This is a genomic window from Micromonospora sp. WMMB482, assembly GCF_019038635.1.
GTDB lineage: Bacteria > Actinomycetota > Actinomycetes > Mycobacteriales > Micromonosporaceae > Micromonospora > Micromonospora marina.
The window spans coordinates 687,275-743,059 of record NZ_JAHOPD010000020.1 but is presented as its reverse complement, the minus strand read 5'-3'; the positions used below and the strand labels follow the sequence as shown (position 1 = coordinate 743,059).

Sequence of the window (55,785 nt, the reverse complement as noted above, 5' to 3'; positions counted from 1 at the left end):
CAGGTGCTCCTGCGCGGCCACCGCTGCGACCTCGCGCGCCTGGTTGGCCAGGTCCGCGTCGCGGAGCTGGCTGGGCAGCGCGTCCGCGACGGCGAGCAGGGACTCCACGAGCGACACGTACGCCGGGTCGGCACCCTCGCCGGTCACGGCCAGTTCCCGGGTGGGCGTGAGCTTGTCGAGGCGCCGGCTCGCATCGTTGAGCACGGGCTTGAGGTCGGGGGCCGCCCGGCGGGCGTCGTCCTGCGCCGAGCGGTAGCGCTCGACAGCCGTGTCGACCCGGCGCCGCTGCGCGTCCACCAGCGGGCGGCCGGCGGTGCCGCCGCGCTGGCGCAACGCGGCCGTCTCGCCCAGTTCGCGTTCCAGCTCGTGCACCAGACGTACGGTCGCGGTGGCGGTGCCCGCCAGCACGCGGGCCCGGTCGGCGTCGGCGGACGCGTCGAGCGCGGCGCCGGTCTGCGCCGCCCCCAGCACGACCAGGCCGGCGGTGGCGACCAGGATCGGCGCCAGCAGTTGGACGCGCACCGAGCGGAGGCGTCCGGCGCGGTCCGCGGAGCGGTGATGCCGGCGTACGCGGGCCGGGTGGGGCAGCGGCACGGGGGTCTCCCGTTCGGGTCGGTGGGCCGGGCCCGGACGCGCGTCCGGGCCCGGCCCGTTCGGGTCAGCTCGCGCCGAGGTCGCTCAGCGCCCGTTCCGCGCCGCGGTGCAGCGGCACCGGGTCGGTCTTGCGGGCGTTGCCCAGCTCGATGCCCTTCGCCGCCGGGTTGGCCTGGGCCAGGGCGTCGCGCTTCTCGAAGACCGTCCGGGTGATCGCGCAGGCCACGTCGGCGTCCAGGTTGTCCCGCACCAGCAGCACGTTCGGCACCACGATGGTGGGTACGTCGGCCGGGGTCCGGTAGATGTCCTTGCCGATGGTGCCCGCCTGGTACGCCGGGTTCAGCTCCGCCATCTTCGGCAGCAGCGGGCTGATGTCGACGAACTTCACCTTGTCGCCGGACGTGGTGAACAGGTCGGTGACCCCGCCGGTCGGCACGCCGCCGGACCAGAAGAAGCCGTCGATGCTGCCGTCCTTCATGCCGTCGACGGTCTTGGTGAGGTCCAGCCGCTGCGCCTGGATGTCCTTGGCCGGGTCCAGCCCGGCGGCGGTGAGCAGCCGGTTGGCGATGACCTCGGTGCCGGACTTGGGCGAACCGGTGGAGATCTTCTTGCCCTTCATGTCGGCCACCGACGTGATCCCCGCGTCGGCGCGGACCACCACCTGCGTGTAGTTGTCGTAGATCCGGGCCAGCGCCTTCACCGGCTGCGGCGCGGTGAAGCTCCCCTTGCCCTGCACCGCGTTGACGGCGGTGTCGAACAGCGAGAACGCCACGTCGTACTGGCCGGCGACGAGCTGTTCGACGTTCTGCACCGAGGCGCCGGTCTCGGCGGCCGTCCCGGTGAGCTTGCCGTCGGTGGTCTTGCTCAGCTCACCGGCGAGCGCATTGCCGACCACGTAGTAGACGCCGGTGGCGTTGCCGGTGGCGATGCCGACCCGGGTGTCCTTGGTGACCTTGCAGCTGACCTCGCGGGCGGCGTCGTCCTTCGCCGCGCCGTCCTGACGGCCCCCGCAGCCGGCGGCACCGGCGGCGACCAGGACGAGCGCCCCGACACCCGCCACTATCCTCGTGTCGATCCGTCCCACTCTCTCTCCTCCCCAAGGTCCACGGATTCTTCGACCGCCGGGCGGCCGGGGTGCCCGGCGGCGCCACGTCGGACGTACACGCCCGCGACCGCGAGCGCGGCGAGCGCCGCGCCGATCGCCATGGGCAGCGGTTCCAGCCAGAGCAGCACCAGTCCGGCGATCGCGCCGACGATCCGCTCCGGCACGCCGGCCGGGCCCACACCGGGGAGCCAGCCGCCGGCCGCGACCGCCAGCACTGCGACGCCCAGTGCCGACACCAGACCGGCCGTCACGATCCGCCCGGGCCCGCCGATGCCGAGCAGCCCGAGACCGGTCGGCGTGATCACGAAGGCCAGCGGGATCAGGTACGCCGGCAGCGCGTACCGCAGGGTCTGCCACATGGTCGGCACCAGCCGGCCGCCGGTGACCGCGGCGGCGGCGACCGCGGCGAGCGCGGTCGGCGGCGAGACCTCGGACAGCACCGCGAAGTAGAAGACGAACATGGCCGCGGCGGGCGCTTCGACGCCGAGGTTCAGCAGCGCCGGGCCGATGATCACCCAGCCGATGACGAACGACGCGGTGACCGGCACCGCGAGGCCGAGCAGGCTGAGCGCGATCGCGGCGAGCACGGCGGTCAGCGCCAGCACCACTGCCGGTTCCGAGCTGACCACCTGCGCGCCGTCGATCAGCAGCGCGGCGGCCTGCGGCCCGAGGCCGGTCTTCGTGGTGGTGGCGGTGATGATGCCGGCCGCGGCGCAGACGGCGCTCACCGCGAGCACGCCGCGCACGCCGTCGCGCAGCGCCGCCACCAGCCGGGCCGGCGTCAGGCGGTGCCGCCGGTCCAGGAAGGACAGCACGGCCGCGAGCGCGGTGGCGATGACGACCGCGCGCATCGCCGAGGCGCCGAGCGCCAGCACCACGATGATCACGAAGAGCGAGAGAAAGTGGTAGCCGAAGCGGGCCAGCAGCCGCCAGGCCGAGCCGGTGTCGATGACCACCGGCCGCACGCCGGAGCGCCTGGCGTCGATCTCGACGGAGAGCAGGATGCCCAGGTAGTACAGGATCGTCGGCACCGTCGCCCAGCCGAGCACCTGGAGGTAGGACACGCCCAGGTACTCGGCGATGATGAACGCGGCGGCGCCGAGCGTCGGCGGGGACAGGATCGCCCCCACGCCGGCGGCGGCGAGCATGCCGCCCGCCCGCTCGGCCGGGTAGCCGGCGCGGCGCAGGATCGGCCAGGTCACCGCGCCGATGCTGACTGTGGTGGCGGCGCCGGAACCGGAGACGGTGCCGAGCAGGAAGCCCGAGGCGACGGCGGTGCGCCCGGCGGCCGTCCGGGAGCGGCGGAACGCGGCGGCGGACAACTCCACGAAGAACCGGCCCGCGCCGGACAGGTTGAGCACCGCGCCGTAGATGGTGAACAGCACGATGTAGGAGGCGGCCACGTCCAGCGGGGTGCCGTAGAAGCCGCTGTCGGAGTTGTAGAACGCGTCGACGAGCTGCCCGAAGTCGAGCCCCGCGTGCGCCACCGGCCACGACTGCGGCAGCAGCCCGCCGTAGTAGCCGTACCCGAGGAACAGCATGCACACCGCAGGCAGGATCCACCCGGTGGTACGCCGGCACGCCTCCAGCAGCAGGAGCAGCAGCCCGGTGCCGAGCGCCACGTCCAGCGGATCCAGCAGGCCCTGCCGGTCGAGGAAGGCGTCGTACCCGCCGCCACCCGCGCCGATGGTGACCGGCAGCACCGGGTAGAGGCAGACCACGAGCGCCGCGAGGGCCAGCAGCCAGTCCACGGGCGTGGGCCCGCGCCGGTGGTCCACGTCGGTCGCGGTGCGCCGCAGCCGCACCCCCGAGGGGTACGCGAGGAACACCATCGGCAGGACGCCGGCCAGGAAGAAGATCAGGTAGTACTTGCTGCCCTGGGCCAGCGGGAAGAACACCTGCCAGAGCGTCAGCAGCCCGACCGCGACGGTGATGCCGGTGAAGAGGACGCCGACCGGTCCGGCGAGCACCCGTCCGGGCTTCTCCTCCTCGAACCGGGCGGCCAGTTCACGGGTGTCCCGCCGGGCCTGTTCCGGGGTCTGTTCCTTGTGGCTCTCGCTCTCGCCCGAGGCGTGGATCTCGGCTCGGCTGTGGTGGAGCGTCTCGCCCGGCCCGTCGTCGGCCCACTCGGGTCCGCCGACGCTTTCCTCGTCCGGCGGCAGCGACACCACCTCGGCGTCCACGTCGGACCCCGGTCGCCCGCCGGACGGCGGCCGGGGTTTGGGGGGAGTCGCGTCGGAGGGGCGAACGGGCGGCACGAGGGGGCACGATACGCGAATAGCGCGCATGTTGGGAACATTGCCGATCGTGATTGCAATGAGTGACGGAATGGAGGTTCCTCACTCGTGTCACACATTTCTTGAAACTGATTCGCAATGACCGGGGATGGTCTCTCGGGGCTCAGTTCCGTTGTGGTTTACAACGATGAAGGAGTGTCTCGCCAGGAATGGTCGTCGTTACGCAACGTGTCCACTCAGGTGGGTGCCCCGCTCCCTAGCGGCTCGTGCGGACAGCGTCCGTCGCGCCAGGTTGTGCGCGCGCGTACCGCCGGGCTCACCCCAGGTGGGAGACATCCGGAAAGCGTGGTCGCCGTCTCGCGTTTCCACGGTCAACTTCACTTCGCCGAGGTGGTGGCATCGGAATGCGGTCGCGCCGCCACTTCGGCGCCCGGCACCCGCTGCCTATTCGCCGGGCCTCGCTCGCGCGCCAGGCACCGGTCGGCCGGTGGCCGACCACGTGGTGAGTGGAACGCCACGGGTGCCTCCGGCCCCGTTTGACACCCATGCCGTTCCACTCGTCGTGACGGTCGTCGGGATGTCCGCGATTGGCGGCCGCGGCGGCCGGCGGCTCGCCGAGATCGCGGGCGGAGTGCGGTAGGGCGCCGATGGGAGTGCTGCCCCGCCTCGTTTGCTCTGCATCCATCGGCGCACATGGTTACGGAGCGTGTCTGGTGCGCGCGTGGTTGCAGAGCCAACGGCGGCGGAGGGCTGACGGTGCCGACGGAGGAGATGGCGGCAGAACGCGGGCAGTGCTGCGGGTGAGCGCCGGCAGAAGGTCAGGGCGGGGCGCGGCCGGGGAGTGGGTCGGCAGGAAGTGGGCGGGCGCCGGCCGAGTGGCCGGTTTGCCGTGCGGTGGTTATCGCTGCCCTCGTCAGGGCATGTCGTGCGGGACGACATGACGACGAGGAGGTGCCATGGCCACCCGCGACGACGCCGACGATATCCACGACGACACCCGTGACGGGCGCGAGGACGCCCCAACTGCCCGCGAGGACGCTCTCGCCGGAGCGGGCCGGCCGGCCGGGCGGGAGCGCACCGGACCGGTGGGGCCGGACGACGGGCCGGACAGCCCGGCCGACCTGTCGGCCACGGGCTGGATGGCGACGCTCAAGCGGACCGCCCGGGAGTTCCAGGACGACAGCCTGACCGACTGGGCGGCCGCGCTCACCTACTACGGCGTGCTCTCCATCTTCCCGGGCGTCCTGGTGCTGATCTCGCTGCTCGGCCTGCTCGGCGACCGGGCCACCGAGGGGGTACGGGACGCCGTCGGGCAGGCGGTGCCGGAGCAGAACATCCAGCGCATCATCGAGAGCGCGATCGACCAGGCGGGCCAGTCCGGCGGGCTGGCGAGCATCGCGGCGATCGTCGGTCTGGTCGCGGCCTTCTGGTCGGCCTCCGGCTACATCGCTGCGTTCATGCGCGCCTCGAACAGCATCTACGACGTGCCGGAGGGGCGGCCGATCTGGAAGACGCTGCCGATACGCCTCGGCGTGACCGCGGTGATCGGCGTGATGCTGCTGATCAGTGCCGTGATCGTGGTGTTCACCGGCGGGCTGGCCGAGCAGGCGGGGAACGCGATCGGGCTCGGCGAGACCGCCGTGACGGTGTGGAACATCGCCAAGTGGCCGGTGCTGCTGGTGCTGGTGAGCCTGATGTTCGCGATCCTCTACTGGGCCTCGCCGAACGCCCGGCACGGTGGCTTCCGCTGGATCAGCCCCGGTGGCGTGCTCGCGGTGGTGCTGTGGCTGGTGGTGTCCGGCCTGTTCGCGTTCTACGTCAGCAACTTCGGCTCGTACAACAAGACGTACGGCGCGATCGCCGGCGTGATCATCTTCTTGGTCTGGCTGTGGCTGAGCAACGTCGCCATCCTGCTGGGCGCGGAGTTCGACGCCGAGCTGGAACGCAGCCGCGCCATCGCGGCCGGGCACCCGGCCGACGAGGAGCCCTACGTGGAGCTTCGGGACGACCGCAAGCTGCGCAAGAAGGGCCGCGCGCCCTCCCGCTGACCCGAGAACGCATCTGATCCCGAGATCGCGTCGCCCCGCCCGGAAGTCACACGGGCGGGGCGACGCGTTTTCATGATCCGGAACCCTCTTTTGTTCGTATGGACAAAAGTTCGCATCAGACGTTCCGAAGCTATGGACATGTGGCCCGGAAGGCTCCTACTGTGTCGGACACAACACACATCCCCGTCGACGATGTGACGGACTTCCGATGCGGAGGTGACTGCCGGTGCGGACGGTCGACCCCCTGCACGTACGGCTTCTGCGGCTGCTCCGGGACGAGGGCGCGGTGTCCCGCGCCGAACTCGGCGACCGGCTCCAGATGCCCCGCCCGCGCCTGCTCGCCGAGCTGGAACGCCTCGTCTCCCTCGGATACGTCGCCGAGGCCGGGCTGGCCGCCTCCCGGGGCGGTCGGCGCTCCACGCTCGTCGAGCTGAGCCCGCACCTGCGGTTCGCCGCCGTCGACCTCGGCGCCAGCTCGATCGACGTCGAGGTGGTCAACGGCCGGCTGGAGACGGTGGCCGCCTACACCGAACCCGCCGACATCCGCTCCGGCCCGAAGGTGACGCTCCAGCGGGTCAACGAGCTGCTGCACAAGGCCAGGGTGGACGGCGCGTACGAGCGGCTCGACGCGGTGGGCATCGGCGTACCGGGGCCGGTCAGCTTCCGCGACGGCGTGCCGGTCTCCCCGCCGATCATGCCCGGCTGGGACCGGTTCCCGGTCCGCGAGCTGCTCACCCGCGAGCACGGCTGCCCGGCCGTGGTCGACAACGACGTCAACATCATGGCGATCGGGGAGCGGCACGGCGGCGTGGCCCACTCCGTCGACGACTTCCTGTTCATCAAGATCGGCACCGGTATCGGCTGCGGCATCTACCTGCACGGCGAGGTCTACCGGGGCACCGACGGCTGCGCCGGGGACATCGGGCACATCCAGGTCGACCCGAACGGTCCGATGTGCAGCTGCGGCAACCTCGGCTGCCTGGAGGCGGTGTTCAGCGGCGCCGCGCTGGCCCGGGAGGCGACGGTCGCAGCCCGCGCCGAGGTGTCGCCGGCGCTGGCCGAGCGGCTGGCGGCCCGGGGCGTGGTGACCGCGCTGGACGTGGCGCAGGGGGCGATCGAGGGGGACGTCACCTGCATCCAGCTCATCCGCGACGGCGGCCGGCGGGTCGGCAGCGTACTGGCCGGGCTGGTGAGCTTCACCAACCCGTCGATGATCGTCATCGGCGGCGGGCTCGCCCAGCTCGGCCACATCCTGCTCGCCGAGATCCGCAGCGTGGTCTACCGCCGCTCGCTGCCGCTGGCCACCGGCAACCTGCCGGTCGTCCTGTCCGAGCTGGGCCCGCGCGCCGGCGTCGCCGGCGCCGCGGTGCTGGCCAGCGACCTCGCATTCGGGGAGGCAGCGTGAGCGCGAGGAGTGAGCCGGTTTTGCGAGCCCCGCAGTCGCGAACGAAAGGCGGTGCGGCATGAGCGACACCGGCAAGCCTCTGGCGCCCGCCGGCGCCGTCGCGGGCGAGGTCGTGCTGCGCCTCACCGACGTGGTCAAGACGTTCCCGGGGGTACGCGCGCTCGACGGCGTGCAACTGGAGGTGCGGGCCGGCGAGGTGCACTGCCTGCTCGGGCAGAACGGCGCCGGCAAGTCCACACTCATCAAGGTGCTGGCCGGGGTGCACCGGCCGGACTCCGGCGAGGTCGTGTGGCGGGGCGAGGCGGTGTCGTTCCCCAACCCGCAGGCCGCCATGCGCGCCGGCATCGCCACCATCTACCAGGAACTCGACCTGGTCGACGACCTGTCGGTGGCGGAGAACGCGTTCCTCGGTCACGAGCCGCGCCGGTTCGGTTTCGTCCGGCGGGGGCAGATGGCCCGGCGTACCCGGCAGATCCTGGCCCGGCTCGGCCACGCGGAGATCCCGCCGGGACGGCTGGTGCGGCACCTGCCCGCCGCAGGGAAGCAGATCGTCAGCATGGCCCGGGCGCTGTCCCACGAGGCCCGGCTGATCATCATGGACGAACCGAGCGCGGTGCTGGCGCACGACGAGGTGGCGAACCTGTTCCGGATCATCCGGGAACTCGCCGCGCAGGGCATCGCGGTCATCTACATCTCGCACCGGCTGGAGGAGATCCGCGAGATCGGCGACCGGGTCACCGTACTCAAGGACGGCCGGACCACTGCGGCGAGCCTGCCGGCCCGCGAGACGCCGACCCGCGACCTGGTCGCCCGGATGACCGGGCGGACCATCGAATACGTCTTCCCGCAGCGCCCGGCCGACGACGGAAGCGGCGCGGAGCTGCTGCGGGTGGAGGGGCTGACCCGGCACGGCGAGTTCGCCGACGTCTCGCTCGCGGTCCGGGCCGGGGAGATCGTCGGCATCGCCGGGCTGGTCGGTTCCGGCCGGTCGGAGCTGCTGGAGACCGTCTTCGGCGCGCGCCGGGCGCACGCCGGGACGGTCCGGGTGGACGGCCGAGCGCTGCGTCCCGGCAGTGTGGGCGCGGCGGTACGGGCCGGGATGGGCATGGCGCCGGAGGAGCGCAAGAGCCAGGCGCTGCTGCTCGGCGAACCGATCTACCGCAACGTCACGCTCGCCACGTTCAGCAGGTACGCCCGCCTGGGCTTCACCGACGCCGGGCGGGAACGGGCCGAGGCGGACCGGGTCGCCGCGTCGCTGGAGCTGCGGCCCCGGGACGTACGGCGGCCGGTGCGCACGCTGTCCGGTGGCAACCAGCAGAAGGTGGTGGTCGGCCGGTGGCTGCTCGGGGACACCCGGCTGTTGCTGCTCGACGAGCCGACCCGGGGCGTGGACGTGGGCGCCCGCGCGGAGCTGTACCAGGTGATCCGCGATCTGGCCGCCCGTGGCGTCGGGGTGCTGCTGGTCTCCAGCGAGGTGCCCGAGGTGCTGGGCCTGGCCGACCGGGTGCTGGTGATGCGGGAGGGCCGGGTGGTCCGCGAGGCCCCGGCCGGCGAACTGGACGAGAACACCGTGCTCGACCTCGTGATGGCGGGGTCCCTCATGGAAGGCGCACCGGCATGATCGAGCGACAGCGAGCGAATCATCGACACAGCGCCGGAGAGCCTCGTGGCGGCGCCGCGCGAAGCGGGGCGCCGGCATGAGCGAAGTGACGAAGTCCGCACTGCCCGCGCAGTCGCCGCCGGTGGAGCGGACGGAGACCGCGAAGGTCGACGCGGCGGCGAGGCTCTCCTGGTGGCGCGGCGACGGCGGGGAGGGCGTCAAGCGCAACCTCGGCCTGCTCGCCACGCTCGTCGTGCTGGTGGTCATCGGTATCCTGACCCGCCCCGACCTCTACGGCGACCCGAACTGGGTGTGGGGCAACACGCTCACCATCCTCAAGCTCGCCTCGGTGGTCGGCGTGGTCACCGTCGGCATGACCTTCGTGATCATCGGCGGTGGCATCGACCTGTCGGTCGGCGCGATCGTCGCGCTGGCCGGGGTCTGGTGCACCACTGTGGCCACCCAGAGCTACGGCGCGGGTGGCATGATCTTCACCGCGCTCACCGTCGGGCTCGCCGTCGGGGTGGTGAACGGGCTGCTCGTCTCGTACGGGCGGCTGGTGCCGTTCATCGCCACGCTGGCCATGCTCGTCGCCGCCCGAGGGCTGGCGGCGGAGATCTCCGACAAGCAGACCCAGGTGTCGGGCAACACGTTCATCAACGGCATCGCCAGCACGAACGTCCTCGGCATCCCGCTGCTGGTCTACATCCTGGTGGCGGTGGTGGCGGCCGGCTGGGTGCTGCTGAACCGGACCACGTTCGGCCGCCGTACGGTGGCGGTCGGCGGCAACCCGGAGGCGGCCCGGCTCGCCGGCATCAACGTCCGCCGGCACACCGTGCTCCTCTACGCGCTCTCCGGCCTGTGCTGCGGCATCGCCGCGGTCATGCTGACCGCGCAGGCCACCTCCGCGCAGGCGGCGATGGCCAACCTCTACGAGCTGGACGCGATCGCCGCCGCGATCATCGGCGGCACGCTGCTCAGCGGCGGGCGGGGCACGATCATCGGCTCCCTGCTCGGGGTGATCATCTTTTCCACCATCACCAACCTGTTCGCCATCAACAACCTGTCCGCCGAGGCCCAGAACATGGTCAAGGGCGGCATCATCGTCGCCGCCGTCCTGGTCCAGCAGGTGCAGTTCGGCAGCCTGACCCAGTTCCTCGCCCGCAACCGGGCCACCACCACCTGACCCCACCCGCGCACGTCCCGGCTGCCGTCGTACCGACGGCGGTCCGGCCCGCCACACCCGAAACCACTCCACCACCTCATCCCAGGAGGCGTCATGAGAACACCGCGCCATGACCTGTCCCGCCGCCGGCTGCTCTTCGGCGGGGCCGCGGTCTCCGCCGGGGTGCTGCTCGCCGGCTGTACCAGCAACGAGCAGAGCCCGACCGAGGCGCAGACCAAGGCGGCCGGTTCCGGCGCCAACACCGAGCCGGGCAAGAAGGTGAGCATCGGCTTCTCCGCCCCGGCCGCCGACCACGGCTGGATCGCGGCCATCACCAACAACGCCAAGGCGCAGGCCGGGGCGTACCAGGACGTGGAGCTGAAGTCGGTCGAGGCCGGCGCGGACGCGGCGGCCCAGCGGGCGGCGCTGTCCACGCTGATCTCGCAGAAGCCCGACGTGATCGTGCTGCTGCCGCACGACGGCAAGGAGCTGAACGCGTTCGGTCTGGAGGCGATGAAGGCCGGCATACCGGTGGTCAACCTGGACCGGGCCTTCCCGGACGCGCGGGCCTACCGGTGCCAGATCAAGGGCGACAACTACGGCATGGGGGTGGCCGCCGCCACCTACATCGCCGAGCAGCTCAAGGCCAAGGGCGTGAGCAACCCGGTGATCGGCGAGATCCCCGGCATCGAGTCACTGGAGCTGACCCAGGAACGCTCGAAGGGGTTCGCCGACACGCTCGCCTCGTACGGGCTCAAGGTCGCCAACCGGCGGCCCGCCGAGTTCACCGTGGACTCCGGGCAGCAGGCCGCCACCGGCCTGTTCCAGGCGCTGCCGAAGATCGACGCGGTCTGGAACCACGACGACGACCAGGGCATCGGCGTGCTCGCGGCGGTCAACCAGGCCAACCGCAAGGAGTTCTTCATGGTCGGCGGCGCCGGCTCGAAGAAGGCGATGGAGGACATCGCCGCCGACAACACGGTCCTCAAGGCCACAGTCACCTACAGCCCGTCGATGGCCTCCTCGGCCATCTCCCTGGCCCGCCTGATCGGCCAGGGCAAGGGCATGTCCGACCTGGTCGAACTCCAGGTACCGAAGGAGATCGTCCTCGCCTCCGAGACGATCACCAAGGAGAACGCGAGCGACTACCTGAAGCTCGGGTTCTGACACACGGGGGGAGACCCACCTTGTCCAGTCACGACAGCATCCTGCGGGTCGGCATGGTCGGCTACGCGTTCATGGGCGCCGCGCACTCCCAGGCGTGGCGCACCGTGAACCGGGTGTTCGACCTGCCGGCGCGGGTGCGGATGGCGCTCGTCTGCGGCCGCGACGAGCCGAAGGTGGCCGAGGCCGCCGACCGGCTCGGCTGGGACGGCTACACCACCGACTGGCGGCGGCTCGTCGAGTCCGACGAGATCGACGTGGTCGACATCTGCACGCCGGGGGACAGCCACCGCGAGATCGCACTCGCCGCGCTCGCCGCGGGCAAGCACGTGCTGTGCGAGAAGCCGCTGGCTAACAGCGTCGCCGAGGCCCGGGAGATGACCGAGGCCGCGGCCCGGGCACGCGAGTCCGGCGTACGCGCGATGTGCGGCTTCAACTACCGGCGGGTGCCCGCTGTCGCCCTGATGCGGCAGCTGGTGGCCGACGGGCGGATCGGCGCGATCCGGCACGTCCGGGCGACCTACCTCCAGGACTGGATCGTCGACCCGCAGTTCCCGCTGGTGTGGCGGTTGCAGAAGGACAGGGCGGGCTCCGGCGCGCTCGGTGACATCGGCGCGCACATCATCGACCTGACCCAGTACGTCACCGGTCAGCTCGTCAGCGGCGTCAGCGCGCTCACCGAGACGTTCGTGCGACAGCGGCCGCTCGTGGCCGGGTCGAGCGGCCTGGCCGCGCAGGCCGACGGCAACGGCAGCGCGACGGGGCAGGTGACGGTGGACGACGCGGCGGTGTTCGTGGCCAGGCTCGACGGGGGAGCGCTGGCCACGTACGAGGCGACCCGGTTCGCCACCGGCCGCAAGAACGCGCTGCGGGTCGAGATCAACGGCTCGCGCGGCAGCGTCGTGTTCGACCTGGAACGCCTCAACGAGCTGGAGTTCCTGGACGCCACCCGGCCCGCCACCGAGCAGGGCTTCAGCCGGATCCTGGTGACCGAGCCGGACCACCCGTACCTGGATGCGTGGTGGCCGCCCGGCCACATCATCGGCTACGAGCACTCCTTCACCCACCAGGCACGCGACTTCGTCGAGGCGGTCGCCACCGGCACCGACCCGGCCCCGTCGTTCGCCGACGCCCTTCAGGTCCAGTTCGTGCTCGACGCGGTGACCCGCTCGGCCGAGCGGGCCGCCTGGACGGAGGTGGAGCCCGCTCTGGCCGAAGCTTCCGCCTGACCCGAGGTGGGCCCCGCGGGGTCCGCCGACACTCACCGGCGCCGGCCGGCGAGGGCCCGCCGCGGTTGCGCCCCGCGGCGGGGACGAGGCCGGCTCCGGGGAGCGTGCCGCCGGTGTCCGCCGGCACGACCAGCACGGCCCTCCGGTGCGGCCGGACCGGGATTCCCCGGCCGCACCGGCGGACCGGTCTTACCTGGGGAGGTAGCGCGAATGCGTACGGGTGTCTGGCTGGTGGGTGCGCGCGGCTCGGTCGCCACCACCGCCGTGGTCGGCGGGCTGGCCCTGCGGGCCGGGCTGACCGCGCCGACCGGCTGCGTGACCGAGCTGCCCACCCTGCGCGGGCCCGCGCTGCCGGGCTTCGCCGATCTCGTCTTCGGCGGCCACGACGTGGTCGCCACCCCGATCACCAAACGCGCCGAGGCGCTCGCCGCCGCCGGGGTGTTGCCCGCGCGGCTGGCCGACGCCGTGGCACCCGACCTGGCCGTCGTCGAGGCGTCCTTGCGGCCCGCGCCCGCCGAGGGTGCCCCGGGCGAGCGGATCGCCGCCGTGGTGCGCGATCTGACCGAGTTCCGCACGCGGCACGGGCTGGACCGGGTGGTGGTGGTCAACGTCGCCGCCACCGAACCGGCGCCCGCCCCGCATCCGGCCCACGGCGACCCGGCCGCGCTGCGGGACGCGCTGTGCGGCCCGGCCGACGTGCTGCCGCCCAGCTCCGGATACGCGTACGCGGCGTTCACCGCCGGCTGCCCGTACGTGGACTTCACCCCGTCCACCGGCGCTCGCCTGCCGGCCCTGGCCGCGCTCGCCGCCGAACGCGGGCTGCCGTACGCCGGGCACGACGGCAAGACCGGCGAGACGCTGCTCAAGTCGGTGCTCGCGCCGATGTTCGCGATGCGGCACCTGGCCGTGCGCTCCTGGTCCGGGACGAACCTGCTCGGCGGCGGTGACGGCGCCACGCTCGCCGACCCGGCCGCCAACGCCGCGAAGGTGGGCAGCAAGCAGCGGGTGCTCGCCGAGACTCTCGGCTACCTGCCGCAGGGCCACACCCGGATCGAGTACGTCGAGGAACTGGGCGACTTCAAGACCGCCTGGGACCTGGTCACGTTCGCCGGTTTCCTCGGCACCGGCATGCGGATGGAGTTCACCTGGCACGGCTGCGACTCGGCGCTCGCCGCGCCGCTCGTGCTGGACCTGGCCCGGCTCACCGCCGCCGCGCACGCCGCCGGCCGCCACGGCCCGCTGACCGAGCTGGCGTTCTTCTTCAAGGATCCGCTCGGCGCGACCGGCCACGCGCTCGGCGACCAGTGGACCGTGCTGCGGGACTTCGCCGCCGGCCTGCACGCCCGGGTGACGCCGTGACCCGCCTGGCCGACCTGGCCGAACTGGTCCGGGCGCCGGCTGCGCTCTCCGTACCGGGGGACGTGCTGTCCGGCGCGGCGGCGGCGGGTGCGCTCGGCCCGCGGTCACCGGCCCTGGCCGGCGCGTCGGTGCTGCTCTACTGGGCCGGGATGGCCGCCAACGACTGGGCGGACCGGCGGCTGGACGCGGTCGAGCGGCCGGAACGTCCGATCCCGTCCGGCCGGGTGCGCCCGTCGGTGGCGTTCGGCGTCGCGTCCGGCCTGACCGCCGCCGGGCTCGCCGTCGCCACCGCCGCCGGGGGCCGTCGCGCGGCCGCGGTCGCGCTCCCGCTCGCGGCCACGATCTGGGGGTACGACCTGCGCGCCAAGAACACCGCGGCCGGCCCGGCGGTGATGGCCGCGTGCCGGGGGCTGGACGTGCTGCTCGGCGCGAGCGGCGGGCGGGTGGTCCGGGCGCTGCCCGCAGCGCTCACAGTCGCGGCGCACACGTGGACCGTGACCGCGCTGTCCCGCCGCGAGGTGACCGGCGCGGACCGGCGGCTGCCCGCCCTCACACTGTCCGGCACCGCACTGATCGCGCTCACCACCCCGGCCCGGCCGACCGTGTTAAGCGGGGCCCCCTCCTCTACCGGATGCGTTAAGAGGGGGCCCTTCCTTCGGCTCGGGGAGTTGGTTCCGGCGGTGCTGGCCGCCGGATACGCCGCCCGCTACGGCCGGGCGCAGGCGCGGGTGCTCGCCGACCCGTCACCGGCCCGGGTCCGGGCCGCCGTCGGCGCCGGGATCACCGGGCTGCCCGCGTTGCAGGGCGCGCTGACCGCCCGCGCCGGGGCCCGGCTGCTCGGCCTCGCCGTGGCCGGCGCCGCCCCGCTCGGCCGCCGCCTGGCCCGACTGATCTCACCGACATGACCGCCGCGCCGGCCACCCGGGCCACCGCCGGCCCGCTGTCCGGGCCGGGCGGGCTGCGCTTCGGGTACGGCACCAACGGCTTCGCCAACCACCGGCTCGGCGACGCGCTCGCCGTGCTCGCCGACCTCGGGTACGTGGGCGTCGCGCTCACCCTGGACCACGACCACCTGGACCCGTTCGCCCCCGGCCTGGCCCGCCGGGTCGCCGCCGTACGCCGCCGGCTGGACGCGCTCGGGCTCGCGGCGGTGGTCGAGACCGGCGCCCGGTACCTGCTCGACCCGCGGCACAAGCACGCCCCGACGCTGCTGCACGACGACCCGTCCCGGCGGGTGGAGTTCCTGCGCCGGGCCGTCCGGATCGGCGCCGACCTGGGCGCGGAGGCGGTCTCGTTCTGGGCCGGCGTACGCCCGCCCGGCGTACCACCCGACGTCGCCGCCGACCGCCTGGTCGCGGGCTGCGCGGCCGTGTGCGCCGAGGCGGCGGACGCGGGCGTGCCGCTGGGTTTCGAACCGGAGCCGGGCATGTTCGTCGAGGACATCGCCGGTTGGTGGCGGCTGCGCGAGGCGCTCGGCGCGCCGCCCGGCTTCGGCATCACGCTCGACATCGGACACTGCCGCTGCCTGGAGCCGCTGCCGGTGCCGCAGTGCGTGTCGGCGGTCGCCGCGCACCTGGTCAACGTGCAGATCGACGACATGCGCCGGGGTGTGCACGAGCACCTGGAGTTCGGCACCGGCGAGATCGACTTCCCGCCGGTGCTGCGCGCCCTGGCCGACGCCGGATACCGCGGCCTGGTGGCGGTGGAGCTGCCCCGGCACTCGCACGCGGCCCCGGCCGTCGCCGCCCGCTCACTGGACTTCCTGCGCGCCGCCGCCTCGCGCGGCGAGGGGCGGTGACCCACCACCTTCCACCCGGCAGAGGGGAGACGGCATGACACCCGACCGACTGCGCGCCGCACTTCGGGGCGTACCCGATCCGCAGTGGCTGGACGCGGCGCTGCGCCGCGTCGCGACCGAGCCTGGGGCCGTCGGCCGGTTCTTCGCCGCCGCCGCCCGGCGGTGCGGTCGCGGCCCGCTGCCCGACCTGCCCGGCTGGACGGCCGACGAGGCGGCGCGGGCGCTGCTGCTGACCGCGCTGCCGCACGGCCACGCCGCCGCCGCGGAGACGCTCTACCGGCAGGGCGACGCCGCCGAGAAACGCGCCGTGCTGCGCGCGTTGCCGCTGCTGCCGATCGGCGCGGAGTGCGTGCCGCTGCTGCACGACGCGATCCGCACCAACGACACCCGGCTGGTCGCCGCCGCGCTCGGCCCGTACGCCCGGCACCTGGAGCAGGCGACCTGGCGGCAGGCGGTGCTCAAGTGCGTGTTCACCGGCGTGCCGCTGGCGGTGGTCGACGGCCTGCCGGAGCGGGCCGACGGCGAGCTGGCCCGGATGCTCGCCGCGTTCGCCGCCGAACGGCACGCCGCCGGTCGCGACCTGCCCGCCGACGCGACCGGCCTGCTGCGCCGGCTGACCATCCCCACCACGGAGGCGTGACATGCGCATCTTCGACCCGCACATCCACATGACGTCCCGCACCACCGACGACTACGAGCGGATGGCCGCCGCCGGGGTCCGGGCGGTGGTCGAGCCGGCGTTCTGGCTGGGCCAGCCGCGTACCAGCGTGGACAGCTTCGTGGACTACTTCGACTCGCTGATCGGGTGGGAGCCGTTCCGGGCCGGCCAGTTCGGCATCCGGCACCACGCCACGGTGGCGCTGAACCCGAAGGAGGCGAACGACCCGCGCTGCCGCCCGGTGCTCGACCTGCTGCCCCGTTACCTGGAGAAGGACGGCGTGGTGGCGGTCGGTGAGATCGGCTACGACGCGATGACGCCGGCCGAGGACGCCGCGCTGGCCGGTCAGCTCGCCCTGGCCGTCGCGCACGACCTGCCGGCGCTGGTGCACACGCCGCACCGGGACAAGGCGCGCGGCGTCGAGCGCACGCTCGCCGTGGTCGCCGAGTCGGGCATCGACCCCGGACGGGTGCTGGTCGACCACCTCAACGAGGTGACTGTGGAACTGGTCCGCGACACCGGTTGCTGGCTGGGATTCTCGATCTACCCGGAGACGAAGATGTCGCCGCCGCGGATGGTCGAGCTGCTGAAGCGGTACGGCTACGAGCGGATGCTGGTGAACTCGGCCGCCGACTGGGGCCGCTCGGATCCGCTGCTGACCCGGGCCACCGGGGAGGCGATGCTGCTGGCCGGGTTCGACGCCGACGACGTGGACCGGGTGCTGTGGCGCAACCCGGTGGAGTTCTACGGCCGGTCCGGCCGGCTCGACCTGACCGGCCTGGAGGCGGGCGACCCCACCTTCGCCGGCAACTCGATAGTGCGCGGGGGGCAGTGATGCGGCTGCGTCACGCCGACGGCACCACAGTCCATCTCGGCTACTGCACGAACGTGCACCCGGCCGAGGACCTCCCCGGCATCGTCGCGCAGCTCGACACGTACGCGGTGGCGGTCCGCCGGGCGCTCGGCGCCGACCGGCTCGGGCTCGGCCTCTGGCTGGCCGCGCCGGTGGCCGCCGCGCTCGCCGCCGACCCGTCGGCCCGCCGCCGGCTGCGCCACGAGCTGGCCGTACGCGGGCTGGAGGTGGTCACGCTCAACGGCTTCCCGTACGCCGCGTTCCAGGCCCCGGTGGTGAAGGGCGCGGTGTACCACCCGGACTGGACCACGCCGCAGCGGTCGGCGTACACGCTGGACCTGGCCCGGGTGCTTGCCGACCTGCTGCCCGACGACGCCGTCCGGGGCTCGATCTCGACGCTGCCGCTGGCCTGGCGTACGCCGTGGGACGCCGGGCGGGCGGCCACCGCACGGCGCCGGCTGGACGCGCTGGCCGACGGGCTGGCCGCCGTGCAGCGGAAGACCGGCCGGGTGATCCGGGTCGGCTTCGAGCCGGAACCCGGCTGTCTCGTGGAGTCGACGGGACAAGCACGCAAGGTATTCTCAGACATGGATACCGACCGGCTCGGGATCTGCCTGGATCTCGCTCACCTGGCGTGCGCCTGGGAGCAGCCGGCGGATGCCCTGGCCGGGCTGCGTGCCGCCGGGCTGCCGGTGGTGAAGGTCCAGGTGTCCGCAGCCGTCGAGGCGCCCGACCCGGCCGGGGCGAGCGCGGCGCTGCGCCGGTTCGTCGAACCGAGGTTCCTGCACCAGACCCGGGCGGCCGGTTGCGCGGGCGCCACCGACCCGGCCGATCCGGCGTTCGCGGCCGACGACCTCGACGCCGCACTCGACGCGCGGTTACCAGGGGCGTGGCGGGTGCACTACCACGTGCCGTTGCACGCCCCGCCCGAGCCGCCGCTGCGCTCCACGGTGCCGGTGCTGCGCGAGGCGCTGGCCGCGTTGTTCGCCGGTCCGGTCGCCGGCTGCGACCACCTGGACGTCGAGACGTACACCTGGGGGGTGCTGCCGGCGTCGCAGCGGCCGAGCGGCGACGCGGACCTGGCCGCCGGGATCGCCGCCGAGCTGGCGTTCGCCCGCGACGAGCTGACCGCCCTCGGCCTGGCCGCCGGCGGCGGAACGGGCGCTCCGGGTCCGCGGGCGGCGGAAGGCGTGCCCTCGTGAGCCGGCGGCTCGTGGTGCTCGACGTGGTCGGGCTGACGCCGCGGCTGCTGGCGCACATGCCGCGGCTACGCGCGGTGGCCGACGCCGGGTTCGCCGCCGAGCTGGGCACCGTGCTGCCGGCGGTGACCTGCTCGGCGCAGTCCACGTTCCTCACCGGCGAGCCGCCCGCCGGGCACGGCGTGGTGGGCAACGGCTGGTACTTCCGCGACCTGGGCGAGGTGCTGCTGTGGCGACAGCACCACGGGCTCGTCGGCGGCGAGAAGGTGTGGCAGGCGGCCCGCCGCGTCGAGCCGGGCTACCGGGTGGCGAACGTCTGCTGGTGGTACGCGATGGGCGCGGACGTGGACTGGTCTGTCACGCCGCGCCCGGTCTACCACGCCGACGGGCGCAAGGAGCCGGACTGCTGGACCGATCCGCCCGAGCTGCGCGACACCCTCACCGACGCGCTCGGCACGTTCCCGCTGTTCAGTTACTGGGGTCCGGGCGCCGGGCTGCCGTCCTCGGCGTGGATCAGCCGGGCGGCCCAGCGCATCCTCGCCGACCACACCCCCGACCTGACGCTGGTCTACCTGCCGCACCTGGACTACGACCTGCAACGCTTCGGGCCGTCCGGCCCGGAGGCGGCCGCCGCGGCGGCCGAGCTGGACACGGTGCTCGGCCCGCTGCTCGACGCCGCGCGGGAGCGGAACGCCACGGTGGTGGCGTTGTCGGAGTACGGCATCACCGACGTGTCCCGCCCGGTGGACGTGAACCGGATGCTGCGCGCGGAAGGGCTGTTGCGGGTCTACACCCAGGCCGGGATGGAATATCTCGACCCGTGGACGTCACGGGCGTTCGCGGTGGCAGACCACCAGGTGGCGCACGTCTACGTCAAGGATCCGGCGGACGTGCCGGCGGTGGCGAAGCGGTGCGCGGCGCTGCCGGGCGTGGCCGAGGTGCTCGACGCCGCCGGGCAGGCCGGGTACGGGCTCGATCATCAGCGTTCGGGTGAGCTGGTGCTGGTGGCCGAGCCGGACGCCTGGTTCACGTACTACTACTGGCTCGACGACGCGCGGGCACCGGACTTCGCCCGGCTGGTGGAGATCCACCGTAAGCCCGGCTACGACCCGGCCGAGCTGTTCGTCGACCCGGCCGCCCCGGGTGCGGCGAAGCGCCGGGCGGCGGTGGCGCTGGCCCGCAAGAAGCTCGGGTTGCGCTACCTGATGAGCGTGGTGGGGCTGGACGCGGGCGCGCGGGCGGTGCGTGGTTCACACGGGCGCCTGCCCGCCGACCCGGCGGACGGCCCGGTGCTGCTCTGCTCCGACCGGGCCGCGATCCGGCCCCGGGTGGAGGCCACTGACGTGAAGGCGTTGCTGCTCGAACTCGCCGGACTGGCCTGGGAGGCACCATGACCGTAACCGTCGCACCGACCGACCTGGCCCTGCTGCGGGGCCGCTTCGACGCCGCGCTCGCCGCGTTCCTGGACGCGAGAGAGCCGGATCGGCCGGACGACGGTACGGGGGCCGTCCACACCGCTCTGCGCTGGTTCGTCCTGGCCGGCGGCAAGCGGATGCGCCCGTTGTTCTGCTACTGGGGCTGGCGGGGGTTCGGCGGCCCGGACGCCTCGCCGATCGTGGTCGCCGCGGCGTCGCTGGAGCTGTTCCACGCGTTCGCGCTGATCCACGACGACATCGTGGACCGCAGTGACCGCCGCCGGGGCGCGCCGACGCTGCACCGACTCTTCGCGGAGCTGCACGCCCGCTGCGGCTGGCCGGGCGACCCGGCGGCGTACGGCCGGCAGACGGCGGTACTCTGCGGCGACCTCTGCGCCACCTGGTCGGCGCAGATGTTCCACGGGTGCGGGTTGCCGCCCGAGCGGCTGCGCCTGGGACACATGCTGCTGGCCCGGATGCGCTCGGAGGTGATCGCGGGGGAGTACCTGGACGTGGTCGGGGCGGCCGGGGACGGCTCGGTGGCGAACGCGCTCACAGTGGTGCGGCTGAAGACGGCCCGCTACACGGTGACGCGTCCGGTGCAGATCGGCGCCGCACTCGCCGGCGCCGCGCCGGAGGAGGTGGCCGCGCTGGCCGGGTTCGGCGACCCGCTCGGGGACGCGTTCCAGCTCCGCGACGACCTGCTCGGCGTCTTCGGCGATCCGGCGGTGACCGGCAAGTCCAACCTGGACGACCTGCGGGAGGGCAAGCCGACGGTGTTGCTGGCGCTGGCCCGGGCGTCCGCCTCCCCGGCCGGTGCGGCCCGGCTGGGGGAGCTGGTCGGCGATCCCGGCCTGGACCAGGCGGGCGCCGCCGAGGTGCGGGGCGTCGTGGAGGAGTCCGGCGCCCGGGAGGCGGTGGAGCGGATGATCCGCACCCGGGCCGACGCCGCACTGGTCGCGCTGGATGCGCTGCCGCTCGCGGAGCCGGCGCGACGGGTGCTTGCGGCGCTCGCGGAGCGGGCGGTCGACCGCCACGAGTGACGCCCACTTTTGTCGCTGAGCGCCGAAAGTCAAAGCAGATCGATCAGAAGCTATGGACAGGTCGATCGAAAGGTCTTAATGTCGTGCACAGCACAACGCTGTTTCGCCGAGGTGACCGCCCCGCACCGCCCGCCTCGGCGAGGTGACCGCCGGTCCTGACCGGAGGTCACGGCCCGCCGATCTCCCCGGCAGGCCGGCGCAGCATCCCCCGCTCGGCATCCGGCGCGACGCGCGCCCGTTCCTGGCTGCGCGCGTCAGGAAGGGACAGCACAGCATGTCCAGCCACCCCCACCACCCCCGTGCCCGACGACCGTTCGCCGCTGCCGCAGCGCTGCTGCTCGCGGCCACCGCCGGCACCGTCACAGTGGCCGCGACGTCCGTCCCGGCGTCCGCCCACCCGATCCTGGCGAGCGACTTCCAGCAGGTCGAACTCGCCCGCGGTGTCGCCGAGACCGGCGAACCGATGTCACTCGCGGTGCTGCCCGACCGGTCGGTCCTGCACACCGCCCGCAACGGCACGCTGCGCCGCACCGACGCGGCCGGCGCCACCACAGTCATCGGCACGCTGCCGGTCTACACCCACGACGAGGAAGGGCTCCAGGGCGTCGGCGTCGACCCCGGCTTTGCCTCCAACCGGCACATCTACCTCTACTACGCGCCGCCGCTGTCCACCCCGGCCGGGGACGCGCCCGCCACCGGCAGCGACTTCTCCGCCTGGCAGGGCGTCAACCGGCTGTCCCGGTTCACGCTCAACGCCGACTTCACGCTCAACCAGGCCAGCAAGGTCGACGTGCTCGACGTACCGGCCGACCGGGGCTGTGCTGCCACGTCGGCGGCGACATCGACTTCGACGCCGCGGGCAACCTCTACCTGTCCACCGGCGACGACACCAACCCGTTCGACTCGGCCGGCTACGCGCCGATCGACGAGCGCACCAACCGCAACCCCGGGTACGACGCGCAGCGCAGCGCCGGCAACACGAACGACCTGCGGGGCAAGATCCTGCGGATCAAGGTGAACGCCAACGGCACGTACTCGATCCCGGCCGGCAACCTCTTCGCGCCCGGGACCGCGCGGACCCGCCCGGAGATCTACGCGATGGGCTTCCGCAACCCGTTCCGGATCAGCGTCGACAAGGCCACCGGCGTCGTCTACGTGGGCGACTACGGGCCGGACGCCGGCACGACCACGGCGCGCGGGCCGTCCGGGCAGGTCGAGTTCAACCGGGTCATCGGGCCCGGCAACTACGGCTGGCCGTACTGCACCGGCACCAACACGGCGGCCGAGACGTACGCCGAATGGAACTTCGCCACCGGCACCGCCGGGCCGAAGTACAACTGCACCGGCGGCCCGACGAACAACTCGTTCCGCAACACCGGGCTGGCCACACTGCCGGCGGCGAAGCCGTCCTGGATCCGCTACGCCGGTGACGCCGGCAGCCCGCCCGAGTTCGGCGGCGGCTCCGAGTCGCCGATGGGCGGCCCGGTCTACCGGTACGACGCGGCGAACCCGTCCACCACGAAGTTCCCGCAGTCGTTCGACGGGCAGTTCTTCGCCACCGAGTTCGGCCGGGGCTGGATCAAGCCGATCCACGTCGACGCGGACGGCTCACCCGGCACCATCGACACCTTCCCGTGGACCGGCAAGCAGGTGATGGACTCCGCGTTCGGCCCGGACGGCGCCTACTACGTGCTCGACTACGGCACCGGCTACTTCAACGGCGACGCCAACTCGGCGCTGTACCGCTTCGACTACCTGGGCGGCGCCAACCGCGCCCCGGTAGCCCGCGCCGCCGCCGACCGCACCTCCGGCGCCGCGCCGCTGACGGTGGCCTTCTCCTCGGCCGGCTCGTCCGACCCGGAGGGCGGCGCGCTGACGTACACCTGGACGTTCGGCGACGGCGGCACCTCCACCGCCGCCAACCCCTCGCACACCTACACCGCGAACGGCAGGTACACCGCCACGCTCACCGTGCGCGACCCGCAGGGTGCCACCGGCACCGCGAGCGTGACGGTCACAGTGGGCAACACCGCGCCGACTGTGGTCATCGAGACGCCCGGCAACGGCAAGCTGTTCTCCTTCGGCGACACCGTGCCGTTCCGGATCACCGTCACCGACCCGGAGGACGCCACGATCGACTGCACGAAGGTCAAGATGACCTACGTGCTCGGCCACGACCAGCACGGCCACCAGATCACCTCGGCGACCGGCTGCACCGGCTCGATCGCCGTACCCGTCGACGGTGAGCACGACGACGCGGCGAACATCTTCGCCATCTTCGACGCCGAGTACACCGACACCGGCGGCCTCACCACGCACACCCAGCACACGCTCCAGCCCCGGCACCGGCAGGCCGAGCACTTCAAGACCTCGTCCGGGATCAACACGTTCGACAAGGCCACCGCCGAGGGCGGCAAGACGGTCGGCGACATCCAGAACGGGGACTGGATCGCGTTCCAGCCGTACCTGCTGGCCGACGCCACCGGGTTCACCGCCCGGGTCTCGTCCGCCGGGGCCGGCGGCACGCTCCAGGTGCGGGCCGGTTCGGCCACCGGCACCGTGCTCGGCTCGGCCACCGTCCCGGTCACCGGCGCCTGGGACTCGTTCACCACAGTCACCGGCACGATCGCCAACCCGCCGGCCGGCACCACCACGCTCTACCTGACGTTCGCCGGTGGCAGCGGGGCGCTCTACGACCTGGACGCGTTCACGTTCACCACGTCGGCGGTCCGCACCGGCCCGGTGAAGGGCCTGGCCGGCAAGTGCCTGGACGTGCGCAACGCCGCCACCGCCGACGGCACCCAGATCCAGCTCTACACCTGCAACGGCACGACGGCGCAGTCGTGGACCGTGACGCCGAACAGCACCGTGAAGGCGCTCGGCAAGTGCCTGGACGTGTCGGGTGGCGGCAGCGCCGACGGCACGAAGATCCAGCTGTACGCGTGCAACGGCACCGGGGCGCAGAACTGGTCCGCGCAGGCCGACGGGACGGTACGCAACCCGCAGTCGGGCAAGTGCCTGGACGTGTCCGGCAACAACCCGGCCGACGGCACGGCGGTGCACCTGTGGACGTGCACCGGCGCGGCGAACCAGCGCTGGACCATGCCGTGAGGATGAAGGAGAACCGGATGAAACTCGTGCGTACCGCGCTGGGGGCGGTGACCGCCGTCCTCGCCGTCATCGCCTGCACCGTCCCCGTGGGCCCGGCGGCCGCCGCCGACGCCCCCTACGACGTGCTCGTCTTCTCCAAGACCGCCGGCTTCCGCCACGACTCCATCGCGGCCGGCACGCAGGCGGTACGGGAACTGGGCGCGGCCAACAACTTCACGGTCACCGCGACCGAGGACGCCGCCCAGTTCACCACCGCCAACCTGGCCCGCTTCGAGGCGGTGATCTTCCTCAACACCACCGGGGACGTCCTGAACGCCACCCAGCAGGCGGCGTTCGAGGCGTACATCGGCGCCGGCGGCGGGTACGTCGGCGTGCACTCCGCCGCCGACACCGAGTACGACTGGCCGTTCTACGGCAACCTGGTCGGCGCCTGGTTCGCCTCCCACCCGGCCATCCAGCCGGCCACCGTGAAGGTGGAGGACCGGGCGCACGCGGCCACCGCGCACCTACCCCAGCGGTGGAACCGCACCGACGAGTGGTACGACTACCGCACCAACGCCCGGTCCACCGCGCACGTACTGGCGAGCCTGGACGAGTCCACGTACTCCGGCGGCTCGATGGGCGGCGACCACCCGCACGCCTGGTGCAAGACGTACAGCGGCGGCCGGTCCTTCTACACCGGCGGCGGCCACACCCAGGCGTCCTACGCCGACGCGGCGTTCCGGGCGCACCTGCTCGGCGGCATCCGCTACGCCGCCGGGCGCACGAAGGCCGACTGCCGGCCGGAGACCGGCTACACCGCGCTCTACGACGGCGGCACCACCGGCTGGTCGCAGGCCGGGCCGGGCAGCTTCACCAACGCCGACGCCACGCTCACCTCGGTCGGTGGCATGGGCCTGTACTGGTACAGCGCGAAGCAGTTCACCAACTACTCGCTCAAGCTGGACTGGCGGCTGGCCGGTGACGACAACTCGGGCGTGTTCGTCGGCTTCCCGCCGTCGAGCGATCCGAACTCGGCGGTGAGCAACGGCTACGAGGTCCAGATCGACCCCACCGACGCGGCCGACCGGACCACCGGCGCGGTCTACGGGTTCAAGTCCGCCGACCTGGCGGCCCGGGACGCGGCGCTCAACCCGGCGGGGGAGTGGAACACCTACGAGATCCTGGTCGAGGGCGAGCGGCTCCAGGTCTTCCTCAACGGCGTCCGCATCAACGACTTCACAAACACCGACCCGGTCCGGTCGCTCGCCGGGCACGTCGGCATCCAGAACCACGGCACCGGCGACGACGTGTCGTTCCGCAACATCCGGATCAAGGAACTCGGCGGCACGCCGCCGCCGACCGGCGACACCACGGTCCAGGCCGAGGCGTTCGGTTCGGCGAGCGGTGTCAGCGCGTACCCCAAGGCCGGTGCCAACGGCGGCCAGACCCTGGGGTACGTGGACCCGGGCGACTGGGCCGCGTACCCGGGTCTGAACCTGACCGGTGTGACGTCGCTGCGCGCCCGGGTGGTCTCCGGCGGCCCGGGCGGCACGCTCCAGGTGCGGACCGGGTCGCCCACCGGCCCGGTGCTCGGCCAGGTGGCGGTGCCGAACACCGGTAGCTGGACGACGTTCGCGGACGTGAGCACCGCGCTCACCGGCGTGCCGTCCGGTACGCAGACGGCCTACCTGACGTTCACCGGCAGCGGCTCCGGGCTGTTCGACGTCGACGACTTCACGCTGGTCCGCTCGACCGGCACCGGCGGCTCCGGGCCGATCAGGGGGCTGGCCGGCAAGTGCCTGGACGTGCGGGGCGGGTCGTCGGCCGACGGCACGCAGATCCAGCTCTACACCTGCAACGGCTCGTCGGCACAGTCCTGGACGGTGACGCCGAACGGGCCGGTGAAGGCCCTGGGCAAGTGCCTGGACGTGTCGGGTGGCGGCAACGCCAACGGCACGAAGATCCAGCTGTACGCGTGCAACGGCACCGGCGCGCAGACCTGGTCCGCGCAGGCCGACGGGACGGTACGCAACCCGCAGTCGGGCAACTGCCTGGACGTGTCCGGCAACAACCCGGCCGACGGCACGGCGGTGCACCTGTGGACGTGCACCGGCGCGGCGAACCAGCGCTGGACCCTGCCCTGACGGAGGCCATAGAGTGGAGGCGGCGACCGCGAGGTGGCCGGTGACCCGGCGGGAGGCGCAACCCGTCCGGGAGCAGACGCTCCGGCGTCCACCGGTTCCCACGCGCCGCCGCCTCCGGTCGTCCTCGCCCCGGTCCGCGACGGAATCCCCCATCACCACAGGGGAGAAGGACAATGGCGCGACCCATCACGCTCTTCACCGGCCAGTGGGCCGATCTGCCGTTCGACGAGGTCTGCCGGCTCGCTGCCGAGTGGGGCTACGACGGGCTGGAGATCGCCTGCTGGGGCGACCACTTCGAGGTGGACAAGGCGCTCGCCGACGACTCGTACATCGAGCGCAAGCGGGCCACCCTCGCCAAGCACAACCTCCAGGTGTTCGCCGTCTCCAACCACCTGGTCGGCCAGGCCGTCTGCGACCACCCGATCGACGAGCGGCACCAGGACATCCTGCCCGCCCGCATCTGGGGCGACGGCGAGCCGGAGGGGGTGCGGCAGCGGGCCGCCGAGGAGATCAAGGACACCGCGCGGGCGGCGGCGAAGCTCGGCGTACGCACCGTCGTGGGCTTCACCGGCTCGTCCATCTGGCACACGGTGGCGATGTTCCCGCCGGTGCCGCCGGCCATGATCGAGCGCGGCTACCAGGACTTCGCCGACAGGTGGAACCCGATCCTGGACGTGTTCGACGAGGTGGGGGTGCGGTTCGCGCACGAGGTGCACCCCAGCGAGATCGCCTACGACTACTGGACCACGAAGCGCACGCTGGAGGCGATCGGGCACCGGGAGGCGTTCGGGCTCAACTGGGATCCGTCGCACTTCGTCTGGCAGGAACTGGACCCGGTGAACTTCATCTTCGACTTCGCCGACCGGATCTACCACGTCGACTGCAAGGACGCGAAGGTCCGTACCGGCGACGGGCGGCGCGGCCGGCTCTCCTCCCACCTGCCCTGGGCCGACCTGCGGCGCGGCTGGGACTTCGTCTCCACCGGCCACGGCGACGTGCCGTGGGAGGACTGCTTCCGGGCGCTGAACGCGATCGGCTACGACGGCCCGATCTCGGTCGAGTGGGAGGACGCCGGCATGGACCGCCTGGTCGGCGCGCCGGAGGCGCTCCAGTTCGTCCGCCGCCTGGCGTTCGACGCCCCGAGCGCCGCCTTCGACGCCGCCTTCAGCAGCCGCGACTGACCCCCGCCACACCCGCACCCCGCACCCCGCACCCCACGCTCCCGCGATCTTGCACTTGCGGCCCTCCGATAACGGACCAACCCGGCATCCTGCGGGCCGAAAGTGCAAGATCGGCGGGGGTGGGGGTGGGGGTTAGCGGGCGGCGTAGGTCTGGGTGCTGACCAGGTGGGCCGCGCCGATCAGGCCGGCGGTGTCGCCGAGGTCGGACAGGACGATCGGCATGCTGCCGGTGGCCAGCGGCGTGGAACGCCGGTAGACCACGCCCCGGATCTCCGCGAGCAGGACCGGCCCGATTCCGGCCGGCGCGCCGCCGATGATCACGATGGCCGGGTTGACGAAGCTGACCAGCCCGACCAGCACCCGCCCGAGCCGGCGGGCGGCGTCGCGGACGAGCGTCTGCGCCGCCGGGTCGCCCTCGGCGGCCGCCGCCGCGACGTCGGCCACCGACAGCGTCCCGACCGCGGCCAGCCGGTCCGCCAGCGCCGTCGAGCGCCCGGCCCGCGCGGCGCTGACCGCCTCCCGCACCAGTGCGACATCCCCGCAGTACGCCTCGACGCACCCGTTGTTGCCGCAGCCGCACAGCGGCCCGTCCTCGGTGAGCTGGAAGTGGCCGATGTCGCCGGCCCCGCTGGCCGCGCCCCGGTAGAGCGCGCCGGCGAGCACCAGCCCGCAGCCGATCGCCTCGCCCAGCTTGACGTAGAGGAAGTCGTCGAACGGCCGGCCGGTGCCGGCGTGCCGCTCGCCGAGGGCCATCGCGTTGGCGTCGTTGTCCACCTGCACCGGGCAGCCCAGCTCGGCGGCGAGCGTGTCGCGTACCGGGAACCGGTGCCAGCCGGGCAGGGCCGGCGCGGAGACCGGCGAGCCGTCGCGGACCTCGACCGGCGCGGGCAGCGCCACGCCGACGCCGGTGAGTGAGGACAGTCCCGCCTCGACGCGCAGCTTGCCGAGCAGCTCGACGATGCGCCCGACCACCACGTCCGGGCCGAGCCGGACGTCCACCGGCTCGTCATGCCGGGCGAGCGGGTTCAGTTCGCCGTCGGTGAGCGCGACCCGCAGGAGGCCGTCGCCGACGAGCACCGCGCCGAACCGGACCTGCGCGCCGACGCGCAGCAGCGACGACCGGCGGCCGCCCCGCGACGCGGCCGGCCCCGCGGTCTCCAGCAGGCCGAGCGTGGTCAGCCGGTCCACCTCGGCGGCGAACCGGGCCCGGGGCAGGCCGAGGAGGTCGGCCAGCTCGACCCGGGAGCGAGGGCCGTCGTCGCGCAGCAGGCGCAGCAGTCGCGCCTGATCCGCCGTCTCCGGTCCGACCATCGGCAATGTGGCCACCTCCCCACGGAGAATGTGCCACATCCGTGCCCACGCACACGGGAGCGGGCCGGTCACCCGGAGGTGACCGGCCCGCTGTCCGCTGGTGTCAGAGCGTGGTGCCGGTGCTGGACGGCTTGGTGCTCGTACCGGTCGTGGTCGAGCCGGACGCGCTGGCCGAGCCCGTCCCGTTGGCGCTGCGGCTGCCGACCGCGGCCGGCGTGCCGGCGAACGGCTTGTCGGCTTCGGTCATGCCCGGCTTGCCGCCGTTGGTGGCGAGCTTCTCACCGAGCTTGGTCTGCCCCAGCTTGTCCTTGCCCTCCGAGTAGAGCCGGTTCGCCTGGGCCTGCGCGACCCCGGCCGCCTCCTGGACGGTCGGGTGGTCGAGCACCTTGCGCCCACGGACCACCAGCTCCTCGTACTTCTCCCGGCCGGCACGGGCGCCCAGGACGAATCCCGCAGCCAGCCCGCCAAGAAACATGATCTTTCCGCGCATGGCGGCTCCTTCCGTACCTGACGCTCTCGCCGGTTTCCGCCAGCTCGGCGGAATGACCGTCTCGCGCCTGCGTTCTCTGTCGACGACTAACTACCCATCCTGCTCTCCGCTCATGCCTCCCTGTGCCGAGATGACGATTTGTCCGTAATCCTGGTGCGTCAGCCGGTCAGGCTCTCCTCCGGTAACCCCCTGGCGCACCACCCCCCGATGTCCTGTACTCTTGTCCCCGTCGCACGGAGCGGAGAGATCCGAACCGGGCGGTGCACGGTCCCCTGTAGCTCAATTGGCAGAGCAGCCGGCTGTTAACCGGCAGGTTATTGGTTCGAGTCCAATCGGGGGAGCTTCGCTCCACGTCACGCCCGTCGGATCGCCGGCGGGCGTTCGTCGTTCCCACGCCCCGCCCACGCCCGGGCTGCCCGGTTTCCGCCCCCGGCCCTCGCTCGCCCGGCAGGATGGTCGGCGTCGACCTAGACTCCCACTGCGTCGATTGATGCGTCGATTCGAGGACGGTGGAGATGGCCCACTTCGCCGAGGTGCACAGCGCCGAGGCGCTCGCCGTGCTGCCGCTCGTGGTGCTGGGCGGGGCGGTCGCCGTCGGCGTACTGCTGGACACCGTCGTGGTCCGCTCGCTGCTGGTGCCCGCGCTCGCGTACGACATCGGGCCGAAGGTCCGGTGGCCGGGCCGGTTGTCGCGGTCGCACCGCGAGGGCGACCGCGCCGGGGCGGGGGTGGACCGTGGCTGACACGGACGTGGTGGTCGTCGGCGGCGGCCTGGCCGGCCTCGCCGCGGCCCGGCGGCTGCACCGCGCCGGCGTGCCGTGGCGGCTGCTGGAGGCGGGCGACCGGCTCGGCGGGCGGGTCGCCACCGACCGCGTCGACGGGTTCCTGCTGGACCGGGGCTTCCAGGTGCTGAACACCGCGTACCCGCGCCTGGCCGGCCTGGTCGACGTCGGCACTCTCGGCATGGGCTGGTTCACCTCAGGCGTGCTGGTGCGCCGCGGCGACCGCCTGGAACGCCTGGTCAACCCGCTGCGCGAACCCGCCGGGGCGCCCGGCACGCTCACCGCCGGCATCGGCTCGCTGACCGACCGGTTGCGGTTCGCCACGCTCGCCGCCGGCTACGCCACAGTGCCGGTCGGGCGGCTGCTCGGCACGCCCGAAACCAGCGCCGAGAAGGCGCTGCGCCGGGCCGGGCTCTCCGACGCGATCATCGAGGAACTGCTCCGGCCGTTCCTGTCCGGCGTGCTGCTCGACCGCGAGCTGGCCACCTCCAGCCACGTCCTCGCGGTCATCATGCGCTCCTTCGCCCGGGGCCGGATCGGCCTGCCCGCGGACGGGATGCAGGCGCTACCGAGGGCGGTCGCCGCGCCGCTGCCGGCCGAGCTGATCGAGCTGAACACCCCGGTCACCGAGGTCGCGCCCGGCCGGGTCCGCACCCCGTCCGGCGAGATCACCTGCCGCGCCGTCGTGGTCGCGGTCGACCCGCCCGCTGCGGCCACGCTGCTGCCCGGCCTCGATCGGGTACGCATGCACGCGTACACCACCTACTACCACCGCACCGGCACGGCGCCGCTGGACGAGCCGATCCTGCTGCTCGACGGCGACCGGCGCGAACTCGTCGCCAACACGGTGGTGATCAGCCGGGCGGCGCCCACATACGCGCCGGACGGCCAGCACCTGGTCGCCACCTCCGTGGTCGGCCCGCAGGCCCCGCCGGAACCGGTGATCCGGCGCGAACTGGACCGCCTCTACGGCCGCTCCACCGCCGACTGGACCCACCTCACCACTGTCACCGTGCCGGACGCGCTCCCCGCCGCCCCGCCACCGCAGGGCCGGCTGCGCAAGCCGGTGGCGCTCGGCGACGGCCTGTACGTGGCCGGGGACCACCGGGACAGCCCGTCCATCCAGGGGGCGCTCGCCAGCGGTTGGCGTACGGTCGGCGAGGTTCTCGCGGCGTTGCGGCGCGCCTGAGCGATTGGTCGGCGGGTTGCGCGTTGTTATCCTCGCGTTGCCCATCGTGCTGTCGCGGCAGTGTTTCCGCCCGGTAGGTGGTGGTCCGCGCAACGATCGGCGGGTTACGATCCGGCGCGGTCACGGGGCGGTAGCTCAGCCGGTTAGAGCAGGGGACTCATAATCCCTCGGTCGCGGGTTCGAACCCCGCCCGCCCCACCAGTTGTTTGCCCTGGTCAGCCGTGGCGGCGGCGACCCGAGCCGATCGCGTCGAGGCCCGGTCCGACGCTCTCGGTCCGCACTGAGTCCGCAGCAGCGCGACCCGCCGCCCGCCGTTGACGCCGGTCACCGACTCCGCCACCAGCAGCTGTCGCGTCAGTACAGCCAAGACCTTCCGAGGACGCCGACGCCCACCCGACAACGGCGGACGCGCTGACCGGGAGCGCCGGGCGGTCACCTGACCAGCCGTCCGAGATCTTCTGCTAACCCCCAGCCCGCTTCCGATCCCGGCGAATGAGCAGCACGAACACAGCGGCACTGACCAATGACAGTGCCGCCATGACAAGCCCGCTGGATTGCTTGTCCGAAGGGCCGGTGAGGATGGCTACCGCGAGCACGCCGGTGATGATCGAAATGACTGCTGACATTCCCCGGTTGACCAGACGATGATGTCGACGGTCGGTCTCAATCATCTCCGCGCGCTCGGCTTCGCTCCGGTCCGCCACCCCGAAGCGTGATGGGTAACCCATCAAGAAGAGAACCCCGAGCCCTGAGACGATGACGATGGCCACGAGGATCGACTTCAGCACGGCGGCGAATTCCATCATCGACCAACGTACTGAAGATGGAGGCCAGGGGGAATGACACAGTGGCCGGTTCAGGCCCTGCCCAGCCGAGCTACCAGTACCTGCCACAGGTCGGCTCGAGCTTGTCGACCGCGCTCTCCAGGTCGCCCGTGTCGCTCGCCATCTTCACGATCGCTTCCGCATATTCGAGCTTGGGCTTGATCGAGCGGACCTCGGCGCCCTTCCGGCCCGCGGCCATCATGAGCGGCCCGAACTTTCTCCGCAGCATGCGGTCCTGCTGCTCAGGGGCCACCCGGTTCGTTGCCGCCTCAAGGTTGACCAGCCGGTCGATCGCCTCCGCCCGGGCGTTGACGAGTTCGGCCTCCACTGTCGAACTGGCGGCGACCCCGGCCAGGATGATCAGGCCGGCGATGGCCTTCTCCAACGGACCTCTGACGGCGGTGCAGGCCGCCTTGTTGCTGGTGGTGGCCACTTGCGTGGCCTTCTTGGTCGTGGGCGCCGCCGCAGGGGAAGCCGAGGACCGGGGGGTTCCGGAGGACCTTGGCGTCCCCGAGGGGCGAGGGGTCGCGGAGGGCTCGGGTGCGAGGCTCGGTGTGGCCGCCGGCGTCGTGGGCACGGGAGTGGGCGACTCCGCGGAGGTGCTCGCCGCCACGGCGGTGGGCGTGCTCGGCATCTCGTCGGCACGGCCACACGCCGAGGCGGGGAGCAGCGTCGCAGCAACCGCCACGCAGAGGCCGAGCCGTCGTACCGTCACGTCGTATCCCATCTCGCGATCTTGCGGAAGCGTGACGATACATGTCGGACGCCGTGCCGACCATCAACCGGCTGGACCGCTGACTCACTCGGGGCGGTGGCCGACATCAGCCGCCTCATTGAGGGCGTCCCCGGAGTGGAGTTCCGAGGCGGCTGGTGCCGGGCTGAGCCGGGCCCGCCGCGGGAGATCCCTCCGGTTTCCCGGCGCTCAGGGCTTGGGCACCACCTGGACGATGCTGCTGCCACCGGTCGTGGTGCTGCCCCCGTCGATCACTGAGGTGACCAGGTCGTAGAAGCCCGGCCTGGCTGCGGAACCGATTACGATCGTGCTGACGGGACGTTCCCCGGGAGTGCCGGCCGGCCGGACCGGTGCGGCCGAGAAGGTGACCAGCCCTGGGACCGTCGAAGCGGCCTTGAGATCGTCCACCGTGCCGTACGGGCCCGTCAGCCGCGCGGCCAGCTCGACCTGCGGCGAGGTGGAACTCGGCTCGTCCGGGGACTCGACCGTCCAGTGGACGGTCAGGGTTTGGCCCGGCTGGTACGGCCTGTCCACGTCCAGGGCCTCACAACAGGTGTACGTCGGCGGCGCTGCCGCCACCTCCGATGGTCCGGCGCCGCAGGCTGCCAGGAGCGGCACTGCGAGGCAGCAGAGAAGGCGCAGGCGCGGCGAGCTCATGCGCAGGATCGTAGGCGGGGCTCGCCGCTGCCAGGGGGCGGCGGAGAAATGCGCGGCGACCTATGGTTGCCGCGTGAAGAGACGCTTGTGGGTGGTGTCGGCGCTGGCCGTGTCCGCGCTGCTCGCCGTACCGGTGACCGTCGTCGGCGTCCACGCGACCCACCCCCGGGACGAGAGCGGATACCTGGCGTACCTCAAGCAGTACGGCGATCGGCAGAACGACAGGCCGCTGGCGGTCTTGCCGCCGGCCGCGGACATGGTCGCCGAGGGTGACGCGGCGTGTGACTGGTTGCGCGAGCAGCCGTACGCGCTGTGGCGGCACGATCCGGAGTACCGCGAGCTGGTCGTCTTCGAGCGCTACGTCCGGCAGGTCGAGAACCGCTCGCCGGCCTGGGGCAGTGAGCTGCCCGATCGGCGATCGGTGACGGGAGCCGCGTGGAACCACCTCTGCCCGGCAGAGTGGGAACTACGCCAGCCCCGCCGTAACCCCTTCGCCCCCAAGCCGCCGGACTGAACGAGCGTCCCGTCGTGCCCGGTGCCCTCGCAAGCTCAACGCGAGGCGGGAGGTCAGCCCCCGCGGTTCGCGGCCATCCAGGCGGTGGCGAAGTCGACCAGGGCGCGCTGGCGCATGACCCGGGCAGTGGCGCTGCCGACATGACCGATCGTCGCGCCGCCCGTGGCCTCGAAGTCGGCGCCCAGCCGGTCGAAGTCGTCCTCGTCGGTGACGACGTCTGTCCACTCGGTCCACCGGCTCGTGCCGTCCGGCAGCCGTACCGCCGAGCCAGCCACCGCCCGCGGCGGCGAAGCCTGCCGCCATTCCGCCAGGTGCAGCGAGGTGTTGGAGCTGTGGTCGCAGCCGAGCAGCAGCACCTTGCCGTCGAGCCGGTACACCGCGCCGAGCGGGGAGTGCTCACCCAGCGCGTCGTCTAGCCGGTGGCCCTCCACGACGTCGGCGGCGTGCGCGCCGAGCGCGGCGAAGGACACCTGCGGGTGGTCGCTGCGTCGTGCGCCCGGCCAGGTGCGTACCGTCTCGGTGACGGCGCCCATCCACCGGCTCGGCGTGCGCGCCGGGTCGAAGCCGGGTGTCTGCTCGCGGATGACCGGCCACCACGCGTCGGGTACGGGCGGATGCCGCCACTCCGCCGGGTCCGTGTTGTCCGGCGTGTGCGTCGGCACGACGAGGGTGCCCTCCGGCCCGAGCGCCGCCAGCAGCGCCAGCACCACCGCCTCGGTGCCGCCGGCGACGAACCCGAGACTCCGGTACGACGAGTGCAGCAGCAGGACGTCGCCCGGGATCACGCCGAGCATGCGCAGGTCGGACGCGAGTGAGCTGACGGTGTGCGGTGCGGCCTGGTCCACGCGGCGCAGTGTAGGCGGTTGCGTGCCCGGGCCGGCGCTCGCGGAACCGCTTCGCCGGCACCGGGATCCCGGCGTGGACGAGCGGATCACCCCAGTACTGGTGCGAACCGCAACCCCGCGAGGCCGACCGGCCGGGCCGGGTAGGTCGCCCGGCACACCCAGGCCAGGATGTGGCAGGCCCCGGCGAAGAACGGCTGGTCGGCGCGCTCCCAGGCGAGTCGCTGGTCGGCCCGTTCCCGCGGTGTACGCCGGAAGACGCCCGCTGCCGTCACCGCCATGGCTCGCACCCTAGCGACACGCGGGCGACTTGACACCCGGGGCGGGCGGCGGCGGACAGTCGGGCATGCGCTTTCCACTGTCCACACCACCCGCCGTTCCTGCGGGCACGCTCACCACCGGCCCGCAGCCCACGCTGTCCACGGCCGACGGCCTGGTCCTGCGCCCCTGGGCGGACGAGGACGCACCGGCCGTCCTGGCCGCGTACCAGGATCCGGAGATCCGCCGCTGGCACACCCGCCGGCCCGCGTCCCCGGAGCAGGTGCTCGACTGGTTCGCTCACCTCCACCGGTCCTGGCGGCAGGAGACGGGCGCGAGCTGGGCGGTGACGCGCGACGGCCGTGAGGTGGTGGGCCGCATGACGTTGGGCGGCGTCAACCTCGAAGACGGCGAGGCCGCGTGCGCGTACTGGGTGGTTCCGGCCGCCCGCGGCGCGGGCGTGGCCTCCGGGGCGCTGCGGGCGGTGAGCGCGTGGGCGCTCGCCGAGGGCCGGCTGCACCGGCTCTGGCTGGACCACTCGACCGGCAACGCGGCGTCGTGCCGGGTGGCGGTGAAGGCCGGGTTCCGGCTGGAGGGCACCAAGCGCAGCGCGGCCGTGCACGACGACGGACGGCACGACATGCACCTGCACGCCCGCGTCCGCGGCGACGACTGACCACGACCGCGCGGCCGCCGTCGTGGTCAGGTGCCCGATTCGAGGTACGTGGCCAGGTGCGCCAGCGAGGACGCGATGCCCTCCTCGTGCACCGCCTGGTCGATGCCCAGGGGTACGCCGGTGGCGGTGACTGTCACCTCGGTGCCCTCGCCGGCCGCGGTGAGGTGCCAGTTCATGTTCATGGTGCCCGCGTACGCCGCGTCGTCGGCCTGGAACACGGCGGTCTGCACCACCCGGTGCGCCGGTACGAGTTCGGCGAACCCGACGTCGACCACGTCGGTGGCGTCCGACGTCTTGCCGGGGTTGCCGGCCGTGTCGAGGTAGGTGAGCACCATCCGGAAGCCGTCGCCCGGGCGTGGATCCCAGCGCTCGATCCGCCCGCCCATCCCGTCCGGCGGCAACCACGCCTCCAGGGCGGCCCGGTTGACGAGCGCGTCGTACACCGCCGCCGGGTTCGCGCCGATCGTCCGCCCGCCCCGATCGATCCTGCCCACCCCCCAACCCTAGGCCCTGCCGCGCCCCTGCCCACGGGCGTGCTCGTCGATCTTTCAGCTGTGGCGGTGAACGAATGCCGCCGAGCAGGGCGATTCGGGCGCCACAGCTCAAGATCGGCGGGAAGCGAAACCGGGGGGCGGGACCGGGGCGTGCCCGGTACGCTCCCGCGAATGCCGGTACGACCCCACGCCGAAGACCCCGCCGATGTCCTGCTGCTCGGCGACGACGACACCCCGCTGGCCCGGATGCGGCTGCGGGACGACGACGGCACGCGCGTCGCGGCCGAGGTCCGGCCGCTGCCCGAGGCGCCGCTCACCCGGCTCGTCGCGCAGGTACGGCGCGACCTCGCCGGGCACCGGCTGGAGACGCCCGACGAGGCGCTGGCGGCCGCACTGGTGGCCGACGGCCTGAAGCTGCACCGGGCCGCCACCGACATGCGGCACGACCTGACCGGCGTACCGGAACCGGTGGTGCTGCCGGACGGCTGGTCGCTCGGCGCCCCCGGCTGGGACGACGACCTCGCCGAAGGGCTGGACGCGGCGTACGGCCCGGACCACCCGGACGGCCGCTGGCAGCCCGGCGACACCCGGGAGGTACGGGCGATGTTCGACACCGGCGAGCCGGTGCCGCCCCTGGTGCCCGCCTCGGCCCGGCTGCTCGACCCGGACGGCCGCAGCGCCGGGCACGTGCTGTGCGCCGGACCGGTGCCGTGGACCGACGACGACTGCGTCTGGATCCTCAACCTGGGCGTCGCGCCCCGCGCGCAGCGCCGCGGATTCGGCCGGGCGCTGCTCGTCCACGCGTTGCGCGGCGCGCGGGAGGCGGGCCTGCCGTCCGTCGGCCTGTCGGTGGTCGACGGCAACCCGGCCCGCCGGATGTACGACGCGGCCGGCTTCCGCGTCCTCACCCGGGTGCTCACGGTCCGGATCCCCGACGCGTAGGCCCGCTCCGAACGTCGGCGCGGTCCCCAGCCGGCGAACTCTCAGGCGCCGGTGAGCAGGGTACGGTGCTCGGACCAGAGCCAGCGCAGGTAGTCGCGCAGCCGTTCGGGGGTGGCCGTCCACCCCTGGCCGGGATAGCGCAGCAACCGGCTGACCTCGCCGGCCACCAGGTCGTACCCGGCCGCGCCGGTCTCCGGCACCGCTGCGTCCGGTGCGACAGCCACGGGCAGCGGGACCATCGGGATCCGCACATCGGCGTCGTCGCAGGCCCGCAGCACGGTGAGGTAGACCCGGACCAGGTGGTACGGCGAGACGACGAGCGCGACGCTGCCGACGCCCAGGGACCGCACCTGCTCCACGACCCACGCGGCCTGCCGGCCGGTGCCGGTGACCGGTTCGGCCTGGAGCACGACCCCGTCGGTCCGGCGCAGGCCGAGCCCGCGCAGCCGGTCGAGCGTGAGCGGGCGGTAGGTCCGCTCGGCCGGATCGGTGTTCGCCACCAGCAGGTGCCGCAGTGCCGGGACGCTCTCCCAGAGGCCGATCGCGTCGGTGAGACGCCAGTCCTCGCCCTGGCCGGTGGGCACCACGAGCGCGTCCACCCGCCCGGCGGCGCGGTGGGGGAGCGTGAGGACCATCGTGACCGCCTCCAGCACCGCCAGGATCCGGTCCGCGGGGACGTCCGCGAACGCCTCCGCCGGCACGAGCCGTGGCAGCGGGCGGGACACACTCGTCACGCCCGCGATCTTGCCACCCCGGGCCGGAAATCGAGTACGGATGCTCAGGCATCCACCGGCCACGGCCGGGAAGGATTTCCGGTGTGACGACGAGACGTACGCTGCTCGGCGGTCTGCTCCTGGCGCTGGCCACGGCCGGTGCCTGGGCGGCCTGGCTGAGCTGGGAGTCCGGCTGGACCGTGGACCCGGAGACCGGCGCGACGAGCGGGCCGTACGCGGTCTGGCAGGTCGCCGCCGCGGTGCTGACCCTGGGTGCGCTCGCCGCGGTCGCCGGCTGGTGGTTGAACATCTGGCTGGTGGCGACCGTGATGACTGTGGCGTTCACCGTGCCGTGGGCGGTGCACGCGGCGTCGACCGACGACAGCGGCCTGTGGGCGGTGGGGGCGGCGCTGGTGGCGATCGGCACCACGATCGGTACGACGCTCGTCGGCGGCGCCGCCGGCTGGCTGCGCCGCCGGACGGGGTGACGAGTCGGATGCCGCGCCAACGCCGGCAGCACGCCCGGATGCCCCTCGCCTGGCTGCTGCAGACCGCGCCCGCCGACCACCTCGACGCATAGGGCGCGGCGGGTCAGTCGTGGCCCAGGCGTTCGGCGTACGCGTCGCGCAGGTCCGCCCAGCCGAAGTCCTTCGCCTCCGCGCCCCGGATCGGGCCGACCGGGTCGCCGTCGAGCAGACGGCCGGCGACGTCGAGGCAGAGGTGCCACCCGGCGGCCGTCATCGGGGCGAGGCCGGGCCGGCCGACCCGGTGCCGCAACGTGAGTGTGGTGCCGTCGCCGGTCGGGGCCAGCTCCCAGCGGAGCAGATCGTCGCCCCAGGTGTACTCCAGCAGGGCCGGCCGGTCCGCGCGCAGCACCCGGGCCGGCGCCGGGTGGGTCTGCTCGCCGTCGACGGTGCTCAGCACGGCGTCACCGGTACGGCCCAGGTCGCGGTCGGCCAGGAACGGCGCCCAGGCGGCGAGCTGATCCGGGTCGGTGAGCGCGGCCCACACCTTCTCCGGCGGGTGCCGCAGGTCGCGGACGAAAACCAGTTCGTTTTCGGGCGTCAGCTTGACCCGGGCGAGCGGGCCGGGACGGAACGTGTCGCGGTCCATCTGTCACTCCTGACTGTCGAGATGGCGTTCCAGGGCGTCGAGATGGGTGGTCCACATCGACCGGTACGGTCCGAGCCAGTCGTCGACGGCCCGCAGCGGTGCGACGTCGACCCGGTAGATCCGTCGCTGCGCCGCCGTGCGGCAGGTGACCAGACCGGCGTCGCGGAGCACCCGCAGGTGCTTGGAGACCGCCGGCTGGCTCATGCCCAGCGCGTCCACCAGCTCGCCGACGCTGCTCTCCGCCCGGCGCAGCCGGTCGAGGATGCGGCGCCGGGAGGGCTCGGCCAGCACGGTGAAGGCGTCGACGGTCACCTGCCTAATATGCCTCACCGGTTATATGCCTGACAAGGAATGACAGGTCGCGCTGCCCCGGCACGGCCGGCTCCATATGCTCGGGGGATGGAACTGCGGATCTTCACCGAGCCCCAGCAGGGGGCCGCATACGACCAGCTCCTCGCCGTGGCCCGCCGGGCGGAGGAGACCGGCTTCGCCGCGTTCTTCCGCTCCGACCACTACCTGAAGATGGGTTCGGTGAGCGGTGATCCCGGCCCGACCGACGCCTGGACCACGCTCGCCGGGCTCGCCCGCGACACCACCCGGATCCGGCTCGGCACGCTGATGAGCGCCGCCACGTTCCGGCTACCAGGCCCACTGGCGATCACCGTGGCGCAGGTCGACCAGATGAGCGGCGGCCGGGTCGAGCTGGGCATCGGCACCGGCTGGTACGCCGAGGAGCACACCGCGTACGGCATTCCGTTCCCGCCGCTGGGGGAGCGGTTCGACCGGCTGGAGGAGCAGCTCGCGGTCATCACCGGGCTCTGGTCGACCCCGGAGGGCTCCACGTTCGACTTCCCCGGCACGTACTACCCGGTCAGCGACTCGCCCGCACTGCCCAAGCCGGTGCAGCGCCCCCGCCCGCCGATCCTGCTCGGCGGCATGGGGCCGAAGCGCACGCCCCGCCTGGCCGCCCGGTACGCCGACGAGTTCAACCTGCCGTTCGCCTCGGTCGAGGACACCGTGGCGCAGTTCGGGCGGGTACGCGACGCCTGCGCCGAGATCGATCGCGACCCGTCCACGATGACCTGGTCCAACGCTCTCGTGCTCTGCTGCGGCCGCAACGAGGCCGAGGTGAGGCGGCGCGCCGAGGCGATCGGGCGCGAACCGGACGAGCTGCGCGCCAACGGCGCCGCCGGCACGCCCGCCGAGGTCGTCGACACGCTCGGCCGGTACGCCGAAGCGGGCAGCGCGCGCGTCTACCTCCAGGTGCTCGACCTGGCCGACCTGGACCACCTGGAGCTGGTGGCCGCCGAGGTGATGCCCCAGGTCTGACCGCCGGCGCGCTGCCCGCAGCGGATCCATCAGGGGCCCCCGGCCCCCGGCGAGATCTTGGTACGAAACGGCCCCCATAGGGGCCCTTTCCTGCCAAGATCTCCAACGATCCCACCTAGCGGAACGTCAAACGCCCGCGATCTTGGAGTTGTGGCACCTGGCGAGCCTCGCTTAACCGAACAATCCGGGCGCCACAACTCCAAGATCTGTGCCCAGTCGCGTCGGCGGCGGTGCGTCAGCGTGGGGTTGCGCGGCGGACGGTGTCGAGGCGGCCGTCGCGGTCGCTGTCCAGGTACGTCACGTCCGGCACACCGTCGCCGTCCAGGTCGACCTGCACCACGTCGGCCACGCCGTCGCCATCCAGGTCGGTCACCACCTCGACGGAGCCGTCCAGGTGCCGGGTCACGATCGACCGGCCCGACGCCTGGCGCGGCGGCGGCCCCGGGTGGGGCACCGGGTCCGGCTCAGGCTCCGGCGTGGGCCCCGGCACCGGCGCGGTGGCAATGGGCCCCACGCCGGTCGGGTCGATCTCCTCCTCCGACGGGTACACGTCGCCGCGGAGGCTCGGGTCGCGGTAGCTGCTCATCCCGCCAGGATTCCCGCCGAGTGGCCGGGGCAACCCTGCCGGCGCATGATGGCGCATGATGCAGCGCATGACGGACACGAACTGGGCCGGAAACGTCAGCTGGTCGGCGCGTACCCGATCGCGGCCGACCTCGGCCGACGAGCTGCGCCGGCTGGTCGCGGAGGCCGACCTGGTCCGGGCCGTCGGCACCGGCCACTCGTTCAACCGGCTCGGCGACACCACCGGCATCCAGGTCGCGCTGGACGGCCTGCCACCCGCCGTCGCGCTCGACCCCGAGCGGGGGACCGTCACCGTCGCGGGCGGCGTCCGCTACGGCGACCTGGCCACCGCGCTCCAGGCCCGGGGGTACGCGCTGGCGAACCTCGCCTCGCTGCCGCACATCTCGGTGGCCGGCTCGGTCGCCACCGCCACCCACGGCTCCGGCGCGCGGAACCGCAACCTCGCCGCCGCCGTCGCCGGGCTCGAACTGGTCACCGCCGACGGCGACCTGATCACCGTGGACCGCGGTGACCCGCGCTTCGCCGGGCTGGTGGTCAACCTGGGCGCCCTGGGCGTGGTCACCCGGCTCACGCTCGACGTGGTGCCCACGTACGCGGTGCGCCAGCACGTCCGTCTCGGCCTGCCCCGCGCCGCGCTGGACGAGGCGCTCGACGCCGCGTACAGCGTCAGCGTCTTCACCTCGTGGCGGTCGGAGCGCTTCGACCAGGTGTGGGTCAAGCAGGACGCGGACCAGGCGCCGCCGCCCGCCGACTGGCTGGACACGGCGGCCGCCGACTCGCCCCGGCATCCGGTGCCCGGCATGTCGCCGGAGCACTGCACCGCGCAGCTCGGTGAGCCGGGGCCGTGGCACGAGCGGCTGCCGCACTTCCGGCTCGGCTTCACCCCGAGCAGCGGCGACGAGTTGCAGTCCGAGTGGCACGTCGCCCGCAGCGACGCGTCGGCGGCGCTCGCCGCGCTCGACCCGGTCGCCGAGCGCATCGCCGCCGTGCTCCAGATCTGTGAGCTGCGTACGGTCGCCGCCGACGAGCTGTGGCTGAGCCCGAACTTCCAGCGCGACTCGCTGGCGCTGCACTTCACCTGGGTCGGCGACCCGGTGGCTGTCGCGCCGGTGCTGGCCGAGGTGGAGGCACGGCTCGCCCCGTTCGCGCCGCGCCCGCACTGGGGGAAGCTGTTCGACCGCGATCCTGCTGGCGCGTACCCCCGGCACGCCGACTTCGCCGCCCTGCTGCGCGAGTTCGACCCGAAGGGGAAGTTCCGCACCGCCGAGATGGACCGCTACTTCCCCCGGGACTGAGCCGGCTTTCCTCGGGACTGGCTCAGCGCCCGGCGGGCATCTGCTGGCGCAGACTGCCGCGCTGGACCGCCCGGCTGATGTCGCTGGGCGAGACGATGCCGACCAGCTGGTCGTCGACCACCACGAGGGCCCGGCCGTCGGTGCACTCGTTGAGCCGGGGGAGCAGGTCGGTGAGTTGCTCCTCCGGGCGGGCGAGCACCAGTTCGTCGGCCCGGCAGGACACCTCGGCCAGCGTGGTCGACGCGCGGCGGTCCGCCGCGATGCCGCGTACCCGATCGAGCGTGACCAGGCCGACCGGCCTGCCGCCGTCGGTGAGCGGCAGCGCCGAGTGCCGGTACGCGAACAGGTAGTGGTCGACGAAGTCGGCCACCGTCAGGTCGCCGGACGCGGTCTGCGGCTGCGGCGTCATCACGTCGCCCACCCGGACGCCGCGCAGCGCGTCGCCCATCCGGGCGGCGCGCTCCTCCTGGCCGGCCGCGCCGAGCAGGAACCAGCCGATCAGCGCCAGCCACAGCCCGCCGAACCCGGCGCCGGTGAAGAACCGCCACAGCCCGAGTCCGATCAGCACGACACCGAGCACCCAGCCCGCGCGGGCCGCCACCACCGACGCCTTGGTCCGGTCGCCGGTGAACTTCCAGACCGCCGCGCGCAGCAGCCGCCCGCCGTCGAGCGGGGCGGCGGGCAGCACGTTGAAGACCGCCAGCAGGACGTTGATGCCCGCGAGCCAGGACAGCGCCCCGAGCAGCAGGCCGTCCCCGGCCGTCACCGCGACCGCCACCGCGATCGCCGCGAAGAACACGCCGATGATCAGGCTGACCAGCGGCCCGACCCCGGCGATCCGCAGCTCGGCGCCCGGGTTCCTCGCCTCGCCCTTCAGCTCGGCGACGCCACCGAACAGCCACAGCGTGATGCCCTCGACCTCGATGCCGTTGCGCTTGGCGACCACCGCGTGTGCCACCTCGTGGGCGAGCAGACCGAGAAAGAAGACCACAGCGGCGGCCAGGCCGGCCGCGACGTAGGCGACGGGGGAGTGACCGGGGTACGAGGAAGGGAACAGGCTCGCCGACAGTGCCCACGCGATCAACACGAAGATGACCAGGACACTCCAGTTGACGCCGACCGGTACGCCGGCGATTCGACCCAGACGGAAACTCGCCCTCATGTTCCCGTCATACCCGGCGGACCCACTCGCACACCAGGGCCGGACGACGCCCGCGTGCCGTATCGCAAGCGGAGTATGCGCGAGCTATGGTGAGAGTATGACGCGGCGCATCACGATCAGCCTGCCCGACGACGTGGCCGAGTACGTCGAGCGGTCGCAGGGGACGACGTCCGGCTTCATCGCCGACCTGCTCCGGCGGAAGATGCGGGCGGACGGCCTACGAGCCCGATGGGCCGAGCACGGCTATGTGGTGACCGACGAGGACGTCGATCGGGCCCGCCGGAGGCTGGCCCAGCAATCGCCGATCACCGACGAGCAGCACGAGCGGAACATGGAGTGGCTGCGCCAGTTCGGGGACGCTGACGGGGCGGCCGCCGCGTGAACGGGCTTGTCCTGGACACCTCCGCACTGCTCGCGTACGCCGCGGGGGACAGCGTCGAGCCGGGTGCGCTGCTGACCCTCGCGCAGGAGGATCCCGAGCAGGAGGTGTGGATCCCGGCGCTCTGCCTCGGGCAGGCGCAGCTTCAGGTCGCGGGTACCCCTGCCGCCGACCTGCTCGATCTGCTCCTCGACGCGGACCGGGACATCCAGATCGCGGTCTATGACGGCCCGACCAGCCGACGGGTGGCGCGGATCGCGGCGAGCTGCAAGGTGCCGCTCGACGTGGCCCACGCGATCACCACCGCCGTGCTCTACCGCTGCTACCTGGTGACACGGGACGCCGAGACGGTGGCGGCAGCGGCGCCGCCCGACCTCGAGGTTCTCGACATCTCCGACTCGTGGGAGTGAGGACCGGAGCCGCTTCGGCCATCGGGCAGGCGCCGACTTGTCGCGGCAGACAATGCGCCCGCCTCGTGCGGCTAACGGCTCGTCATCTGCTCGGGTCGGTGAGATCGGGCAGGCCGCCGCTCTTGAGCCAGTCGGCGAACTCCCGTCGCTTCTCCCGGTTGACCGAAGCCTGAAGCGCGGCGTTGACGGTGGCACTCTTGGCGCCGGTGGTGAGGATCTCCCCGGCCTCGGCCAAGAGTTCGTCGTCGACGTCGCGGGTGGTTCGGGACATGTACGCCTCTCGTTCGACCAGTCGGAGGAGCAGATGTCACTTTCGCCGGCTCAGCGGCTCAGGGTCTTGCTCTTGACGGCCCGGATGAAGGCGGCCCAACTGCCCGGCGGGAAAGCGAGAGCCGGGCCGGTGGGGTCCTTGCTGTCGCGGAGCCCGACCACGCCACTCAGGTTGTCGGCGACCTCGACGCAGTCGCCGCCGTTGTTGCTGCGGCTCGACTTGCGCCAGACGGCGCCGGTCAGGTCAGGCACGGGAGTACTCCTCTGCGACTTGCTGGATCAGATTCTTCGATCGGGACTCGTTGAGGGCTCGGCCGGCCATGTCCGCCCAGATGGCGTCGTAGGCGGCGATCTCGTGCGGCTTGTCGAGGTAGATCGCCCCGGTGGCGGCCTCCAGGTAAGCCACGGGCGGTTCGGCCTCCTTTCCGCTGCTGTCCCGAGGGAATCTCATGATCGAGAATCCTCCGGCCATCGCCCCGGCGTGAAGTCCGGCAGAAAAAGTCAGCACCTGTACGGTTACGTTCGGTAGTTCGGCGGCCTTCAGGATCTGGTGTAGTTGCTCGGCCATGATCGTTGCGCTGCCGACCGGCCGGCGCAAGACTGCCTCGTTCATTATTACGGTCAGTTGCGGAGCCGAGAACCGGGTGAGAAGCCCCTGCCGTTCGATCCGGAGCTGGATTGCGCGTTGCCGCTCCTCGCTGGCGCCAGCATCGATTGAACCACCCGGCATCTCGAATACCTGCTCGGCGTAGGCGCGGGTCTGGAACAGGCCCGGAACCAGTTCGGGCTGATACTTGCGGATGTCGGAGGCGGCGGCTTCTAGGCCGATGTAGAGCTGGAACCAGCGCGGCAGGCCCGAGCCGATGTAGTCGTGCCACCAGTTCTTGTTTTCTCGCGTGGCCGATGCCATGGCGAGAACCAGTTCGGCGTCCTCCTTCGAAGCGCCGTAGAGCTTAAGCATCTCCTTCACGTCCGCCGCGCGGAACCGGACGTTCTCGGCACCGCTCTCGATGCGATAGAGGGTTGCCCTCGCCCGGTCCAGTTCCTCGGCGGCCTTCTCCATCGTCAGCCCGGCAGCCTTGCGGAGGGATTCGAGCTTCCTGCCCAGCTGTCGCCGAAGCATGGTCGATCCCGTTACGGCCTGTGACACCCCTGCCTCCGATGGTGAAGTTCCTGGTCGACGCGCCTCCGCTCAATTAAACGCCGCTGATGTATCAGAAACAATAGACATGTCACGCTGAGTTCTATTAAGCGTATGCGGCTTCAATGCGACGCTCTCTGTTAGACGTTGCATTTGATTAGGTCCGGTGCTTCACTGCCTCTGCGGCCATTGTGGAGTTCTCGCTGCTCAGTGGCCATGTGTGCCCTGCTGACGTACTGCTGGTCGAAGGCTGCGGTGGCAGGTGCCGGGGTGGGTCCGCCGGTGCGGGGCGGGCCGGCGGGCCCGCCCTTCCACGGTTCGATCTCGACGGTGAGAGGCAGGTTCTGTCATGCGCGTCTTCCTCCGGCGTGTCCGGCGTCGCCAGCGGTCGGTCCTCGGATCGACCTGCTACCGCTCGTCGGCCTACCACCCGCTGCGTCCCTGGCAGGTGCGCGAGCGGAGCTTCCGGACGACCCCGCTGGGCCGGCGCGGGCTCGACCCGCAGGACGTGCGGGAGTTCCTCGACCGCGTCGCCGGTGACCTGGCCGCCGTCTACGACGCGCTGGGCCAGAGCCGCCGGGAGACCGACCGGATCAAGAACGCGCTGCGCCGCTGGCAGTCGGAGCAGGCCCAGGCCCGCAACGAACGGGGATACGACAGGTGACCGAGCGCTGGGTGATCCACCTGCCGGTCGTCGTCAACGACCTGCTCTCCGCTCAGCGGCTGGCCCGGGTGGTGGCGCACTGGACCCACGTCCTGCCACAGACCGAGCCCGGCGGCACCACTGTGTCGGCGGAGGACGACCAGAACGTCCGCCACTGGGTGTTCTGCGACCGGTTGCTGGCCGGTGGGCAGCGGTGTCTGCTCCGGCCCGGACACGACGGTGAGTGCTCCCGGCGGTTCCGGCCGCGATGAATGCCTGCCTGGGTCAGTGCCGTCGAGGGGCCTCGGCGACCACTGTCGGGGAGAACTCGTTCGCCGCCTCGACCGCCCACTCCAGCGCGAAGTCCGCCTCCTCCTCCCAGCCCGGTTCGCCGCCGACGAAGTGCGACCGGCCGGGGAACTCCCGGTAGCCGGTGAGCGCCGTCGAACTCCGGTAGAGGTTGGCGATGCTGCTCGCGAGCGACGCGGGCACCACGTGGTCCTCGCCGCCCGCGGTGATCAACAGTGGGGCGCGGTCGCTGCGCTTCTTGTCGATCTCGGTCGCCGACTTCGGGTCCAGGTTGGCGAACGCGGCCTCGAACAGCACGTGCCCGGCGCCCGGTACGGCGTAGCGCTCCCAGGCGGCGTCGGACTGCTCCTGGCTGATCGTGTTGCCGAAGGCGTACCGGAAGTCCTCCGGAGTGAACGGCACGGCGCGGTGCCGGTTCGCCGGGTTGTGCAGGATGGAGTACCCGGACCGCAGCGTGCTGGGCGGCAGCTTGAGCACGCCCCGTACCGGCGCGGGGTGCACGGCGACCACCGCGGCGCCGAGGCGCCGGTCGGCCAGCAGCTGGGCGATCAGGCCGCCGAACGAGTGGCCCATGACGATCGGCGGGCGCGGCAGGTCCCGGATGATCGCCTCGTAGTGGTCGGCGATGTCGGCGATGCGCTGCGCGGCGATCGGCGACGGGTCGGCCCGCAGCTCCTCCACCTCACGGTCCATGCCGGGCCAGGCGGGCGTGAGCACCTGGAAGCCGCGCGTGGTGTACCGCTGCGCCCAGTGCTCCCAGCTCCGCGAGGTCATCCAGAGCCCGTGGATGAGCACGATCGTGTCGACCCGTCCCGTCGGTGCGCTCATGCCGCGGCATACCCCGCCCGGCGCGGTCCTCACTCCGCCCTGACAAATGTCACGGCCGGAAGGTGACTGCCGCTCCGGGCAACCGGACACCCTACGCCGGAGCATCGTGGGCATGACCGAACCCGCACCGGCCGTGGACCTGGCCGGACTCACCAAGACCTTCGGCCCGGTGACCGCCGTCGACGGGCTCGACCTGCGGATCGCCCCCGGCGAGGTGGTGGCCTTCCTCGGCCCCAACGGCGCCGGCAAGACCACCACCGTCGACATGCTGCTCGGGCTGGCCCGCCCGGACGCCGGCACGGTCCGCCTCTTCGGCGGCGGCCCGGCCGACGCCGTCCGGCTCGGCCGGGTCGCCGCCGTGATGCAGACCGGCGGCCTGCTCAAGGATCTCACCGTCGCCGAGACGGTACGGATGACCGCGCACTTCTACGGCCACACCCGGCCGGTGACCGAGGTGCTGGAGCGCGCCGGCATCGCCGGGATCGCCGACCGCGCGGTGGGTAGGTGCTCGGGCGGTCAGCAGCAGCGCCTGCGGTTCGCGCTCGCGTTGCTGCCCGACCCGGACCTGATGGTGCTGGACGAGCCGACCACCGGCATGGACGTCGAGGGCCGGCGCGACTTCTGGCAGGCGATCCGGGCCGACGCCCGCTCCGGCCGGACCGTCCTGTTCGCCACCCACTACCTGGACGAGGCCGACGCGTACGCGGACCGGATCGTGCTGATCCGCCAGGGCCGCGTGGTCGCCGACGGGACCACCGCCGAGATCAAGAACCTGGCCGCCGGCCGGGTCGTGCGGGCCACGCTGCCCGGCGCCGACCAGGCCGCGCTCGCCGCGCTGCCGGGCGTCCGGTCGGTCGAGGTACGCGGCGACGTGGTGCTCGTGCACAGCGAGGACTCCGACGTGGTGGCCCGGCACCTGCTGACCCGCACCGGCGCCCGGGACCTGGAGATCACCTCACGCAACCTCGAGGACGCGTTCCTCACCCTGACCGCCTGAACCCGGGGAGCCTCGCCATGACCGCCACGACCTCGTCCACCACCGACACCCGCGCGGCCGACCGCCGGCCGCCCCCGCTCGGCGGCTTCTGCGCGCCGGTACTCGCCATCGAGATACGCCGGGTGCTGCGCAACCGCCGTACGCTGCTGTTCATCCTGGTCATGCCGGCCGTGTTCTTCCTGCTGTTCGGGCTGCCCACGCGCGGGGAGAAGCTGGACAACGGGCTGCCGGTCACCGGCTGGATCATGATCAGCCTGGCCGTGTACGCGGCCATGGTCGCCACCACCAGCGCCGGGGCGGCTGTGGCCACCGAACGCGCGCTGGGATGGAGCCGGCAACTGCGGCTGACCCCGCTGCGCCCCGCCGCGTACGTGGCGACGAAGGTGGCCACCGCGATGGTGCTCGGCCTGCTCGGCGTCGTCGTGGAGTTCGCCGTCGGTGCCGCTTCCGGGGTCCGGCTGCCGGCGCACGTCTGGGTGGAGTCCGGCCTGACCGCCTGGATCGGCGCGCTCGTGTTCGCCGCGTTCGGGCTGTTCGTCGGCTACCTCGCCCCGGCCGAGAACGTCATGCAGTTCATGGGCCCGGCGCTGGCGATCCTGGCCATGCTGGGCGGCCTGTTCGTCCCGCTGGAGCTGCTGCCCGACGTGATGCGGCAGATCGCCACGTTCACCCCGGTGTACGGGGTCGGTCAGCTCGCCCGCGCGCCACTGACCGGCACCGGGGTGGACTGGGCGGCGGTGGCGAACGTGACCGCCTGGACCGCGTTCTTCGGCCTCGGCGCGGCCCGGCTGTTCCGCCGGGACACCACACGCGTCTGAGCGAGGTCTAGCGTGATCGGCGTGACGTCACCGCCCGTACCGGCCCGGCCGGTGAACCGCCACTGGCGGTTCACCGGCTGGCTGCTGGCGGCGGTCTGGCTGTTCTTCCTCAACATCCCGTTCACCACCGCCCTGCACCAGCCGCAGATGTGGCGGCGGCTGGTCGGGATCGGCTCGCTCGTCGCGTTCGCCGTGGCGTACGTGCTGATCTTCGAGTGGTCCCGGGCCCGCCGGCAGCGCCACCAGCCGGTGCCGCCCGGCCGGGCCCGGCTGCTGATCGCCGTGCTGCTCGCGCTCGGGCTCGCCGGGATCCCCGGCACCGGCGGCGACTGGCTGACCACACTGGTCTTCGTGGCGGCCGCCGCGGTGTTCCTGCTGCCGCCGGCGGAAGCGCTGGTCGTGGTGGTGCTGGCCGCGGCGGCGCCGCCGGTGACCGCGCGTCTGGTGCCCGGCTGGGAGCACGAGAGCACGCTGGTCTTCGCGGTGCTGCTCGCCTCGTTCGCCATGTTCGGGGTGAGCCGGCTGGCCCAGCGCAACGGCGAACTCCAGGCCGCCCAGCAGGAGATCCGCCGGCTCGCGGTGGCCGAGGAACGCGCCCGCGCCGCCCGGGACCTGCACGACATCCTCGGGCACTCGCTGACCGTGGTGGCGGTCAAGGCCGAGCTGGCCGGGCGGCTGATGGAGCTGGACCCGGCCCGCGCCGCCGCCGAGATCGCCGACGTGGAGCGGCTGGCCCGGGAGGCGCTGGCGGACGTGCGGGGCACCGTCGGGGCGTACCGCGGGGTGGATCTGGCCTCCGAACTGGCCGGCGCCCGGTCGGCGCTCGCCGCCGCGGGCGTCGTCGCGGAGCTGCCGGAGTCGGTGCCGCCGCTGCCGGCGGATCGCGACGAGTTGTTCGGCTGGGCGGTCCGCGAGGGGGTGACGAACGTGGTGCGGCACAGCGGCGCCCGCCGGTGCGTCGTCCGGGTGGAGCCGTCGGCGGTGGAGGTACGCGACGACGGGCGGGGTCCGGCGGACCAGCGGGGCACGACGGCCGGGCACGGGCTGGCCGGTCTGCGGGAGCGGGCCGGGCGGCTGGACGCGACGGTGACGGTGGCGCGGCCGGACGACGGGCGTGGTTTCCTGCTCCGGGTGACGGTGCCCGGGGTGGTTCCGGACGGAGGGGCGCACCGGTGACCGAGCCGATCAGGCTGCTGCTCGCCGACGACCAGGCGCTGGTCCGGGGCGCGCTGGCCGCATTGCTGTCGCTGGAGCCGGACCTCACAGTGGTGGCCGAGGTGAGCCGCGGCGACGAGGTGGTGCCGGAGGCGCTGCGCGCCGCCCCGGACGTGGCGTTGCTCGACGTGGAGATGCCGGGCCTGGACGGGGTGGCCGCGACCGCCGCGCTGCGGGCGGCGCTGCCGTCCTGCCGGGTGCTGGTGGTGACCACATTCGGCCGCCCCGGCTACCTGCGCCGGGCGATGGAGGCGGGTGCGAACGGCTTCGTGGTCAAGGACACCCCGGCCCGGCAGCTCTCCGACGCGGTCCGCCGGGTGCACGCCGGGCTGCGGGTGGTCGACCCGGCGCTCGCCGCCGAGACGCTCGCCACCGGGCCGAGCCCGCTCACCGAACGGGAGGCCGAGGTGCTGCGTACGGCGCGCGGCGGCGGCACGGTGGCCGAGCTGGCGGCGACGTTGCACCTGTCCGAGGGGACTGTCCGCAATCATCTCTCCGCCGCGATCGGCAAGACCGGCGCGCGCAACCGGGCCGACGCGGTGCGGGTGGCGGAGGCCAACGGCTGGCTGCTGGGCTGAGCCCGGTCAGGGGAGCCGGTCGACCACCACGAAGGCGGTGCCCGGCTCCACCTCGGTCAGCAGCAGGCGCTGGGCGCTGCGGGTCAGCCGGATGCAGCCGTTCGTGACGTTCTTGCCGAGCGTGTCGTCGTTGTACCAGCTGTGCAGTCCGATGTGCGCTCCCCGCAGCCCGGTGGGCACCGAGTCCGGGTCGTCGGGGATCGCGCCGAGGGCGAAGATGTCGACGCCGCCGTAGACGGCCTCCGGGGGCGGGGTGCGGCCCAGCACGAAGGTGCGGCCGAGCGGGGTGAGCTGCCCGGACATGCCGAGGCTCACCGGCCAGGAGCGCACCGCCCGTCCGTCCCGGCTCCAGGTGAGGCGGTGGGTGCGCCGCTCCACCAGGATCTGGTCACGCAGCACCACAGTGGTCCAGCCGCCCGCCGGCACCCAGGCGATGGTGCGGTTGGCCGACGGCAGCAGCACCGCCGTCCAGCCGGAGCGGCGGTCGACGATGGGCACTGTCAACCGTACGCCGCTGATGGTCGGCGCGAGGAACGCCAGCGGGCGGCCGCCGGGCGCGTCGTACGCGGCCACGTTCCGGTTCGGGCGCAGCCCCTCGCTCAGCGGGCGGGTGTCCGCCGGGTCCGGGTCGGGCGGGAAGCCGCGCGGCGCCGGGTCGTAGGTGACCACCGGCAGGTCGTCCGGCGGCGGCGCGGCGGGCGGCACCGACTCCTGCGGGGGCGGGCTCGGCGCGGCGGTCGTGGCCGGGGGCGCGGCGGCGGGTGGCGCCGCCTGGCGCGCGGGCGTGGCGGTGAGCGCGCGGCCGACCAGCAGCGCGGTGACGAGCAGCAGCGGTACGGCGAGCGCGGCGATCAGCCAGCCGGGACGCCGGCGCATGGTGAACCGGTCGAACAGCACGAAACCGACTGTAACCGACCGGAAGCCCCCGTACCCGCCGCTACGGGTACGGGGGCTTCGCGGCCCGGCTGGCTCAGCTCAGCTTCGCGCCGATGTGGATGGCGATCGCGTCGTGGGCGGGGACGTTCGCGGCGAACCAGCCGCCCGAGTCCACCGTGATCACCGGCCCGCTGCACGAGCCGTTGCTGAACGTGCCGTGGATGACGTCGCAGTAGCGGCCCGCCGGCAGCCCGGTGTAGTACGACCGGCCGTTCACCGCGCTGTCCTCGTCGTTGATCGTCAGGTAACCCTTGCCGGTACGGCTGAACGCGATGTGCTGGTAGCCGTTGTCGTACCAGTTGGAGACCCCGGCGCCCTTCGTGGCGTTGTGGAAGCCGACCATGTTGGCGATGACCTGCCAGCGGTGCTCGCACTCCCAGCCGGAGTAGCAGGTGGTGTTCCTGGTCTTGTCGTTGGCGTCCGAGGGCGGGCCGGCGTCGCGGTTGCTGAAGGTGTAGCTGGACTGGACCGTCTTCGAGCCGTACGGCCAGGCCAGCATGAAGGCGTTGGCCAGGGCGTAGGTGCCACGGTTCTTGTAGGTCAGCACCCCGCTGACGTCGCGCTGGGTGTCGTGGTTGTCGATGAACACGGCAGCCGTGCCGCTGGGCAGGTAACCCCATGCCTCGCCGAAGTTCTTCAGGTACGCCAGGCGCTCGTTGTTGAACATCCGGGCCAGGTCCTTGCCGTACCGGAACTCGTGCACGTCGCCGTTGCCGGTGTACTCACCCGGGCCGATCGGCTCGCCCGCGCCGTAGATGACCTCCTGCACGATGTACGCCGAGCGGGAGAGCTTGCTCTTGATGGCGGCGATGTCCGCGGCCGGCATGTGCTTGCTGGCGTCCAGCCGGAAGCCGTCCACCCCGAGCGAGAGCAGGTCGTTCATGTACGCCGCGATCCGCGACCGCACGTAGTCCGACTCGGTCTTCAGGTCGGAGAGGTTGACCAGCTCGCAGTTCTGCACCTCCCACCGGTCGTTGTAGTTACTGATCTCGTTGCCGGGGCGACCGCAGTAGTGGAAGTCCTGCGACTGGTAGATACCGGGGTAGTTGTAGTGCCCGTACGACGAGCCGGCCCAGCCTGTGCCGCCCGCGTCCTGGCCGGACATGTGGTTGATCACCGTGTCGACGATGACCTTCACACCGGCGGCGTGGCAGGTGCTCACCATGGAGCTGAACTGCGCCCGGGTGCCCTTACGCGACTCGATCCGGTAGCTGACCGGCTGGTAGGCCACCCACCACTGGTTGCCCCGGACGTGCTCCTGGGGCGGGGAGACCTGGACGTAGCCGTAGCCCTTGGGGCCGAGCGTGCTGGTGCACTCGCTGGCCACCGAGGGCCAGTTCCACTCGAAGAGGTTGGCGATGACGTTCTTGGTGCCGGACGGCGCCGCGGCGGCCGGGGGAGCCGCGACGACGGTGGGCACGAGCAGGCCGGCGGACGCGACGAGGGCGACAAGCGCCGATCGGCATCGACGTCGAAGCATCGGAACTCCTGAGGTCGGGGGACGGTGGCAGTGCGGGGGAGAGGTCTCAGCTGACGACTTCTTGCAAGCCAGGCTGAAATTTGCGGCAAGGTTACGAGCATGTTGCAAAGTCTGTCAACGTATGGGCATCCGTCGTTGCGTCAGGCGCTACACGCGCGTCCGCTCCGGACGGTTCGAGAATCCGGCCGAGAAATTCGCCACCGGAGGTGATCCGTCCGCGCCGTCCCTCCGTACCTGAGGTGGGAGCAGGGTCGGCCGGTGGGGGCGCCGCCGCGAGACGATCGAGGAGCAGATGGCCCGGGCACAGCAGAACGAGAAGGCGACGACCGTCCGGACCACCAGCACAAGCCGTGGTGCCCGGACGATGTCGAAGTCCGCGATGGTGGCGCTGACCGCCTCCGCGCTCGGCCTCGCGTGGGCCGGCCTGGAGTTGGCCGGGGCCGGCGGCCTCATGTACTCGTACGGATTCTTCTTCACCGAGTTCTTCGCCGGGGTGGTCGCCCTGGTCTCGCTCAGCATCACCGTGATGCTGGGTCTGCTCGCCACCGACCGCCTGGTGCTGCTCATCCGGCACCGCGTGCTGCTCCAGTCGGCGCACCGGGCCACCGGCGTGCTCGGCGTCGCCGGGCTGGTCTTCCACGTCATCACCAAGGTGGCGATCGGCCGGGCCGGGCCGACCGACGCGGTGGTGCCGTTCCTGAGCGGCAGCGGCGTCTACGTCGGACTGGGCACCGTCGCCGCGCTGCTGATGGTGGGCGTGCTCTGGACCGGCCTGATCCGGGTCCGGTTCGCCGGGGTCGGTCCGAAGTGGTTCTGGCGCGCGCTGCACTCGATGGCGTACGTGTCCTGGCCGTTCGCGCTGGTGCACGGCCTCAACGCCGGCCGTCCGGCCGCCGCGTGGGTGGTGCTGAGCTACCTCGCCTGCGTGGTGCTCGTGGTGATGGCGCTGCTGGTACGCGTCTCGGTCCACCTCGGCAAGCGCAGCCGCGAGCAGCACCAGGCGGTCGCGCTCGACAAGGCGATGGCCGGCAAGGGCGAGGAGCGTACCGGCGTGTTCGCCGCGCTCGCCCGGAAGAAGGCAGCCGACAAGGAGGACGGCGGCGCCGGCCGGGGCCGCTGGGCCGAGGCGACCGCCACCTGGACCGCACCGGCCGGCACCGCCCGGCGGCGCGATCCGGAGCGGTTCGCCGTACCCGTGGTGCCGGAACCCGGGTCGCTGCGCGAGCCGGTCCGCCCCGCCGCCCGGCGGCGCGACGCCGAGCGCGAGCCCGTCGTCCGCACGCGGGACGAGGAGGCGGCGCCCGTCCGCCGGACCGACGGCGAACGGTCCCGCCGCCGCCGTCGCCGCGACGACGAGGAACGCGTGACCCGCCGATCCCGGACCGAGGAGCGGGTGAGCCGCCGGTCCCGCGACGACGAGGATCTGGTCGCCCGGTACTCCGCGCCGCCGGAGAGCGGCGGCCGGCACTCGGCGCCGCCGGACACCGGTGGTCGCCACTCCGCACCCCCGGACGGCGGCCGGTACGCCAGCGCGGCCGAGGTGGCCCGCTACTCCGCGCCGCCGCGCGCGACCGACGAGCCGGAGGAGCCGTGGGACAGCCCCCGCCGCTGGGAGACCCGCCCGGTCTCCGGTGAGCCGATCTCGGCCGGCCCGATCTCCGGCACCCCGGTCACGGCCGAGCCGCTCAGCGGGTCCGGCCGCCGCTACCGCGACGAGGAGGACGTGCCGGAGGAGCCGGACTACTGGCGCCCGCCGGCCCGCTACGCCGCCGACGACGAGTTCGTCGACGACACCCCCACGCTGGTCGACCTCGCCTCCCGCCGCGCGATGCGCGCGGGCAAGGAGAGCCGGTCCAGCCGTCGCAAGCGGGCCGACGTGGACGCGGTCGACGGCGCGTACTGGGCCGGGCTGCGGGGTGAGGCCCGGTGATTCGCACGACGGTCCCGCCGGTCGCCTGCATCGGCGAGCCCCGCCTGACCGCCGGGTTCGCCGAGTTCGGCCGGCTCGACCTGCCGGCCCACGAGGAGGTGCACGGCCCGATCGGCCCGATGGAACCGGCGGCGCTGCTGCGGCTCGCCGAGGCGATCGACCTCAAGGGCAAGGGCGGCGCCGGCTTCCCGTTCGCCCGCAAGCTGCGCGCCGTGCTGGAGTCCTGCGAGCGGCAGGACCTCGGCGCCGTGGTGGTCGTCAACGCCTCCGAGGGGGAGCCGGCGAGCTGGAAGGACAAGGTGCTGCTCACCCGCGCCCCGCACCTCGTCCTTGACGGCGCCGCGCTCGCCGCGTTCGCGCTCGACGCCGAGGAGATCGTGATCGGGGTGGCCGACGACGACGTGGGGCGGCCCTCGCTGACCGAGGCGTTGCAGGAACGGCGGATGCCGGTGCCCACCACCATCGTCACGGTCCCGCACCGGTTCGTCTCCGGTGAGGGCGGCGCGCTCGTCAACGGCATCAACGGCCTGCCGCACATCCCGCCCGGCACGAAGAAGCGGTCCAGCGACTCCGGCGTCGGCGGGCTGCCCACGCTGCTGTCGAACGCCGAGACGTACGCCCACCTCGCCGTCGCGGCCCGGATCGGCCCGTA

55 protein-coding genes, 2 tRNA genes and 2 pseudogenes (2 of these 59 only partly in view) are annotated in these 55,785 nt (G+C 72.9%); 37 read left to right on the top strand and 22 right to left on the bottom strand.

The genetic code is table 11. The features are described from left to right. The 3 genes from KSK32_RS04265 to KSK32_RS04255 form a co-directional block, all read right to left on the bottom strand. Positions 1–594 carry the 5' end (the start) of a nitrate- and nitrite sensing domain-containing protein gene (locus KSK32_RS04265; protein WP_216928663.1) on the bottom strand. Its footprint begins 1,758 nt before the window's first position, so 594 of the gene's 2,352 nt are visible here — the first part of the coding sequence; the start codon lies at positions 592–594; its stop codon lies beyond the left edge, outside the window. A 64-nt stretch (positions 595–658) separates the two neighbouring features. Beyond that, positions 659–1,678: a TAXI family TRAP transporter solute-binding subunit gene (locus tag KSK32_RS04260; RefSeq protein WP_216928661.1), complete on the bottom strand. Its 1,020-nt coding sequence runs from the start codon at positions 1,676–1,678 to the stop codon at positions 659–661. Next, entirely contained in the window at positions 1,654–3,882 is a 2,229-nt protein-coding gene (locus KSK32_RS04255) for a TRAP transporter fused permease subunit (protein ID WP_216928659.1), read from the bottom strand. The genes KSK32_RS04260 and KSK32_RS04255 overlap by 25 nt, the downstream gene beginning before the upstream one ends. A gap of 1,010 nt (positions 3,883–4,892) precedes the next feature. Between KSK32_RS04255 and KSK32_RS04250 the strand changes: the two genes are divergently transcribed. From KSK32_RS04250 to KSK32_RS04170, 17 genes and pseudogenes are all read left to right on the top strand, one after another. Then, complete coding sequence (locus KSK32_RS04250; RefSeq protein WP_216928657.1) at positions 4,893–5,984, top strand: YihY/virulence factor BrkB family protein; 1,092 nt, start codon at positions 4,893–4,895, stop codon at positions 5,982–5,984. 226 nt (positions 5,985–6,210) lie between these two features. Next, complete coding sequence (locus KSK32_RS04245) at positions 6,211–7,389, top strand: ROK family protein (RefSeq protein ID WP_216928656.1); 1,179 nt, start codon at positions 6,211–6,213, stop codon at positions 7,387–7,389. Positions 7,390–7,447: 58 nt separating this feature from the next. Beyond that, entirely contained in the window at positions 7,448–9,010 is a 1,563-nt protein-coding gene (locus tag KSK32_RS04240; RefSeq protein WP_216928654.1) for a sugar ABC transporter ATP-binding protein, read from the top strand. 76 nt (positions 9,011–9,086) lie between these two features. Further along, positions 9,087–10,175, top strand: a complete 1,089-nt coding sequence (locus KSK32_RS04235; protein WP_216928652.1) for an ABC transporter permease — start codon at positions 9,087–9,089, stop codon at positions 10,173–10,175. Positions 10,176–10,268: 93 nt separating this feature from the next. Next, positions 10,269–11,321 carry a substrate-binding domain-containing protein gene (locus tag KSK32_RS04230; RefSeq protein WP_216928650.1) on the top strand — a complete coding sequence of 351 codons (1,053 nt, stop codon included), beginning with the start codon at positions 10,269–10,271 and terminating at the stop codon, positions 11,319–11,321. Between the two features lie 53 nt (positions 11,322–11,374). Continuing rightward, a complete protein-coding gene (locus KSK32_RS04225) occupies positions 11,375–12,547 on the top strand; it encodes a Gfo/Idh/MocA family protein (RefSeq protein WP_374226740.1) in 1,173 nt (390 codons plus the stop codon). Positions 12,548–12,757: 210 nt separating this feature from the next. Next, on the top strand, positions 12,758–13,906 hold the full coding sequence (locus KSK32_RS04220) for an inositol-3-phosphate synthase (RefSeq protein ID WP_216928646.1): 1,149 nt from the start codon (positions 12,758–12,760) through the stop codon (positions 13,904–13,906). Next, positions 13,903–14,811, top strand: a complete 909-nt coding sequence (locus KSK32_RS04215) for an SCO3242 family prenyltransferase (protein WP_216928644.1) — start codon at positions 13,903–13,905, stop codon at positions 14,809–14,811. The genes KSK32_RS04220 and KSK32_RS04215 overlap by 4 nt, the downstream gene beginning before the upstream one ends. Continuing rightward, entirely contained in the window at positions 14,808–15,704 is an 897-nt protein-coding gene (locus tag KSK32_RS04210) for a sugar phosphate isomerase/epimerase (protein ID WP_216928643.1), read from the top strand. Before KSK32_RS04215 ends, KSK32_RS04210 begins: the two co-directional genes overlap by 4 nt. A gap of 34 nt (positions 15,705–15,738) precedes the next feature. After that, positions 15,739–16,344: an EboA domain-containing protein gene (locus KSK32_RS04205; RefSeq protein ID WP_216928642.1), complete on the top strand. Its 606-nt coding sequence runs from the start codon at positions 15,739–15,741 to the stop codon at positions 16,342–16,344. A 1-nt stretch (position 16,345) separates the two neighbouring features. Then, positions 16,346–17,197, top strand: a complete 852-nt coding sequence (locus KSK32_RS04200) for a TatD family hydrolase (protein ID WP_216928640.1) — start codon at positions 16,346–16,348, stop codon at positions 17,195–17,197. After that, positions 17,197–18,417, top strand: coding sequence for a metabolite traffic protein EboE (eboE, locus tag KSK32_RS04195; RefSeq protein ID WP_216928638.1), 1,221 nt, complete (start codon positions 17,197–17,199; stop codon positions 18,415–18,417). Before KSK32_RS04200 ends, eboE begins: the two co-directional genes overlap by 1 nt. Beyond that, on the top strand, positions 18,414–19,808 hold the full coding sequence (locus tag KSK32_RS04190; protein WP_216928637.1) for a nucleotide pyrophosphatase/phosphodiesterase family protein: 1,395 nt from the start codon (positions 18,414–18,416) through the stop codon (positions 19,806–19,808). Before eboE ends, KSK32_RS04190 begins: the two co-directional genes overlap by 4 nt. Continuing rightward, a complete protein-coding gene (locus KSK32_RS04185; protein ID WP_216928635.1) occupies positions 19,805–20,872 on the top strand; it encodes a polyprenyl synthetase family protein in 1,068 nt (355 codons plus the stop codon). Before KSK32_RS04190 ends, KSK32_RS04185 begins: the two co-directional genes overlap by 4 nt. Positions 20,873–21,146: 274 nt before the next feature. Continuing rightward, positions 21,147–23,983, top strand: a pseudogene (locus KSK32_RS04180) (RICIN domain-containing protein). A 17-nt stretch (positions 23,984–24,000) separates the two neighbouring features. Continuing rightward, the gene (locus KSK32_RS04175) at positions 24,001–26,109 is read left to right on the top strand and encodes a ThuA domain-containing protein (protein ID WP_216928633.1); all 2,109 of its coding nucleotides are present in this window, start codon (positions 24,001–24,003) and stop codon (positions 26,107–26,109) included. A gap of 173 nt (positions 26,110–26,282) precedes the next feature. Continuing rightward, a complete protein-coding gene (locus KSK32_RS04170; RefSeq protein ID WP_216928631.1) occupies positions 26,283–27,290 on the top strand; it encodes a sugar phosphate isomerase/epimerase in 1,008 nt (335 codons plus the stop codon). A 132-nt stretch (positions 27,291–27,422) separates the two neighbouring features. Here the strand turns inward: KSK32_RS04170 and KSK32_RS04165 are convergent, their stop codons facing one another. Both KSK32_RS04165 and KSK32_RS04160 read right to left on the bottom strand, forming a co-directional pair. Continuing rightward, positions 27,423–28,607 carry an ROK family transcriptional regulator gene (locus KSK32_RS04165; RefSeq protein WP_216928629.1) on the bottom strand — a complete coding sequence of 395 codons (1,185 nt, stop codon included), beginning with the start codon at positions 28,605–28,607 and terminating at the stop codon, positions 27,423–27,425. A 97-nt stretch (positions 28,608–28,704) separates the two neighbouring features. Beyond that, positions 28,705–29,091 carry a hypothetical protein gene (locus KSK32_RS04160; RefSeq protein WP_216928628.1) on the bottom strand — a complete coding sequence of 129 codons (387 nt, stop codon included), beginning with the start codon at positions 29,089–29,091 and terminating at the stop codon, positions 28,705–28,707. A 268-nt stretch (positions 29,092–29,359) separates the two neighbouring features. Here KSK32_RS04160 and KSK32_RS04155 point away from each other — a divergent pair. From KSK32_RS04155 to KSK32_RS04140, 4 genes and pseudogenes are all read left to right on the top strand, one after another. Then, a tRNA-Asn gene (locus KSK32_RS04155) sits at positions 29,360–29,432 on the top strand. Between the two features lie 207 nt (positions 29,433–29,639). After that, positions 29,640–29,834 (top strand): annotated as a pseudogene (locus KSK32_RS04150) (MMPL family transporter); the annotation flags it as partial. Beyond that, on the top strand, positions 29,827–31,062 hold the full coding sequence (locus KSK32_RS04145; protein WP_216928626.1) for an NAD(P)/FAD-dependent oxidoreductase: 1,236 nt from the start codon (positions 29,827–29,829) through the stop codon (positions 31,060–31,062). The pseudogene KSK32_RS04150 and the gene KSK32_RS04145, both read left to right, overlap by 8 nt. 124 nt (positions 31,063–31,186) lie before the next feature. Then, positions 31,187–31,263: transfer RNA gene (locus KSK32_RS04140), tRNA-Ile, on the top strand. A 260-nt stretch (positions 31,264–31,523) separates the two neighbouring features. Here KSK32_RS04140 and KSK32_RS04135 read toward each other — a convergent pair. The 3 genes from KSK32_RS04135 to KSK32_RS04125 form a co-directional block, all read right to left on the bottom strand. Next, positions 31,524–31,868 carry a hypothetical protein gene (locus KSK32_RS04135; RefSeq protein ID WP_216928624.1) on the bottom strand — a complete coding sequence of 115 codons (345 nt, stop codon included), beginning with the start codon at positions 31,866–31,868 and terminating at the stop codon, positions 31,524–31,526. Positions 31,869–31,938: 70 nt separating this feature from the next. Then, positions 31,939–32,319 (bottom strand): hypothetical protein, encoded by a 381-nt coding sequence (locus KSK32_RS33185; protein WP_254186935.1) that lies wholly within the window; start codon positions 32,317–32,319, stop codon positions 31,939–31,941. A gap of 489 nt (positions 32,320–32,808) precedes the next feature. Continuing rightward, positions 32,809–33,276 (bottom strand): hypothetical protein, encoded by a 468-nt coding sequence (locus tag KSK32_RS04125; RefSeq protein ID WP_254186934.1) that lies wholly within the window; start codon positions 33,274–33,276, stop codon positions 32,809–32,811. Positions 33,277–33,349: 73 nt separating this feature from the next. Here KSK32_RS04125 and KSK32_RS04120 point away from each other — a divergent pair, with 73 nt between their 5' ends. Beyond that, positions 33,350–33,790: a hypothetical protein gene (locus KSK32_RS04120; protein WP_289256491.1), complete on the top strand. Its 441-nt coding sequence runs from the start codon at positions 33,350–33,352 to the stop codon at positions 33,788–33,790. A 53-nt stretch (positions 33,791–33,843) separates the two neighbouring features. Here the strand turns inward: KSK32_RS04120 and KSK32_RS04115 are convergent, their stop codons facing one another. Both KSK32_RS04115 and KSK32_RS04110 read right to left on the bottom strand, forming a co-directional pair. Then, positions 33,844–34,635, bottom strand: coding sequence for an aminoglycoside N(3)-acetyltransferase (locus tag KSK32_RS04115; RefSeq protein WP_216928618.1), 792 nt, complete (start codon positions 34,633–34,635; stop codon positions 33,844–33,846). A gap of 86 nt (positions 34,636–34,721) precedes the next feature. Beyond that, entirely contained in the window at positions 34,722–34,913 is a 192-nt protein-coding gene (locus KSK32_RS04110) for a hypothetical protein (protein WP_216936509.1), read from the bottom strand. Positions 34,914–34,978: 65 nt separating this feature from the next. Between KSK32_RS04110 and KSK32_RS04105 the strand changes: the two genes are divergently transcribed. Beyond that, entirely contained in the window at positions 34,979–35,566 is a 588-nt protein-coding gene (locus KSK32_RS04105; protein WP_216928616.1) for a GNAT family N-acetyltransferase, read from the top strand. A 26-nt stretch (positions 35,567–35,592) separates the two neighbouring features. Here the strand turns inward: KSK32_RS04105 and KSK32_RS04100 are convergent, their stop codons facing one another. Further along, positions 35,593–36,060 carry an SRPBCC domain-containing protein gene (locus tag KSK32_RS04100; protein WP_216928614.1) on the bottom strand — a complete coding sequence of 156 codons (468 nt, stop codon included), beginning with the start codon at positions 36,058–36,060 and terminating at the stop codon, positions 35,593–35,595. Positions 36,061–36,231: 171 nt separating this feature from the next. On the opposite strand from KSK32_RS04100, the gene KSK32_RS04095 reads away from it, so the two are divergent. After that, entirely contained in the window at positions 36,232–37,002 is a 771-nt protein-coding gene (locus tag KSK32_RS04095) for a GNAT family N-acetyltransferase (protein ID WP_216928612.1), read from the top strand. 41 nt (positions 37,003–37,043) lie between these two features. Here KSK32_RS04095 and KSK32_RS04090 read toward each other — a convergent pair whose 3' ends face one another. Next, on the bottom strand, positions 37,044–37,736 hold the full coding sequence (locus KSK32_RS04090) for a hypothetical protein (RefSeq protein ID WP_374226691.1): 693 nt from the start codon (positions 37,734–37,736) through the stop codon (positions 37,044–37,046). 83 nt (positions 37,737–37,819) lie between these two features. Here KSK32_RS04090 and KSK32_RS04085 point away from each other — a divergent pair, with 83 nt between their 5' ends. Then, positions 37,820–38,203 carry a hypothetical protein gene (locus tag KSK32_RS04085; RefSeq protein ID WP_216928610.1) on the top strand — a complete coding sequence of 128 codons (384 nt, stop codon included), beginning with the start codon at positions 37,820–37,822 and terminating at the stop codon, positions 38,201–38,203. 103 nt (positions 38,204–38,306) lie between these two features. On the opposite strand, the gene KSK32_RS04080 is transcribed toward KSK32_RS04085, so the two are convergent. Further along, the gene (locus KSK32_RS04080) at positions 38,307–38,828 is read right to left on the bottom strand and encodes an SRPBCC family protein (RefSeq protein ID WP_216928608.1); all 522 of its coding nucleotides are present in this window, start codon (positions 38,826–38,828) and stop codon (positions 38,307–38,309) included. A 3-nt stretch (positions 38,829–38,831) separates the two neighbouring features. After that, entirely contained in the window at positions 38,832–39,140 is a 309-nt protein-coding gene (locus KSK32_RS04075; protein WP_216928606.1) for a metalloregulator ArsR/SmtB family transcription factor, read from the bottom strand. Between the two features lie 87 nt (positions 39,141–39,227). On the opposite strand from KSK32_RS04075, the gene KSK32_RS04070 reads away from it, so the two are divergent. Continuing rightward, complete coding sequence (locus KSK32_RS04070) at positions 39,228–40,157, top strand: LLM class F420-dependent oxidoreductase (RefSeq protein ID WP_216928604.1); 930 nt, start codon at positions 39,228–39,230, stop codon at positions 40,155–40,157. 235 nt (positions 40,158–40,392) lie between these two features. Here the strand turns inward: KSK32_RS04070 and KSK32_RS04065 are convergent, their stop codons facing one another. Further along, entirely contained in the window at positions 40,393–40,743 is a 351-nt protein-coding gene (locus tag KSK32_RS04065) for a hypothetical protein (protein ID WP_216928602.1), read from the bottom strand. Between the two features lie 67 nt (positions 40,744–40,810). Here KSK32_RS04065 and KSK32_RS04060 point away from each other — a divergent pair, with 67 nt between their 5' ends. After that, positions 40,811–42,037: an FAD-binding protein gene (locus tag KSK32_RS04060; RefSeq protein WP_289256490.1), complete on the top strand. Its 1,227-nt coding sequence runs from the start codon at positions 40,811–40,813 to the stop codon at positions 42,035–42,037. A 22-nt stretch (positions 42,038–42,059) separates the two neighbouring features. Here the strand turns inward: KSK32_RS04060 and KSK32_RS04055 are convergent, their stop codons facing one another. Then, entirely contained in the window at positions 42,060–43,199 is a 1,140-nt protein-coding gene (locus KSK32_RS04055) for a site-2 protease family protein (RefSeq protein WP_216928600.1), read from the bottom strand. 97 nt (positions 43,200–43,296) lie between these two features. Here KSK32_RS04055 and KSK32_RS04050 point away from each other — a divergent pair, with 97 nt between their 5' ends. Further along, complete coding sequence (locus KSK32_RS04050; RefSeq protein ID WP_216928598.1) at positions 43,297–43,581, top strand: hypothetical protein; 285 nt, start codon at positions 43,297–43,299, stop codon at positions 43,579–43,581. Then, complete coding sequence (locus tag KSK32_RS04045) at positions 43,578–43,988, top strand: hypothetical protein (RefSeq protein WP_216928596.1); 411 nt, start codon at positions 43,578–43,580, stop codon at positions 43,986–43,988. Before KSK32_RS04050 ends, KSK32_RS04045 begins: the two co-directional genes overlap by 4 nt. Before the next feature lie 82 nt (positions 43,989–44,070). Here KSK32_RS04045 and KSK32_RS04040 read toward each other — a convergent pair whose 3' ends face one another. Genes KSK32_RS04040 through KSK32_RS04030 form a run of 3 tightly spaced genes read right to left on the bottom strand, consistent with a single transcriptional unit; the run spans position 44,071 to position 45,381 of the window. After that, positions 44,071–44,259, bottom strand: coding sequence for a type II toxin-antitoxin system VapB family antitoxin (locus tag KSK32_RS04040; RefSeq protein WP_216928594.1), 189 nt, complete (start codon positions 44,257–44,259; stop codon positions 44,071–44,073). 50 nt (positions 44,260–44,309) lie between these two features. Continuing rightward, the gene (locus tag KSK32_RS04035) at positions 44,310–44,510 is read right to left on the bottom strand and encodes a DUF397 domain-containing protein (RefSeq protein ID WP_216928593.1); all 201 of its coding nucleotides are present in this window, start codon (positions 44,508–44,510) and stop codon (positions 44,310–44,312) included. After that, a complete protein-coding gene (locus KSK32_RS04030; protein ID WP_216928590.1) occupies positions 44,503–45,381 on the bottom strand; it encodes a helix-turn-helix transcriptional regulator in 879 nt (292 codons plus the stop codon). The genes KSK32_RS04035 and KSK32_RS04030 overlap by 8 nt, the downstream gene beginning before the upstream one ends. Positions 45,382–45,748: 367 nt before the next feature. On the opposite strand from KSK32_RS04030, the gene KSK32_RS04025 reads away from it, so the two are divergent. Beyond that, a complete protein-coding gene (locus KSK32_RS04025; protein WP_216928589.1) occupies positions 45,749–46,063 on the top strand; it encodes a DivIVA domain-containing protein in 315 nt (104 codons plus the stop codon). Continuing rightward, a complete protein-coding gene (locus tag KSK32_RS04020; protein ID WP_216928587.1) occupies positions 46,060–46,314 on the top strand; it encodes a hypothetical protein in 255 nt (84 codons plus the stop codon). Before KSK32_RS04025 ends, KSK32_RS04020 begins: the two co-directional genes overlap by 4 nt. A 13-nt stretch (positions 46,315–46,327) precedes the next feature. Here KSK32_RS04020 and KSK32_RS04015 read toward each other — a convergent pair whose 3' ends face one another. Next, the gene (locus KSK32_RS04015; protein ID WP_216928586.1) at positions 46,328–47,179 is read right to left on the bottom strand and encodes an alpha/beta hydrolase; all 852 of its coding nucleotides are present in this window, start codon (positions 47,177–47,179) and stop codon (positions 46,328–46,330) included. 112 nt (positions 47,180–47,291) lie between these two features. Between KSK32_RS04015 and KSK32_RS04010 the strand changes: the two genes are divergently transcribed. The 4 genes from KSK32_RS04010 to KSK32_RS03995 are packed head-to-tail and all read left to right on the top strand — an operon-like array spanning position 47,292 to position 50,787. After that, positions 47,292–48,176: an ABC transporter ATP-binding protein gene (locus KSK32_RS04010; protein ID WP_216928584.1), complete on the top strand. Its 885-nt coding sequence runs from the start codon at positions 47,292–47,294 to the stop codon at positions 48,174–48,176. A 17-nt stretch (positions 48,177–48,193) separates the two neighbouring features. Further along, positions 48,194–48,994, top strand: coding sequence for an ABC transporter permease (locus KSK32_RS04005; protein WP_216928582.1), 801 nt, complete (start codon positions 48,194–48,196; stop codon positions 48,992–48,994). Positions 48,995–49,015: 21 nt separating this feature from the next. Further along, entirely contained in the window at positions 49,016–50,170 is a 1,155-nt protein-coding gene (locus KSK32_RS34495) for a sensor histidine kinase (RefSeq protein ID WP_216928580.1), read from the top strand. Further along, positions 50,167–50,787, top strand: coding sequence for a response regulator (locus KSK32_RS03995; protein ID WP_216928578.1), 621 nt, complete (start codon positions 50,167–50,169; stop codon positions 50,785–50,787). The genes KSK32_RS34495 and KSK32_RS03995 overlap by 4 nt, the downstream gene beginning before the upstream one ends. Before the next feature lie 6 nt (positions 50,788–50,793). On the opposite strand, the gene KSK32_RS03990 is transcribed toward KSK32_RS03995, so the two are convergent. After that, positions 50,794–51,684 carry a L,D-transpeptidase gene (locus KSK32_RS03990; RefSeq protein WP_216928576.1) on the bottom strand — a complete coding sequence of 297 codons (891 nt, stop codon included), beginning with the start codon at positions 51,682–51,684 and terminating at the stop codon, positions 50,794–50,796. Positions 51,685–51,757: 73 nt separating this feature from the next. Then, the gene (locus tag KSK32_RS03985; protein ID WP_216928574.1) at positions 51,758–53,203 is read right to left on the bottom strand and encodes an alpha-amylase family protein; all 1,446 of its coding nucleotides are present in this window, start codon (positions 53,201–53,203) and stop codon (positions 51,758–51,760) included. A 292-nt stretch (positions 53,204–53,495) separates the two neighbouring features. On the opposite strand from KSK32_RS03985, the gene KSK32_RS03980 reads away from it, so the two are divergent. Both KSK32_RS03980 and KSK32_RS03975 read left to right on the top strand, forming a co-directional pair. Beyond that, entirely contained in the window at positions 53,496–55,133 is a 1,638-nt protein-coding gene (locus KSK32_RS03980) for a hypothetical protein (protein ID WP_216928572.1), read from the top strand. Beyond that, positions 55,130–55,785: the start of an NADH-quinone oxidoreductase subunit NuoF family protein gene (locus KSK32_RS03975; protein WP_216928570.1), read on the top strand. The gene runs 811 nt beyond the window's last position; the window shows 656 of its 1,467 coding nt (coding positions 1–656); the start codon lies at positions 55,130–55,132; the stop codon falls past the right edge of the window. The genes KSK32_RS03980 and KSK32_RS03975 overlap by 4 nt, the downstream gene beginning before the upstream one ends.

Excerpts from the sequence above, each read along its gene's own strand:
- KSK32_RS04250 (WP_216928657.1), top strand. The coding sequence starts at position 4,893 with ATGGCCACCCGCGACGACGCCGACGATATCCACGACGACACCCGTGAC.
- KSK32_RS04240 (WP_216928654.1), top strand. The coding sequence starts at position 7,448 with ATGAGCGACACCGGCAAGCCTCTGGCGCCCGCCGGCGCCGTCGCGGGC.
- KSK32_RS04235 (WP_216928652.1), top strand. The coding sequence starts at position 9,087 with ATGAGCGAAGTGACGAAGTCCGCACTGCCCGCGCAGTCGCCGCCGGTG.
- KSK32_RS04230 (WP_216928650.1), top strand. The coding sequence starts at position 10,269 with ATGAGAACACCGCGCCATGACCTGTCCCGCCGCCGGCTGCTCTTCGGC.
- KSK32_RS04225 (WP_374226740.1), top strand. The coding sequence starts at position 11,375 with ATGGTCGGCTACGCGTTCATGGGCGCCGCGCACTCCCAGGCGTGGCGC.
- KSK32_RS04220 (WP_216928646.1), top strand. The coding sequence starts at position 12,758 with ATGCGTACGGGTGTCTGGCTGGTGGGTGCGCGCGGCTCGGTCGCCACC.
- KSK32_RS04210 (WP_216928643.1), top strand. The coding sequence starts at position 14,808 with ATGACCGCCGCGCCGGCCACCCGGGCCACCGCCGGCCCGCTGTCCGGG.
- KSK32_RS04205 (WP_216928642.1), top strand. The coding sequence starts at position 15,739 with ATGACACCCGACCGACTGCGCGCCGCACTTCGGGGCGTACCCGATCCG.
- KSK32_RS04200 (WP_216928640.1), top strand. The coding sequence starts at position 16,346 with ATGCGCATCTTCGACCCGCACATCCACATGACGTCCCGCACCACCGAC.
- eboE (WP_216928638.1), top strand. The coding sequence starts at position 17,197 with ATGCGGCTGCGTCACGCCGACGGCACCACAGTCCATCTCGGCTACTGC.
- KSK32_RS04185 (WP_216928635.1), top strand. The coding sequence starts at position 19,805 with ATGACCGTAACCGTCGCACCGACCGACCTGGCCCTGCTGCGGGGCCGC.
- KSK32_RS04175 (WP_216928633.1), top strand. The coding sequence starts at position 24,001 with ATGAAACTCGTGCGTACCGCGCTGGGGGCGGTGACCGCCGTCCTCGCC.
- KSK32_RS04170 (WP_216928631.1), top strand. The coding sequence starts at position 26,283 with ATGGCGCGACCCATCACGCTCTTCACCGGCCAGTGGGCCGATCTGCCG.
- KSK32_RS04160 (WP_216928628.1), bottom strand. The coding sequence starts at position 29,091 with ATGCGCGGAAAGATCATGTTTCTTGGCGGGCTGGCTGCGGGATTCGTC.
- KSK32_RS04135 (WP_216928624.1), bottom strand. The coding sequence starts at position 31,868 with ATGATGGAATTCGCCGCCGTGCTGAAGTCGATCCTCGTGGCCATCGTC.
- KSK32_RS04125 (WP_254186934.1), bottom strand. The coding sequence starts at position 33,276 with ATGAGCTCGCCGCGCCTGCGCCTTCTCTGCTGCCTCGCAGTGCCGCTC.
- KSK32_RS04110 (WP_216936509.1), bottom strand. The coding sequence starts at position 34,913 with ATGGCGGTGACGGCAGCGGGCGTCTTCCGGCGTACACCGCGGGAACGG.
- KSK32_RS04105 (WP_216928616.1), top strand. The coding sequence starts at position 34,979 with ATGCGCTTTCCACTGTCCACACCACCCGCCGTTCCTGCGGGCACGCTC.
- KSK32_RS04095 (WP_216928612.1), top strand. The coding sequence starts at position 36,232 with ATGCCGGTACGACCCCACGCCGAAGACCCCGCCGATGTCCTGCTGCTC.
- KSK32_RS04080 (WP_216928608.1), bottom strand. The coding sequence starts at position 38,828 with ATGGACCGCGACACGTTCCGTCCCGGCCCGCTCGCCCGGGTCAAGCTG.
- KSK32_RS04070 (WP_216928604.1), top strand. The coding sequence starts at position 39,228 with ATGGAACTGCGGATCTTCACCGAGCCCCAGCAGGGGGCCGCATACGAC.
- KSK32_RS04065 (WP_216928602.1), bottom strand. The coding sequence starts at position 40,743 with ATGAGCAGCTACCGCGACCCGAGCCTCCGCGGCGACGTGTACCCGTCG.
- KSK32_RS04060 (WP_289256490.1), top strand. The coding sequence starts at position 40,811 with ATGACGGACACGAACTGGGCCGGAAACGTCAGCTGGTCGGCGCGTACC.
- KSK32_RS04055 (WP_216928600.1), bottom strand. The coding sequence starts at position 43,199 with ATGAGGGCGAGTTTCCGTCTGGGTCGAATCGCCGGCGTACCGGTCGGC.
- KSK32_RS04050 (WP_216928598.1), top strand. The coding sequence starts at position 43,297 with ATGACGCGGCGCATCACGATCAGCCTGCCCGACGACGTGGCCGAGTAC.
- KSK32_RS04040 (WP_216928594.1), bottom strand. The coding sequence starts at position 44,259 with ATGTCCCGAACCACCCGCGACGTCGACGACGAACTCTTGGCCGAGGCC.
- KSK32_RS04030 (WP_216928590.1), bottom strand. The coding sequence starts at position 45,381 with ATGCTTCGGCGACAGCTGGGCAGGAAGCTCGAATCCCTCCGCAAGGCT.
- KSK32_RS04025 (WP_216928589.1), top strand. The coding sequence starts at position 45,749 with ATGCGCGTCTTCCTCCGGCGTGTCCGGCGTCGCCAGCGGTCGGTCCTC.
- KSK32_RS04015 (WP_216928586.1), bottom strand. The coding sequence starts at position 47,179 with ATGAGCGCACCGACGGGACGGGTCGACACGATCGTGCTCATCCACGGG.
- KSK32_RS04010 (WP_216928584.1), top strand. The coding sequence starts at position 47,292 with ATGACCGAACCCGCACCGGCCGTGGACCTGGCCGGACTCACCAAGACC.
- KSK32_RS04005 (WP_216928582.1), top strand. The coding sequence starts at position 48,194 with ATGACCGCCACGACCTCGTCCACCACCGACACCCGCGCGGCCGACCGC.
- KSK32_RS03985 (WP_216928574.1), bottom strand. The coding sequence starts at position 53,203 with ATGCTTCGACGTCGATGCCGATCGGCGCTTGTCGCCCTCGTCGCGTCC.
- KSK32_RS03980 (WP_216928572.1), top strand. The coding sequence starts at position 53,496 with ATGGCCCGGGCACAGCAGAACGAGAAGGCGACGACCGTCCGGACCACC.